Origin of the sequence: Pseudonocardia halophobica (assembly GCF_050948485.1) — a bacterium.
Classification (GTDB): domain Bacteria; phylum Actinomycetota; class Actinomycetes; order Mycobacteriales; family Pseudonocardiaceae; genus Pseudonocardia; species Pseudonocardia halophobica.
In genome coordinates this window covers 3116912-3171726 of sequence record NZ_CP192046.1, presented here as the reverse complement: position 1 = coordinate 3171726, position 54815 = coordinate 3116912, and the positions used below count along the sequence as shown (strand labels likewise).

The 54815-nt window shown below is 74.3% G+C and carries 59 protein-coding genes (2 of these 59 running past the window's edge); 23 read left to right on the top strand and 36 right to left on the bottom strand.

From position 1 onward, the window contains the following. On the bottom strand, window positions 1-764 hold the 5' portion of the coding sequence (locus ACQP04_RS15290; protein ID WP_433507695.1) for an acyl-CoA dehydrogenase family protein. Its footprint begins 415 nt before the window's first position; only the first 764 of its 1179 coding nucleotides appear in the window; its start codon is at window positions 762-764; the stop codon falls past the left edge of the window. Window positions 765-974: 210 nt separating this feature from the next. Between ACQP04_RS15290 and ACQP04_RS15285 the strand changes: the two genes are divergently transcribed. From ACQP04_RS15285 to ACQP04_RS15250, 8 genes are all read left to right on the top strand, one after another. Next, a complete protein-coding gene (locus ACQP04_RS15285) occupies window positions 975-2351 on the top strand; it encodes a 4-hydroxyphenylacetate 3-hydroxylase N-terminal domain-containing protein (RefSeq protein ID WP_433507694.1) in 1377 nt (458 codons plus the stop codon). Between the two features lie 148 nt (window positions 2352-2499). Beyond that, window positions 2500-3732, top strand: coding sequence for an ABC transporter substrate-binding protein (locus ACQP04_RS15280; RefSeq protein ID WP_037048120.1), 1233 nt, complete (start codon window positions 2500-2502; stop codon window positions 3730-3732). Between the two features lie 62 nt (window positions 3733-3794). Continuing rightward, a complete protein-coding gene (locus ACQP04_RS15275) occupies window positions 3795-5789 on the top strand; it encodes an ABC transporter permease (protein WP_433507693.1) in 1995 nt (664 codons plus the stop codon). Then, window positions 5782-6558: an ABC transporter ATP-binding protein gene (locus ACQP04_RS15270; RefSeq protein ID WP_433507692.1), complete on the top strand. Its 777-nt coding sequence runs from the start codon at window positions 5782-5784 to the stop codon at window positions 6556-6558. The genes ACQP04_RS15275 and ACQP04_RS15270 overlap by 8 nt, the downstream gene beginning before the upstream one ends. Further along, window positions 6551-7294: an ABC transporter ATP-binding protein gene (locus tag ACQP04_RS15265; protein WP_037048112.1), complete on the top strand. Its 744-nt coding sequence runs from the start codon at window positions 6551-6553 to the stop codon at window positions 7292-7294. Before ACQP04_RS15270 ends, ACQP04_RS15265 begins: the two co-directional genes overlap by 8 nt. Beyond that, on the top strand, window positions 7291-8133 hold the full coding sequence (locus tag ACQP04_RS15260) for an alpha/beta fold hydrolase (protein ID WP_433507691.1): 843 nt from the start codon (window positions 7291-7293) through the stop codon (window positions 8131-8133). The genes ACQP04_RS15265 and ACQP04_RS15260 overlap by 4 nt, the downstream gene beginning before the upstream one ends. A gap of 41 nt (window positions 8134-8174) precedes the next feature. Next, on the top strand, window positions 8175-8594 hold the full coding sequence (locus ACQP04_RS15255; RefSeq protein WP_433507690.1) for a MaoC family dehydratase: 420 nt from the start codon (window positions 8175-8177) through the stop codon (window positions 8592-8594). 72 nt (window positions 8595-8666) lie between these two features. Continuing rightward, a complete protein-coding gene (locus tag ACQP04_RS15250; RefSeq protein ID WP_433507689.1) occupies window positions 8667-9053 on the top strand; it encodes a cupin domain-containing protein in 387 nt (128 codons plus the stop codon). 170 nt (window positions 9054-9223) lie between these two features. Here the strand turns inward: ACQP04_RS15250 and ACQP04_RS15245 are convergent, their stop codons facing one another. Continuing rightward, window positions 9224-9385 (bottom strand): hypothetical protein, encoded by a 162-nt coding sequence (locus ACQP04_RS15245; protein WP_433507688.1) that lies wholly within the window; start codon window positions 9383-9385, stop codon window positions 9224-9226. A 115-nt stretch (window positions 9386-9500) separates the two neighbouring features. On the opposite strand from ACQP04_RS15245, the gene ACQP04_RS15240 reads away from it, so the two are divergent. Further along, window positions 9501-10022 (top strand): Hsp20/alpha crystallin family protein, encoded by a 522-nt coding sequence (locus ACQP04_RS15240; protein ID WP_433507687.1) that lies wholly within the window; start codon window positions 9501-9503, stop codon window positions 10020-10022. An 83-nt stretch (window positions 10023-10105) separates the two neighbouring features. On the opposite strand, the gene ACQP04_RS15235 is transcribed toward ACQP04_RS15240, so the two are convergent. The 9 genes from ACQP04_RS15235 to ACQP04_RS15195 all read right to left on the bottom strand — a co-directional run bounded on the left by ACQP04_RS15235 (window position 10106) and on the right by ACQP04_RS15195 (window position 17324). Then, on the bottom strand, window positions 10106-10816 hold the full coding sequence (locus tag ACQP04_RS15235; RefSeq protein WP_063739805.1) for a GntR family transcriptional regulator: 711 nt from the start codon (window positions 10814-10816) through the stop codon (window positions 10106-10108). 92 nt (window positions 10817-10908) lie between these two features. Next, window positions 10909-11691 carry a carboxymuconolactone decarboxylase family protein gene (locus tag ACQP04_RS15230; protein WP_433507686.1) on the bottom strand — a complete coding sequence of 261 codons (783 nt, stop codon included), beginning with the start codon at window positions 11689-11691 and terminating at the stop codon, window positions 10909-10911. After that, window positions 11688-12572: an NAD(P)-dependent oxidoreductase gene (locus tag ACQP04_RS15225; protein WP_433507685.1), complete on the bottom strand. Its 885-nt coding sequence runs from the start codon at window positions 12570-12572 to the stop codon at window positions 11688-11690. Before ACQP04_RS15225 ends, ACQP04_RS15230 begins: the two co-directional genes overlap by 4 nt. Beyond that, entirely contained in the window at window positions 12565-12981 is a 417-nt protein-coding gene (locus tag ACQP04_RS15220; RefSeq protein ID WP_037048102.1) for a carboxymuconolactone decarboxylase family protein, read from the bottom strand. The genes ACQP04_RS15225 and ACQP04_RS15220 overlap by 8 nt, the downstream gene beginning before the upstream one ends. After that, window positions 12978-13382 (bottom strand): cupin domain-containing protein, encoded by a 405-nt coding sequence (locus tag ACQP04_RS15215; protein WP_037048099.1) that lies wholly within the window; start codon window positions 13380-13382, stop codon window positions 12978-12980. Before ACQP04_RS15215 ends, ACQP04_RS15220 begins: the two co-directional genes overlap by 4 nt. A gap of 3 nt (window positions 13383-13385) precedes the next feature. Next, window positions 13386-14282 (bottom strand): NAD(P)-dependent oxidoreductase, encoded by an 897-nt coding sequence (locus ACQP04_RS15210; protein WP_433507684.1) that lies wholly within the window; start codon window positions 14280-14282, stop codon window positions 13386-13388. Beyond that, on the bottom strand, window positions 14279-15148 hold the full coding sequence (locus ACQP04_RS15205) for an SDR family NAD(P)-dependent oxidoreductase (protein WP_433507683.1): 870 nt from the start codon (window positions 15146-15148) through the stop codon (window positions 14279-14281). Before ACQP04_RS15205 ends, ACQP04_RS15210 begins: the two co-directional genes overlap by 4 nt. Next, complete coding sequence (locus ACQP04_RS15200; RefSeq protein ID WP_433507682.1) at window positions 15145-15960, bottom strand: N-acyl homoserine lactonase family protein; 816 nt, start codon at window positions 15958-15960, stop codon at window positions 15145-15147. The genes ACQP04_RS15205 and ACQP04_RS15200 overlap by 4 nt, the downstream gene beginning before the upstream one ends. After that, window positions 15960-17324 carry an MFS transporter gene (locus ACQP04_RS15195; RefSeq protein WP_433507681.1) on the bottom strand — a complete coding sequence of 455 codons (1365 nt, stop codon included), beginning with the start codon at window positions 17322-17324 and terminating at the stop codon, window positions 15960-15962. Before ACQP04_RS15195 ends, ACQP04_RS15200 begins: the two co-directional genes overlap by 1 nt. 178 nt (window positions 17325-17502) lie before the next feature. Here ACQP04_RS15195 and ACQP04_RS15190 point away from each other — a divergent pair, with 178 nt between their 5' ends. Then, complete coding sequence (locus ACQP04_RS15190) at window positions 17503-18768, top strand: alpha/beta fold hydrolase (protein WP_433507680.1); 1266 nt, start codon at window positions 17503-17505, stop codon at window positions 18766-18768. Here the strand turns inward: ACQP04_RS15190 and ACQP04_RS15185 are convergent. Genes ACQP04_RS15185 through ACQP04_RS15165 form a run of 5 tightly spaced genes read right to left on the bottom strand, consistent with a single transcriptional unit; the run spans window position 18758 to window position 23433 of the window. Then, window positions 18758-19099, bottom strand: coding sequence for a universal stress protein (locus tag ACQP04_RS15185; protein WP_433508370.1), 342 nt, complete (start codon window positions 19097-19099; stop codon window positions 18758-18760). The genes ACQP04_RS15190 and ACQP04_RS15185 overlap by 11 nt on opposite strands. A gap of 5 nt (window positions 19100-19104) precedes the next feature. After that, window positions 19105-20550: a sugar porter family MFS transporter gene (locus ACQP04_RS15180; RefSeq protein WP_433507679.1), complete on the bottom strand. Its 1446-nt coding sequence runs from the start codon at window positions 20548-20550 to the stop codon at window positions 19105-19107. 59 nt (window positions 20551-20609) lie between these two features. Next, window positions 20610-21500: a sugar phosphate isomerase/epimerase family protein gene (locus ACQP04_RS15175; protein WP_433507678.1), complete on the bottom strand. Its 891-nt coding sequence runs from the start codon at window positions 21498-21500 to the stop codon at window positions 20610-20612. Beyond that, complete coding sequence (locus tag ACQP04_RS15170) at window positions 21497-22495, bottom strand: Gfo/Idh/MocA family protein (RefSeq protein ID WP_433507677.1); 999 nt, start codon at window positions 22493-22495, stop codon at window positions 21497-21499. Before ACQP04_RS15170 ends, ACQP04_RS15175 begins: the two co-directional genes overlap by 4 nt. 14 nt (window positions 22496-22509) lie before the next feature. Next, window positions 22510-23433: a sugar phosphate isomerase/epimerase family protein gene (locus ACQP04_RS15165; RefSeq protein WP_433507676.1), complete on the bottom strand. Its 924-nt coding sequence runs from the start codon at window positions 23431-23433 to the stop codon at window positions 22510-22512. A gap of 191 nt (window positions 23434-23624) precedes the next feature. On the opposite strand from ACQP04_RS15165, the gene ACQP04_RS15160 reads away from it, so the two are divergent. From ACQP04_RS15160 to ACQP04_RS15150, 3 genes are all read left to right on the top strand, one after another. Continuing rightward, the gene (locus ACQP04_RS15160) at window positions 23625-24629 is read left to right on the top strand and encodes a LacI family DNA-binding transcriptional regulator (protein ID WP_433507675.1); all 1005 of its coding nucleotides are present in this window, start codon (window positions 23625-23627) and stop codon (window positions 24627-24629) included. 132 nt (window positions 24630-24761) lie between these two features. Further along, complete coding sequence (locus ACQP04_RS15155; protein ID WP_433507674.1) at window positions 24762-25505, top strand: DUF2306 domain-containing protein; 744 nt, start codon at window positions 24762-24764, stop codon at window positions 25503-25505. After that, window positions 25502-26488 (top strand): LacI family DNA-binding transcriptional regulator, encoded by a 987-nt coding sequence (locus ACQP04_RS15150; RefSeq protein ID WP_433507673.1) that lies wholly within the window; start codon window positions 25502-25504, stop codon window positions 26486-26488. Before ACQP04_RS15155 ends, ACQP04_RS15150 begins: the two co-directional genes overlap by 4 nt. Window positions 26489-26518: 30 nt before the next feature. Here ACQP04_RS15150 and ACQP04_RS15145 read toward each other — a convergent pair whose 3' ends face one another. Both ACQP04_RS15145 and ACQP04_RS15140 read right to left on the bottom strand, forming a co-directional pair. Further along, window positions 26519-27181: a response regulator transcription factor gene (locus ACQP04_RS15145; RefSeq protein WP_433507672.1), complete on the bottom strand. Its 663-nt coding sequence runs from the start codon at window positions 27179-27181 to the stop codon at window positions 26519-26521. Beyond that, entirely contained in the window at window positions 27178-28341 is a 1164-nt protein-coding gene (locus tag ACQP04_RS15140; RefSeq protein ID WP_433507671.1) for a sensor histidine kinase, read from the bottom strand. The genes ACQP04_RS15145 and ACQP04_RS15140 overlap by 4 nt, the downstream gene beginning before the upstream one ends. A 188-nt stretch (window positions 28342-28529) precedes the next feature. Between ACQP04_RS15140 and ACQP04_RS15135 the strand changes: the two genes are divergently transcribed. From ACQP04_RS15135 to ACQP04_RS15125, 3 genes are all read left to right on the top strand, one after another. After that, a complete protein-coding gene (locus ACQP04_RS15135; protein ID WP_433507670.1) occupies window positions 28530-29075 on the top strand; it encodes a DUF1772 domain-containing protein in 546 nt (181 codons plus the stop codon). A gap of 9 nt (window positions 29076-29084) precedes the next feature. Then, window positions 29085-29591 carry a cupin domain-containing protein gene (locus ACQP04_RS15130; protein ID WP_433507669.1) on the top strand — a complete coding sequence of 169 codons (507 nt, stop codon included), beginning with the start codon at window positions 29085-29087 and terminating at the stop codon, window positions 29589-29591. A 148-nt stretch (window positions 29592-29739) separates the two neighbouring features. Further along, window positions 29740-30765: an alpha/beta fold hydrolase gene (locus tag ACQP04_RS15125; RefSeq protein ID WP_433507668.1), complete on the top strand. Its 1026-nt coding sequence runs from the start codon at window positions 29740-29742 to the stop codon at window positions 30763-30765. 8 nt (window positions 30766-30773) lie between these two features. On the opposite strand, the gene ACQP04_RS15120 is transcribed toward ACQP04_RS15125, so the two are convergent. Further along, window positions 30774-31145 carry a DUF6223 family protein gene (locus ACQP04_RS15120; protein WP_433507667.1) on the bottom strand — a complete coding sequence of 124 codons (372 nt, stop codon included), beginning with the start codon at window positions 31143-31145 and terminating at the stop codon, window positions 30774-30776. Between the two features lie 255 nt (window positions 31146-31400). Between ACQP04_RS15120 and ACQP04_RS15115 the strand changes: the two genes are divergently transcribed. Together ACQP04_RS15115 and ACQP04_RS15110 are read left to right on the top strand one after the other, a co-directional pair. Then, entirely contained in the window at window positions 31401-32585 is a 1185-nt protein-coding gene (locus ACQP04_RS15115) for a sensor histidine kinase (RefSeq protein ID WP_433507666.1), read from the top strand. Further along, window positions 32582-33292 (top strand): response regulator, encoded by a 711-nt coding sequence (locus tag ACQP04_RS15110; RefSeq protein ID WP_433507665.1) that lies wholly within the window; start codon window positions 32582-32584, stop codon window positions 33290-33292. The genes ACQP04_RS15115 and ACQP04_RS15110 overlap by 4 nt, the downstream gene beginning before the upstream one ends. A gap of 18 nt (window positions 33293-33310) precedes the next feature. Here ACQP04_RS15110 and ACQP04_RS15105 read toward each other — a convergent pair whose 3' ends face one another. From ACQP04_RS15105 to ACQP04_RS15095, 3 genes are all read right to left on the bottom strand, one after another. After that, window positions 33311-33853 carry a hypothetical protein gene (locus ACQP04_RS15105; RefSeq protein WP_433507664.1) on the bottom strand — a complete coding sequence of 181 codons (543 nt, stop codon included), beginning with the start codon at window positions 33851-33853 and terminating at the stop codon, window positions 33311-33313. Between the two features lie 90 nt (window positions 33854-33943). Beyond that, window positions 33944-34381, bottom strand: a complete 438-nt coding sequence (locus ACQP04_RS15100) for a DUF5709 domain-containing protein (protein ID WP_037048070.1) — start codon at window positions 34379-34381, stop codon at window positions 33944-33946. Then, window positions 34371-35426, bottom strand: coding sequence for an enoyl-CoA hydratase/isomerase family protein (locus ACQP04_RS15095; protein WP_433507663.1), 1056 nt, complete (start codon window positions 35424-35426; stop codon window positions 34371-34373). The genes ACQP04_RS15100 and ACQP04_RS15095 overlap by 11 nt, the downstream gene beginning before the upstream one ends. Before the next feature lie 44 nt (window positions 35427-35470). Between ACQP04_RS15095 and ACQP04_RS15090 the strand changes: the two genes are divergently transcribed. Both ACQP04_RS15090 and ACQP04_RS15085 read left to right on the top strand, forming a co-directional pair. Beyond that, on the top strand, window positions 35471-36643 hold the full coding sequence (locus ACQP04_RS15090; RefSeq protein WP_433507662.1) for a CoA transferase: 1173 nt from the start codon (window positions 35471-35473) through the stop codon (window positions 36641-36643). Further along, complete coding sequence (locus tag ACQP04_RS15085; protein ID WP_433507661.1) at window positions 36640-37974, top strand: amidohydrolase family protein; 1335 nt, start codon at window positions 36640-36642, stop codon at window positions 37972-37974. The genes ACQP04_RS15090 and ACQP04_RS15085 overlap by 4 nt, the downstream gene beginning before the upstream one ends. Before the next feature lie 37 nt (window positions 37975-38011). Here the strand turns inward: ACQP04_RS15085 and ACQP04_RS15080 are convergent, their stop codons facing one another. Continuing rightward, window positions 38012-38599 (bottom strand): TetR/AcrR family transcriptional regulator, encoded by a 588-nt coding sequence (locus ACQP04_RS15080; RefSeq protein ID WP_433507660.1) that lies wholly within the window; start codon window positions 38597-38599, stop codon window positions 38012-38014. A 104-nt stretch (window positions 38600-38703) separates the two neighbouring features. Between ACQP04_RS15080 and ACQP04_RS15075 the strand changes: the two genes are divergently transcribed. Next, the gene (locus ACQP04_RS15075) at window positions 38704-39129 is read left to right on the top strand and encodes an organic hydroperoxide resistance protein (protein ID WP_433508369.1); all 426 of its coding nucleotides are present in this window, start codon (window positions 38704-38706) and stop codon (window positions 39127-39129) included. 66 nt (window positions 39130-39195) lie between these two features. On the opposite strand, the gene ACQP04_RS15070 is transcribed toward ACQP04_RS15075, so the two are convergent. Beyond that, the gene (locus ACQP04_RS15070) at window positions 39196-41781 is read right to left on the bottom strand and encodes an MFS transporter (protein WP_433507659.1); all 2586 of its coding nucleotides are present in this window, start codon (window positions 41779-41781) and stop codon (window positions 39196-39198) included. Between the two features lie 75 nt (window positions 41782-41856). Then, window positions 41857-42351 (bottom strand): MarR family winged helix-turn-helix transcriptional regulator, encoded by a 495-nt coding sequence (locus tag ACQP04_RS15065; protein WP_433507658.1) that lies wholly within the window; start codon window positions 42349-42351, stop codon window positions 41857-41859. Between the two features lie 170 nt (window positions 42352-42521). On the opposite strand from ACQP04_RS15065, the gene ACQP04_RS15060 reads away from it, so the two are divergent. Both ACQP04_RS15060 and ACQP04_RS15055 read left to right on the top strand, forming a co-directional pair. Continuing rightward, the gene (locus tag ACQP04_RS15060) at window positions 42522-43109 is read left to right on the top strand and encodes a TetR/AcrR family transcriptional regulator (protein ID WP_433507657.1); all 588 of its coding nucleotides are present in this window, start codon (window positions 42522-42524) and stop codon (window positions 43107-43109) included. 107 nt (window positions 43110-43216) lie between these two features. Continuing rightward, entirely contained in the window at window positions 43217-44314 is a 1098-nt protein-coding gene (locus ACQP04_RS15055; RefSeq protein ID WP_433507656.1) for an MBL fold metallo-hydrolase, read from the top strand. On the opposite strand, the gene ACQP04_RS15050 is transcribed toward ACQP04_RS15055, so the two are convergent. From ACQP04_RS15050 to ACQP04_RS15000, 11 genes are all read right to left on the bottom strand, one after another. Continuing rightward, entirely contained in the window at window positions 44200-44634 is a 435-nt protein-coding gene (locus tag ACQP04_RS15050) for a hypothetical protein (RefSeq protein ID WP_433507655.1), read from the bottom strand. The two genes, ACQP04_RS15055 and ACQP04_RS15050, sit on opposite strands and share 115 nt — an antisense overlap. After that, the gene (locus tag ACQP04_RS15045) at window positions 44634-45443 is read right to left on the bottom strand and encodes an MFS transporter (RefSeq protein ID WP_433507654.1); all 810 of its coding nucleotides are present in this window, start codon (window positions 45441-45443) and stop codon (window positions 44634-44636) included. The genes ACQP04_RS15050 and ACQP04_RS15045 overlap by 1 nt, the downstream gene beginning before the upstream one ends. A 454-nt stretch (window positions 45444-45897) precedes the next feature. Beyond that, a complete protein-coding gene (locus ACQP04_RS15040) occupies window positions 45898-46098 on the bottom strand; it encodes a hypothetical protein (RefSeq protein ID WP_433507653.1) in 201 nt (66 codons plus the stop codon). Beyond that, a complete protein-coding gene (locus ACQP04_RS15035) occupies window positions 46071-46832 on the bottom strand; it encodes a type IV toxin-antitoxin system AbiEi family antitoxin domain-containing protein (protein ID WP_433507652.1) in 762 nt (253 codons plus the stop codon). Before ACQP04_RS15035 ends, ACQP04_RS15040 begins: the two co-directional genes overlap by 28 nt. A gap of 238 nt (window positions 46833-47070) precedes the next feature. Continuing rightward, window positions 47071-47508: a TraR/DksA family transcriptional regulator gene (locus tag ACQP04_RS15030; protein ID WP_433507651.1), complete on the bottom strand. Its 438-nt coding sequence runs from the start codon at window positions 47506-47508 to the stop codon at window positions 47071-47073. A gap of 279 nt (window positions 47509-47787) precedes the next feature. Beyond that, window positions 47788-48771: an NAD(P)H-dependent flavin oxidoreductase gene (locus ACQP04_RS15025; RefSeq protein WP_433507650.1), complete on the bottom strand. Its 984-nt coding sequence runs from the start codon at window positions 48769-48771 to the stop codon at window positions 47788-47790. A 140-nt stretch (window positions 48772-48911) separates the two neighbouring features. Further along, window positions 48912-49223 (bottom strand): hypothetical protein, encoded by a 312-nt coding sequence (locus tag ACQP04_RS15020; protein WP_433507649.1) that lies wholly within the window; start codon window positions 49221-49223, stop codon window positions 48912-48914. A 177-nt stretch (window positions 49224-49400) separates the two neighbouring features. After that, a complete protein-coding gene (locus ACQP04_RS15015) occupies window positions 49401-49643 on the bottom strand; it encodes a hypothetical protein (RefSeq protein WP_433507648.1) in 243 nt (80 codons plus the stop codon). A gap of 20 nt (window positions 49644-49663) precedes the next feature. Further along, window positions 49664-50965 (bottom strand): YeeE/YedE family protein, encoded by a 1302-nt coding sequence (locus tag ACQP04_RS15010; RefSeq protein WP_433507647.1) that lies wholly within the window; start codon window positions 50963-50965, stop codon window positions 49664-49666. Window positions 50966-50977: 12 nt separating this feature from the next. Then, window positions 50978-53161: a hypothetical protein gene (locus ACQP04_RS15005; protein WP_433507646.1), complete on the bottom strand. Its 2184-nt coding sequence runs from the start codon at window positions 53159-53161 to the stop codon at window positions 50978-50980. A 37-nt stretch (window positions 53162-53198) separates the two neighbouring features. Continuing rightward, window positions 53199-54815, bottom strand: the 3' portion of a protein-coding gene (locus tag ACQP04_RS15000) for a hypothetical protein (RefSeq protein ID WP_433507645.1). 204 nt of this gene lie beyond the right edge of the window; the window shows 1617 of its 1821 coding nt (coding positions 205-1821); its start codon lies beyond the right edge, outside the window; it ends in the stop codon at window positions 53199-53201.

Below are 54815 nucleotides of genomic sequence, written 5' to 3'. Positions count from 1 at the left end.
GTCATCCCGCCGACCTGCTCGGCCGACACCAGCACGGACGACACCGCCCGGGCCCGGGCGAGGACGGCGGCCCCGCGAGCCGGGTCGCCGACGGCACGTGCGGGTGTCCCGTCGAGGGTGATCCGCGCGGCGCGGCGCGTGAGGTCGAGGGTCTCCAGCGGGGTCCGGGCGAGCCCCGCGGCACCGGCCTCGACCAGGTAGGGAGCCGGCCCGTCGGGCCCCCGGGCGGCGACGACCAGCAGGTCGGCGTCGCCGCCGTCGAGGACGACGGGCACGGTTCCGGTCAGCCGCCCGGCCGCGTCGGCCGTGGTCGTCACGACGGGCTCGCCGGCCGGACCCCAGGCCTCCACGGCGAGGGCCGCGGTCAGGGAGCCGTCGGCGATCCGGGGCAGGTACTCGGCGGCCGGCCCGCCGTCCGGGCCGTCCTCCCCGCCGTCGGCGGCGAGCAGGACGGGGGCGGCGAGCCCGACGGTCGGCAGGAACGGGCCGCCGTACAGCACCCGCCCCATCTCCTCGACGACGATCGCGAGGTCGAGCAGGGTGCCGCCGAAACCGCCGTACCGCTCGGGGAGGGCGAGCCCCTGCAACCCGACCTGCCCGGCGAGCTCGGACCACAGCGCGGGGTCGTGCCGCTCCCCCGCCTCGGCCAGCTCGCGGGCCCGCGCCACGGGCGCCCGGTCGGCGAGCACGCGCCGCACGGTCTCGCGCAGCCCACGGTGCTCGTCGGTCCACCCGAACTCGGGTTCACGCTGCTCTGCGTACACGGCCGACAGCGTGCAGCGGATGTGACGTCGGTGTCAATCTCACTTTTTCATACCGCCTGCGAGCTGCCCGATCGTTCGCAAACTGGTGGTTGACATGACCGGAGTCACGGTCGATATTGCCACATGACGACGACGTCACAATCACTCGCCGGACCCTCCTGGGCCGGCCGCCGGCGTCGTCCATCCGCCGACGATCTGGAGCGCCAACGCATGCTGACCGGCCAGGAGTACAAGGAGTCCCTCAAGGACGGCCGGAAGGTCTACTTCCAGGGCAGGCTCATCGAGGACATGGACGCCGAGCCCGGCCTGTCCGTCCCGCTCAACGCCGTCGCGGACGGCTACGACAAGTACTACTCGTCCGCCCCCGACGCCGTGAACCCCGTGGTCAGCGCGCCGCGCAGCGTGCAGGAGCTGCGGGACCGGATCCCCGAGCTCATGGAGCTCGACCTGGTCCTCAATGTGACCTACCAGTCCCTGATGACCGTCCTGGTCGCGGCGGGCCGGCTGGAGGGCGCCGCCCCGCAGTACATCCCGCGCATCGAGGCCTACGTGGAGAAGGCCCGCCGGGAGGACATCCGCATCACCGAGTGCATCACCGACGCCAAGGGCAACCGCAGCCTCCACCCGGGCAAGCAGGAGGACCCCGACGCCTACGTGCGGGTCGTCTCCCGCAGCGACGACGGCGTGGTCATCCGGGGCGCCAAGCTGCACATCAGCGGCGCGGCGCTGGGCCACGACCTGATGGTCATGCCGACCAAGACCATGCGTCCCGGCGAGGAGGACTACGCGATCGCCTGCGCGGTCCCGGTCAACTCCCCCGGCGTGCACATCACCAACACCACGTACCACCCGCTGCACGGCGACCCGCGGGACTTCCCGGTGTCGTCGCACGAGTCCATGCCGGACTCGATGTGCATCTTCGACGACGTGTTCGTCCCCAACGAGCGGGTCTTCCTCGACGGCGAGACCGAGCACGCCGCGGTGTTCGCGCACTCCCTGGGCCTGTGGGAGCGCCTCGGCGGGATCTCGTTCATGGTGCAGCAGGCGGACGAGCTGGTCGGGCTCGCGCACCTGATCGCCGAGGCCAACGGCACGGCGAAGGTCTCCCACGTCCGGGAGAAGATCGACGAGATGATGATCCACGCGACGCTGCTGCGGGCCGGGCTCGAGGCCGCGATCGCGAACGCGCACAGCACGCCCGAGGGCTACTACTACCCGGACGACATGTTCACGAACGTGACCAAGTACCAGGGCGCGTCGCAGTTCGGCGTGATGGTGCGCCACCTGCACGACATCGCGGGCGGGGCCGTGGTCACCGCGCCGTCGATGGCGGACTTCGAGAACCCGACGCTGCACCCGTACCTCGAGAAGTACATGAGCACGGGCGGCGGGATCTCGGGCGAGTACCGCTCCAAGCTGTTCCACGCGATCCGGGACACCACGGCCGACGCCTACGGCGGCTGGCACCTGGTGACCAACATCCAGTCCGGCGGTGGGCTCTACGCCCAGCGCCTGGTGACCCGCAAGAACTACGACCTGGACCGGGCGCGCGCGCTCGGCCTGAAGGCCGCCGGCCTGGCCAGCTGACCGGCCCGGCCCGCTCCTCCTCCCCCGACGGAAGCAGGCCCGGCGGGACGCGCCCCCGACGACGTGGGCGCCCCCGCCGGGCCGCTCCCCCCTGCCCGCGCACTCCCCCGATGAACCCAGCGTGTCCCGCCGAAAGGGATGGATCTCGATGAAGAGAACGCTCGCCGCCGTCGCGTCCGCCGCGGCCGTGGCCCTCGCACTCGCCGGCTGCAGCTCCGGCGAGGGCTCCTCCGACGCCTCCGGCGGCCTCACGGGCGAACCGGTGGTCGTCGGCGTGCTCGCCCCGATGGACGGCGCGACCGCCTACCCGCAGACCGGCTACGGCGCCCAGGCGGCCGAGCGGTACGTCAACGAGAAGCTGGGCGGCATCAACGGCCGGCCGCTGAAGATCGACCTGTGCGCCGGCGACGGCAGCCCCGAGACCGCGGTCAACTGCGCGAACCAGTTCGTCACCGAGAACGTCGTCGCGGTGTTCGACGCCTACGACGGCTCGGTCGGCGGTGCGGTCCCGGTCCTCACCGCGGCCAAGATCCCGATCATCGGCGAGCTCGGCGCCACCGCGGTGGTCGACTCGCTCCCCTGGGGCCAGTCCTTCTACTTCTCCGGCCCGCTCGAGACCAGCGCGCTGGGCATGGTCACGATCCTCGACCAGATCGGCAAGAAGAACGCCTCACTGGCCGTCACCGACGGTCCGCCGAGCCACGGCTACGTGGACAAGCTGGTCATGCCCGCGGCGAAGAACCTCGGCATGAACGTCACGCCGCTCTACGTGCCCGGCAACAACATGAACTTCAACGTCATGGCCGCCACCGAGCTGTCCACCAACCCGGACGTCGCGGGCATCATCGCCCTGACCGAGGACGGCTGCACCGGCCTGTTCAAGGCGCTGCGCGCGCAGGGCTACGACGGCACGATCTTCGCGGGCTCCTGCTCGCAGTTCATCGCGGAGATGAAGGCGGACGCCGCGGGCGCGATCGTGCAGCCGCGCGTCTGGGTGCCGGCGTCGAAGGCGAACGCCCCGGCCGAGGTCCAGCAGCAGCTGGACGACTTCGCCACCTCCATGGAGGAGATCGACCGCGGCGACCAGCAGTCCGCCCGCTCGCTGTACTCCTTCGCGGGCATGGTCAACCTGGCGAACGTGCTCAAGGGCGTCCAGGGCGAGATCAACCCCGACACCGTCACCACGGCGATGAAGAACGTCAAGGACATGCCGACGTTCGCGGGCCCGAAGGTGACCTGCGACGGCCAGCAGTGGGCGAACCGGCCGGCCTCCTGCAGCCACGAGGCGATCTTCTTCGAGGTCCAGCCGGACGGCTCGATGAAGCCGGTCGACCCGAACGGCTTCATCGCCCTCGACCCGTCGAAGATGAGCGCCGCCTAGCCGGCCCCGGGCGGATCCCCTGTCGCACAGGGGATCCGCCCTCTCTCTGAGGAAGGATTCCCGTGGGGACGATCCTGCAGTTCGTGGTCCTCGGTCTGGGGCTGGGTGCGATCTACATCGGCCTCGGCACCGGCCTCCTGCTGGTGCACCGCGCCACCGGCATCATCAACTTCGCCCAGGGCGCCATGGCCATGTGGGGCGCCTTCGTCTTCGCCCAGCTCCGGCTGGACGGCACGCTGGTCTTCCCGATCGGCTCGATCGAGCTCGAGCGCCGGCCGCCGGTCGCGGTCGCCGCCCTGATCGGCCTGGCGACGGCGTTCCTGCTCGGCCTGCTCGTGCACTACGTGATCTTCCGCCCGGTGCGCCACGCCCCGGTGCTGGCCCAGGTGGTCGTGTCCGTCGCGGTGATGATCACCCTCCAGGCCCTGGTGGTGCTGCGGTTCGGCCCGAACAACATCGACGTCGACTCGCTGATCCCCGAGGACTCGTTCACCCTGCTCGGCGCGGACATCCCGACCCGCGAGCTCATCATGGCCGCGATCATGGTGCTGCTCGCCGCCGCGGTCTGGGCCTACCTGCGCTTCACCCGCGCCGGCGTCGCCACCCGTGCGGCGTCGGAGAACGAGCGCGCCGCGGTGCTGATGGGCTTCTCGCCCGACCGGCTGGCCGCCGTCGCGCAGGTCGTCGCGATCATGCTCGGCACGGTCGCCGTCATGCTGGGCAGCTCGCTGACCGGCCTCAACGCGGACAACTACACCCTGCTCGTGGTCCCGGCCCTGGCGGTGCTGCTCGTCGCCCGCATGGAGTCGATCGCGATCGTGGTCGTCGCCGCGCTGCTGATGGGCGCCTTCCAGTCGCTGATCAACCTGCTGATCACCAAGCCGTTCTGGCCGCAGTGGGCGCAGTCCGGTCTCGACCAGGTCGTCCCGTTCGCGGTCGTCATGGTCATCCTGTTCGTGCAGGGCAAGCGGCTGCCGTCCCGCGGCTCGCTGCAGACCGTCCGGCTGCCGGACGTGTCGATCCCGAAGTTCAAGCCGATCCCCGCCGTGATCATGCTGGTGGTCGGTGTCGCGGCGCTGTCCTTCACCCAGGGCACGTGGCGCTTCGGCGTCACCACGTCGATCATCGTGATGCTGCTGGCGCTGTCCTACGTGGTGCTCACCGGGTACCTCGGCCAGATCTCGCTGGCGCAGGGCGCGTTCGCCGGCGCCGCCGGGTTCTGCCTGTCGAAGGTCACCACGAACTGGGGCATCCCGTTCCCGATCTCGCTGATCCTCTGCGCGCTCGTCGCGACGGGGCTCGGCATGCTGGTGGCGCTGCCCGCCTTCCGGATCCGCGGGGCGCAGCTCGCGATCGTCACGATCGCGGCGGCGCTGGCCATCGAGCGGTTCGTGTTCAACAACTACACACTGAGCCCGCCCGAGGGGAACCCGATCGCGGACGCGACACTGTTCGGGCTCAACCTGGGCGTGCGCGAGGGCCGTGACCTGGCCCGGATCTCGTTCTCGGTCATGGTGCTCGTCATCGCCGCGATCCTGGTGTGGATGTTCATCCGGGTCGCCTCCGGCGACACCGGCCGGGCGTTCCTCGCGGTGCGCGCCAACGAGCGCGCGGCGGCGTCCAGCGGCATCGACGTGCGCAAGACCAAGCTGATCGGCTTCGCCATCTCGGCGTTCATCGCCGGCATCGCGGGCTGTCTGATCGGCTTCAGCCGCGGCCAGCTGTCCGCGGAGTCGTTCAGCGTGTTCGCCGGGCTCCAGGTGCTCGCCGTGGCCTACCTCGGCGGCATCACGAGCGTGGGCGGCGCGATCGTGGCCGGTGTCCTCGGCCCGCTCGGCATCGTCTACACGCTGCTGCGCGGCGTGTTCGACCTCGGCGAGTACTACGCGCTCATCTCGGGCCTCGGCCTGATCATCACCGCCCTGCTCAACCCGGTCGGCATCGCGGGCGCCACCCGCGAGCAGGTCGCCTGGGTCAGACGGAAACTCTCGCGCTCGGGGCCACCACCGTCCACGGTGCCCGAGGCGCCGGCGCCGAAGGAGCCGTCCCGTGTCTGAGCCCGTGTCCGACAAGGGACTGCACACTCGCGACCTGACGGTCCGCTACGGCGGCCTGGTCGCCAACGACTTGGTGACCATCGACGTGGAGCCGGGCAAGGTCGTCGGGCTGATCGGCCCGAACGGCGCGGGGAAGACGACCTTCGTCGACGCCGTCACCGGGTTCACCGCCTGCGAGGGCGAGATCCTGCTCGACGGCACCCGCATCGACGCGCTGCCCCCGCACGAGCGGCGCACCGCCGGGCTGTCCCGGACCTGGCAGTCCGGCGAGCTCTTCGGCAACCTGTCCGTCGCCGAGAACCTGCTGGTCGCGGCGCGGACCGGAGGGTGGCGCACGCTGGTGCGGGACATCTTCGTCCCGCGCCGGAAGAAGAGCGACGACGTCGTCGCCCGCGCGCTCGACGTCGTCGGGCTGGGGGACGTGGCGGACACCCTCGCCCGGGACCTCTCGCTCGGCCAGCAGAAGCTGGTCGGCGTGGCCCGTGCGCTGGCGGGCGGCGCCGAGGTCCTGCTGCTGGACGAGCCCGCCGCGGGCCTGGACTCGATGGAGAGCCAGTCCTTCGCGGGCCGTATCCGGTCGATCGCCGACTCCGGCCCCGGGGTGCTGCTGATCGACCACGACATGTCCCTGGTCCTGGGCGTCTGCGACACGGTGACGGTGCTGGAGTTCGGCAAGCAGATCTTCACCGGCACCCCCGCCGAGGCCCGGACCGACCCGACGGTGGTGGCGGCCTACCTGGGCGCCCCCGTGGAGGCCACCCATGCCTGACACGCTCCTGGAGACCGAGGACCTGGCCGCCGGCTACAACGGCGTGCCGGCGATCCGTGGGCTCTCCCTGTCCGTCGGCCCGGGCGAGGTCGTCGCGCTGCTCGGGCCCAACGGCGCCGGCAAGACGACGTCCCTGCTCGCCATGGTCGGGCTCGTCCCGCTGCTCGGCGGCGAGGTCCGTGTGCTCGGCGCCCCGCTCGGCCGGCGCAAGCCCCACCAGATCGCCCGGTCCGGGGTGCTGCTGGTGCCCGACGACCGCGGGATCTTCTACGGCCTCACCGTCCGCGAGCACCTGCGGCTGGCCGGCCGCAAGGCCGACCCGGAGCGCGAGGCGCAGGTCCTCGACCGGTTCCCGGTGCTGCGGAACCTGGACTCGCGGCGCGCCGGGCTGATGTCCGGCGGCGAGCAGCAGATGCTGGCCATCGCCAAGGCACTGCTGGCCCGGCCGAAGGTGCTGATCATCGACGAGATGAGCCTCGGGCTGGCGCCGAAGATCGTGCAGGAGATGCTGCCGGCGATCCGGGACCTCGCCAAGGAGGACGGCATCGGGCTCGTGCTGGTCGAGCAGCACATCGAGCTCGCGCTGTCGATCGCCGACCGGGGCGTGATCCTCAACCACGGGCGCGTCGTCCTCACCGGGGCGGCGGGCGACCTGCTCCGCGACCGGCACCTCGTCGAGGCGGCCTACTTCGGCGCGGACCAGTTCGCCGACACGGAGGGCACGCTCGCCGGATGACCGCCGTCCTCGGCCCGGCGACCGCCACCGCGGCCGACGGGGTGCCGATCGCCTACCGCCGCCGGCCCGGCCCCGGCACGGTGCCGCTGGTGCTGGTCCACGGGACGTCCGCGCACGCGGGCTGGTGGGAGCACCTGCTGCCCGCGCTGCCGGAGCGGTTCGCCGTGGTGAGCATGGACCTCGCCGGGCACGGCGACTCCGGGCGACGCGCGGTGTACGACCTGGACTCCTGGTCCGGCGACGTCCTGGCCGTCGTCCGGGAGGCCTTCGGCGGGCCGGCGGTGCTGGTCGGGCACAGCGTCGGCGGGCTCGTCGTGGCCGGGGCGGCGGTGCTCGACCCGGCCGCCTCGGCCGGCACGGTGCTCGTCGACTCGATCGTCGTCGACGGCTCCCCGGCCGAGGCCCCGGAGTGGCGCCCGCCGCGGGCCACGCGGATCTTCGCCGACCTCGACGAGGTGGCCGCCCGGTTCCGGCTCACCCCGCCGCAGCCGGAGGCCGATCCGGGCGTGCTGCGCGCGATCGCCGAGGGCTCGGTGCGGCCGGTGCCGGGCGGCTACGCCTGGAAGGTCGACCCGCTGATCTTCGGCGCGGTCGGCAGGCGGGGCATGTGCACGCGGCTGCCCGACCTGCCCGGCCCCGTGGCCGTCGTCCGCGGCGAGCTGTCGGTGCTGGTCCCGCCCTCGGCGGGGGCCGACCTCGCCGCGCTGACCGGGCGCCCGGTGCCCCAGTTCGACGTCCCCGGCGCCCACCACCACCTGATGATCGACCACCCCGTCGAGCTGGCCGCGGCGCTGCGCGAGGCGCTCGCCGTCGTCGCGCCCGACCGTTCGAGGAGCTGAGTGCCCTGACCGCCTTCGCCGCCGTCCCCGACCTGCTCGCCGTGGCCCCCGGCACGGAGCTGGGCCACAGCTCCTGGCGCGTGGTCGAGCAGCCGCGGATCGACACCTTCGCCGACGCGACCGACGACCACCAGTGGATCCACGTCGACCGCTCGCGGGCCGCCGACGGGCCCTACGGCACCACGATCGCGCACGGCATGCTGACGTTGTCACTGGTACCTACCATGATCGGCGAGGTCGCCACGGTCCCCTCGGCGACCTTCGGCCTCAACTACGGCTTCGACAAGGTCCGCTTCACCGCCCCGGTCCCCGCCGGCTCCCGCGTCCGCGCCGCGGTCAGCGTGGTCGGCGCCGACCCGGTGCCCGGCGGGGCCAAGGTGACCTTCCGCGCCGTCGTCGAGCTGGAGGGCTCGGACCGCCCCGCCTGCATCGCCGACATGATCATCGTGTGGATGGAGTAGGGCCGGCACGGGTAGACGTCGCGACGAGGGTCGCTCCGGACGAGCGGCGCCGCACCACCGGAAGGATCCGCCGTGCCCCCGATCCTGCATCCGCCCGCCGCCTGCGACGGGTCCTCGCGCAGCCACCGCTTCGTCGCCCCCGACCCGCAGGGCTGGCATTCGGTCGCGTTGATCGAGTGGGAGCTCACGGCCCAGGAGTGGGTCGACCGGCACCCGCACGACGAGTTCAACTACGTCCTCGAGGGCACCCTCGTGGTGGAGTGCGACGGCGTGACGGTCGAGGCCCCGCAGGGCAGCGTCGTCCACGTCCCTGCCGGCTCGACCGGCCACTACCGGCCCCCGACCACGCCCGGATGCTGGCGATCTACGGCCCCAACCCCGACGGCGCCCCCACCGAGATCGGCGGCCTCCGCTCTCTGGAGTAGCCCGGGGGCAGGGACCCCGGCGCGTAGGCGGTAGAGGCCCTTCCCCGTTCATGATCGCGGGTCGTGGAGCGAAATCCGCGCTGAGCGCGGTTCCCCTTCCGGTACCGGCGATCACTTGAGCCCGTTGCGGTGCAGGAGCCGCTCGAGCGCGGTCGACGCACCACGACTCGCGCCGCGTCGTCGCTCCCCGGCCCGGGTGGAGGCTTACTCCTCGGCGAACGGCTCTCCGCACCGCCAGCATCGGTCCGGTGGAGCCGCGGGGTCGTCGGTGGGCATGGCTCCGCAGGCCGGGCACAGCTCGTGCAGCCAGCAGACCGGGTCGCCGCCCGGCTCGTCGTCCTGGTCGTCGTCGTGCGCCTTCGTCACCCCACCACTGTGACGCGTTCCACCTCCTCGTGGCGGGAATTGAGTCGACTCGACTCAGGTTTACTCAGTCAGACGCTGCGAACCCCGCCAGCGACCCGCATCGAGGAGACACACGATGAGCACCCTGATCCCCCGCCGCGACCCCTTCTTCGCCGACTTCGACGCCCTCGTCCGGCGCGCCTTCGGCCCCTCCCCCGTGCGCTTCGCGCGTCCGGAGAGCGGCTTCACCCCGGCCGCCGACGTGACCCGCGACGGTGCCGACGCCCTGGTCTCCCTGGAGGTCCCGGGCCTCGACCCCGCCACCGACGTCCACGTGGACGTCGAGGAGGGCCGCCTCGTCGTGCACGGCGAGCGTCGTGACGAGCGGAACGAGGAGAGCGAGGGCCGCCGGGTCCGCGAGGTCCGCTACGGCTCCTTCCGCCGCAGCTTCGCCCTCCCCCGGCACGTCACCGCCGAGGCGGTGAGCGCCTCCTACGAGGCGGGCGTGCTGAAGGTCCGCGTGGCCGGCGCCTACGCCGAGCCGCAGAAGCCGGGCGTGACCAGCATTCCGGTGCAGGTCCCGACCGCCGATTTGCCGGCGCAGGAGTCCCCTGAGGCCTCCCCGGAGGGCACCGAGAAGGGTTCCGAGCAGGAGTGACCCGGTCGGCCGGCACCCCGGCCGACGGACGACGACGGCACCCCGCCCGACGGGCGGGGTGCCGTTTCATTGTCGGTGGACCGCTACGACCCCGCCCGGCCCACCCCGTCGAGGGCGGCGAGGCCGGTCGCGGCGGCGTGCTCGAGGTGCTCGATGCAGAGCCGCTCGGCGGAGGCGACATCGCGCGCGGTGATCGCGTCGACCAGGGCTCGCATCTCCACCGCCATCTGGGCCGCGCGTCCGGGCTGCGACATGGACGTGGCGCGCAGCAGCCGGACCCGCGCCTGCACCCCGCCGAGGATCTGTTCGATCGTCGGGCTGGCCGCGCCGGCGAGCAGCTCGGTGTAGAAGAGGTCCTTGTCGCGCAGCAGCCGGTGCATGTCCGCGCCCGCCTCGACGTCCTGCTCCAGCGCGGTGACGGTGGCCCGGAGCCGGTCGTGGTGCGCGGCGTTCGCCCGTTCGATGAACCGGCGCACGGTGAGCGCCTCCAGCGAGGCCCGCACCGCGTAGAGGTCGCGCGCCTCGTCGGCCGAGGGCTTGTAGACCATCGCCCCCTTCTGCGGCACGGTGACGACGAGCCCCTCGGCGGCCAGCTCGCGCAGCGCCTCGCGGATCGTCGCGCGGGACACCCCGGTCTGCTCGATCAGCTCGCGCTCCACGAGCCGCTGCCCCGGCTGCAGCTCGAACTCGAGGATCGCGGTGCGCAGCCCGTCGATGACCTGCTCGCGCAGGGGCGCGGCGATCCGGCCGACCCGGATCCCGCGGAAGGTGCCCGTCTCCTCACCTGCCGTCACCAGGCGCACAGTAGTCGGACCCGCGCCGCTGCCGGGCCGCCGTGGCGCGTTCGCACGCTCCGCGGCGGCCCGGGCACCGGCGCCGGCCGGTGTCACCCCGACCCGCTCTCCTGCTCGGCGACGACCGAGGCGAGGATCGGCGCCGCGGTCGTCGCCGCGTGGATGCCGATCACGCTGACGATCGACAGCACCTCCATCAGCTCGTCCTGCGTGGCGCCGAGGCGCACGGCGTTGCGCAGGTGCAGCTTCAGCCCCGGGACGTAGAGGTGGGTGGCCGCGGCGTCGAAGGCGATGTAGATCATCTCCTTGACCTTCGGCTCCAGCGTGCCAGTCCGCCACGGCACCGAGGAGAACTCGACGTAGGCCTCGAACAAGTCCGGGGCGAGCTCGAGGATGCCCTCCCAGAACTCGTGCCAGTAGCCGCGGTTGGCGGTGAACTCCGCCTTGAGCCTCTCCCGCCGCTCGTCCAGCGGTGCCGGCCCGGTGCGGACGCCCTCCTCCTCGAGCACCTCGAGCAGCAGCGGCACCCCGATGTTGCAGGCGTGGATGCCGAGCGTGCTGGTCAGCTCCAGCACCTCCATGATCTCGGCCGGGGTGGCCCCGTGCCGCAGCGCGGCCGCGACGTGCTGACGGATGCCGGGCTCGTACAGGTGCGTCGCCGCGGCGTCGGCCGCGATGTAGACGAACTCCTTGACCTTCGGCTCGAGGTGCGACGCCGCGGTCCACGGCACGCTGGAGAAGCGCAGGTAGGCCTCGAGGAACGCGGGGTCGAGCTCGAGGATCCGCTGCCACGGCTCGCCCCAGGTGCCGCGGACCCGCACGAACTCGTCCTTGACCCGCTGCTGCTCCGTCGTGAGGGTCTCGGTCGCGGTCACTGGTCCTCCTCCGGCCGCTCCCGCAGCCATCGTGCGATCTCGGTGTGGTCGGCCTCCGGCCCGAGGGTCCCGACGGCGCGGCTCCAGAGGGCGAGGGTGCGCTCGGCGTGGCCGCGTGGTGCATCGACGGCCTCGGCCAGGCCGAGCGCGATCCGCAGGTCCTTGACCATCAAGCCGGCCGTGAAGCCGGAGCCGTAGGTGCCGGGCACGATGTGCGTGGGCCACTTGGTCTCCGTCGACCCGCTGCGGCCGCTGGAGCCGTTGATCGCGTCGAGCATGGCCGTGGCGTCCAGCCCGAACCGCTCCCCCGCGAGGATCGCCTCCGAGGTCGCCAGCAGGTGCGAGGCGGAGAGCAGGTTGTTGAGCGCCTTGAGAGCGTGCCCGGCGCCCGTCCCGCCGACGTGCCGGACCCGGCCCATCAGCGCCAGCAGCGGGGTGAGCCGCTCCGCGGCGTCGTCGGGTCCGCCGACCATGATCGTCAACGTGCCGGCCTCGGCCCCGGCCACACCCCCGGACACCGGCGCGTCGACGAGCGTGGCGCCGCGCTCGGCGGCCCGCTCGGCCAGTGCCCGGGTCCGCAGCGGCTCCGACGTGCTCATGTCCACGAGCAGGGTGCCGGGCGCAACGGCGTCGAGCAGGCCGTCGTCGACGACCTTCTCCACGACCCCGGAGTCCGGCAGCATCAGGATGACGACGGGTACGCCGGCGGCCGCGGCCGCGGCGCTCGGCACGGGGGTGAGGACGTCGGCGAGACCCTCGGCCACGCCGGGCGCGGCGTCGTGCCCGCGCACCGCCACTCCCCCGGCCGCGAGCCGCCGCACCATCGGCGTGCCCATCCGGCCCAGCCCGACGAAGCCGACGCGGTCGAACGTCTCACCCATGGCCGTTCCCCGACACGTCGACGGACTCGGCGGCGATCTCCCGCAGCACCCGCTCGGCCACCCGGAAGGCCTCGAGCGCCGCCGGGGCCCCGCAGTACCCCGCGGTCTGCAGCAACGCCTCCTGGATCTCGGTCTCGGTGCAGCCGTTGGTCACCGCGCCGCGGACATGCACCGCGAGCTCGTGGCCGCGGTTGAGCGCCGTGAGCATCACCAGGTTGAGCAGGCTGCGCGTGCGCCGGTCGAGTCCCGGCCGGCTCCACAGCTCGCCCCAGACGTTCTGCGTGACGTACTCCTGGACCGGCCGCGAGAAGTCGCTGACCCCCTGCAGCGAGCGGTCCACGTGCGCATCGCCGAGCACCTCGCGGCGGATGCCGAGGCCCCGCTCGTACCGGTCGTCCCCGCCGCTCATCGGGCCACCTCCACGGCCGCGAGGTAGTCCCCCTCGGCGACCTCCTCGAGCCAGGTCGTCGGCCCGATCGAGAAGGCGAGATGGGTCATCACCGTGTCCGCGGTCCCGCCGTGCCAGTGCTGCTCGCCGGGCGGCACCCACACCACGTCGCCGGCCCGGACGACCTGCGGTTCCTCCCCGCGGGGACAGACCCAGCCCATCCCCGCCGTGACGACGAGCAGCTGGCCGCCGGTGTGGTGGTGCCAGTACGTGCGCGCCCCCGGCGTGAACGTCACCGAGTTCAGCGTGTTGTGCTCCGCCGTGGTCGGCAGCACCGGGTCGCCCCAGACCGTGCCCGTGAAGGTCTCGGTCCGGTTCTGGGTCGGTGTGGTGTCAGGGGCCCGGCCCCGAACGATCTGCACTGGTCATCCTTCCTGGTCGTGCACTCGTACCCCGCCGGCGAGGTCGCCGAGGGCGTCGACGACGCGGTTGCTGATCAGGTCGCCGTAGCCGAGGTTCTCCGCGAGCCCGAAGCTGGCGAGCGGGCCCGCGGCGTTCAGGGTGGGGACGCCGAGCCGGCCCGCCAGGTCGACGTAGAGCGCGACGTCCTTGGTCATGAGCCTGCTCGTCAGGCCGCCCTCGAGGTAGTCGCCGCGGACGATCGCAGGGAACCGGTTCGTGGTCGCGAAGTTGACGCCGCTGCTCGAGTTGATCACCTCGAGCAGCTGCGGCAGGTCCAGACCGGCCTTGCGGCCCGCGACCATCACCTCGGCGGAGGCCGCGAGGCTGACGGCGTTGAGGAAGTTGTTGAGCAGCTTGGCCGTGTGCCCGGTGCCGGACGGCCCCATGTGGTGCACCGTCGCCGCGATCGGCGCGAGGACGGTCTCGAGCTCGGTGAGCGCGCCCGGGTCGCCCCCGGCCATGATCGTCAGACTGCCCTTCTCCGCGGCGGCGGCGCCCCCGGAGATGCCGGCGTCGAGGTAGCGCACGCCGCGCGCGAGCGCCTCGTCGTGCAAGGTCCGGGTCGACGCCGGCGACGCGGTGGAGAGGTCGACGATCGTGGTCCCCTCACCGGCCACCGCCAGCACCGCCCGCACCACGGGCTCCACGACGTGGCTGTCCGGCAACGACAGCAGCAGGACCCGGGTCCGCCGCGCCACCTCGGCGGGGTCCGCCGCGGGCACCGCACCCACCGACTCGGCCCGTCCCGCCACGGGGTCGTGCCCGACGACGGTGAACCCGGCGTCGACGAGCCGCCGCGCCATCCGGCCGCCCATGTTGCCGAGACCGATCATCCCGATCTCGTCCACGGTGTTCGTCACGCCCGGCTCCCTTCCCGTGCTCCTGCCCGCAGCCGGGCGTCGACCGGCCCGGTGTCCCACGCGCCCGCCCCGCCCGACGGCCGCACCGTGCTGACCGCCGCCGCCCCGCCGTCGACGGAGACGACCTCGGCCGTGAGGTACGACGCCCCGTCGCCGAGCAGGAAGGCCACCACCGACGCGATCTCCTCGGGCGTGCCCGGCCGGCGCAGCGGCGTGGTCGCCGCCCGGCGAGCCATGTCCCCTCCCCCGCCGAGCCCCTCGCCCGAGGCCGCGAACAGCGCGGTCGGCACGATCCCGGGTGCGACCGCGTTGACGCGGACCCCGAGCGGGCCGCCGTAGACCGCGGCCCCGCGCAGCAGGCCCAGCACGCCGTGCTTCGACGCCTGGTAGGCCAGCAGGTCGTCGCTGCCGCGCAGCGACGCGATGGACGCCGTCAGCACGATCGCGCCGCCCGAGCCCTGCGCCTCGAACCGGCGGAAGGCCGCGCGCAGTCCGAGGAACGTGCCGCGCAGGTTCACGGCCATCACCCGGTCGAAGTCCTCGACCGTGAGATCGGGGAGCCGGACCAGCGGTCCGGGGATGCCCGCGTTGAGGTGGTACCGGTCGATCCGGCCGAACGCCTCGACGCCCGCGGCGACGGCCGCGTCGACGTCGGCCTCGCTCGCGACGTCGCCGGGCACGCACACGGCCGCACCGGGCAGCCCGGCCGCGACCTTCTCGAGCCCGGCGGAATCGAGGTCGGTGAGCACGAGCCGCGCCCCGCGCTCGGCCAGCACCCGCGCACTCGCCGACCCGAGGGCGCCGGCGGCCCCCGTGACCAGGACGACCGTGTCGGCGAGGCCATCGTCGGTGAGGGTGGCGGTCATGCCGTCCCCTCCCCCGGTGCGACCCGGACGACCAGGTCGGCGAGCTCCGGGGCCAGCCCGGGCACGCGGTCCGGGAACCGTTCCGGGACCGCGGCGTCGTGCCCGGCGACCAGCACCCGGCCGGGATCCTCGGTCATCTCGCGGAGCAGGTCGAAGCCCCGGTACATGTCGGCGAGGTCGGCCACGACGAAGAACGGCCGGTCGCGCTCGAGCTCCTCGTAGAGGTGCAGCGCGTCCGCGGCGAGCACGACGGCGCCCCCGGTCGTCGCGACCTGCGCGACGAGCTGCCCGGGCGTGTGCCCGCCGACCACCACCAATTCGAACCCCGGTGCCAGGTCGAGCGTGTTGTCGACGAGCCGGACCCGCCCGTCGGCGGCGGCCTTGGCGAGCAGGCCCAGCTCGTCGGGCTCGGTGGAGTGGGCGAACTGCAGCCGGCCGGCGTAGGGGCCGGTCCAGAAGTCCAGCTCGCGGCGGGCGAGCACGATCTCGGCCTCCGGGAACTGGTCGAGGTTGCCGATGTGGTCGTAGTGGGCGTGGGTCACCACGAGCCGGTCGACGGTCGCGGGGTCGATCCCCAGGCCGCGCAGTGCGTCCACCGGGTCCACGAGCATCGTCCGGCGCCGGCGGGCCCCGGCCGCGGCGCCGAAGCCGCAGTCGACCACGGTCGTCCGCCCGCCGTCGCGGACGACCCAGAAGAAGTAGTCCATCGGGAGCTCGGAGTCGGGCTCGCCGTAGAGGTGGTGGTTGAGGAAGGTCTCCGACCGGCGCGCGGTCCGGGTCCCGTAGCGGACCGCGAGGACCTCGTGAGCCATCACGCCGCCTTCGTGAAGTCGACGTCCTTCGTCTCGGGGCCCGCCGCGGCGCCCACCGCCCCGAGGACCCCGCCGATCCCCAGCAGCAGGGCCGCGGCGACGGCCGCCGGGACGACCTGGTTCAGGCCCGCGTAGAAGAAGGCGTAGAAGGACGGGATGATCACCGACGCGCTGAAGCCGAGGCCGAACGCCGACGCCCGGACGTCCGTGTGGAAGCGCTCGTTGATGTAGGGCAGGACCACGCCCCACGGCGCCGTGACCAGCACGGAGAACACGCAGACGAGGAGCACGATCGTGCCGTACGACAGGTGGCTCCCGTTCATCAGCAGCGCCATCAGCGTCGACCCGCCCACCGCGATGAGCACGCCGAGGACGACGAAGAACCTCCGGCGGCCGATCCGCTGGGCGATCACGCCGGAGCCGATGTAGCTGACGACCAGGCAGGCGTAGGCGATCAGCAGCGCCGTGGTGAGCTGGCTCCCGCTGAGCTTCAGCACCGTGTGCAGCACGGTGGTCGGCAGGAACAGCGTGACCATGTTCTGGGTCAGCCAGAACCCGGTCATCATCGCGAAGACCTGCAGGAAGCTGCGGCCGCTGGGACCGGTGAAGAGGTTCTTCAGCGGCGCGGACTTCTTCTCCGACGCCTCCCAGATCTCGGACTCCGAGACGTAGCGCACGTAGTACAGCACCAGCACGGCGGCCAGGAGCGCGCCGAGGACGAACGGGATGCGCCAGCCCCACACCGCGTAGGGCGAGTCCGGCCCGGCCAGCGGGAAGAGCGCGAACGACGCCATCCCGACGAGGTTGATCACGATGTAGGCCAGCGGGAAGGCGGCGAGGATGACCCCGCCCAGCAGGCCGCGCTTGTGCTTCGGCGCGTACTCCATCGCCAGCGGCAGTGCGCCCGTGTACCCGCCGCCGAGGCAGATCCCGTCGAGGAAGCGCAGCAGGATCAGCAGCCAGTAGGAGGCGATCCCGATCGTGGCGTAGCCCGGCACGAAGGCGATGAGCAGCGTGATCACGCCGAACCCGCCGACCGAGGTGATGGTGGCCCGGCGGCGGCCCACCCGGTCCGCCAGCCCGCCGAAGATCGCCGCCCCGATCGGCCGGCCGATGAGGGTGGTGGCGAACACGAGTGAGGTCAGGATCGCGGAGAGCCCCGCGGACATGCCCGCCGGTTGGAAGTAGATCAGGGCCGGGGTGAGGATCACCGTCGGCAGGTAGATGTCGAACATGTCGACGAACTCGGCGAAGAACGCCCCGCGGGTCGCCGACCGGCGCTTCGCCGCCCGCTCCGGCGTCTCGACCTCGCCGGTGTACCCGGTCGGCACGGCCTTGCCCACCGTCTTGTCACTGCCCGTCATCGCGCAGTCCCATCTCGTCGCACCGCTGTGGTCGGCACTTCTTGATTGTCAGTTCGTCTGACAATCGCTGAAAGACCGTAGACACACCTCGACGACGCAGTCAACGGTCACTCGTCCGATCCGGGCGATCGCGAGGAGCGGGTTCCCCCGATTGTCAGACGGACTTACGATCCGCCGCGTGACTCTTCTCCGCGACGACGACGTCGCCCGCGCCCTCGACCCCACCCTCCTGCGCGGGCTGCCGCCCTGCCACCCGTGGTCGGCCCTCCTCGAGATCGGCGACCGCCGGATCGGCGTGCGGGTCCGCGACGCGGCGCTCGCGGTGACCGAGGGCGACGACGTCAACGCCAGCTGGGACTTCTCCTTCGCCGTCACGGCCGAGGAGTGGGAGCAGTTCTGCGCCTTGCCGCCGCCGCGTGGGATGACCTCGGCGCAGGCGCTCGTCGCGACCGGCGGGGCGCACCGGGTGCGGGGCAGCCGGGAGGTGTGGGCGCGCGCCGCACCGGCCGTCGACCGGATCGTCGACGCCCTCCGGGCGCGGGCGGTCGCACCGCGACCGCGGCGCGCGGACCCGCGCCCGCCCCGGCCGGGACCGAGCCCCATCGAGGGGCGCTACCTGCACGTCGAGGTGGAGGGCGACCTGCAGCGCATCCACGTCGAGTCCGCGGGCTCGGGTGTGCCGCTGCTCTGCCTGCACACCGCCGGTGCCGACTCCCGGCAGTTCCGGTACCTGCTCGAGGACCCGGACCTCACGGCGCACTTCCGCGTGGTCGCGTTCGACATGCCCTGGCACGGGCGCTCGGATCCGCCCGCGGACTGGCGCAGCCGCCGCTACGCGCTCACGACGCGGACCTACGCGGCGACGATCCTCGCCGTGGCCGACGCGCTGGAGCTGGACGAGCCGGTGCTGCTCGGCTGCTCGATGGGCGGGGCGATCGCGCTCTACCTCGCGAGCACGTGCGGCGAGCGGTGGCGGGCGGTGTGCGCCCTCGAGGGCGGGCTCGGCAACCCGGGGCGCTTCGTGGAGTGGACGAACCGCGCCGACGTCGACCACTCGGGGTTCCTGACCAGCTGGGTCGGCGGGCTGATCGCGCCGGGCAGCCCGACGGGGCCGCGCGAGCAGACGCTGTGGGGCTACGCCCAGTCCGGCCCCGGCGTCTATCAGGGCGACACGTACTTCTACTCGCGCGACCTGCCGGAGCATGCCGCGGACCTCGGGCCGGCGGGGTGCCCCCTCTACGTGTTCAGCGGCGAGTACGACTACTCCGCGACCACCGAGATGAGCCGGGCCGCCGCGGAGCAGCTCGGCGGCGAGCTCGTCGTCATGCCCGGACGGGGGCACTTCCCGATGTCCGAGGACCCGGAGGGGTTCGCCGACCACCTGCGCCCGGTGCTGGACCGGATCCTGGCCGGCGAACCCGCCCGGACCTCGTTCAGCGCTTGACGGCGAGCACCGGTACCTCCGCCTCCAGCAGCAGGCGCTGGGAGAGGCTGCCGAGGAGGGCCTTGCCGATCGGGGTGCGCTTCTTCATCCCGATCACGAGCAGGTCGACCTTGCCCTCGTACTCGTCGAGGGCGGCGAGCACGCAGTCGGCGAGGTCGGCGTGCCCGGTGCGCTCGCGGACGGTGATGGGCAGGTCGCTGGGCATCCCGACGACGTCGAGCGGGTCGAGCGCGAGGTTCAGCACGACCAGGTCCGTGTCCCGCAGCCGCGTCTCGTCGATCGCCGCCGAGAGGGCCGTCCGGCCCTCCGGCGAGTCCGGAACCGCCACCATCACCGTCACCGCGTCACCTCCGCCGTCGCCGCCGCCGGGTCGCCCGCCTGCTTGAACTCGCGCTCGAGCTGCTCCAGGGTCCGCCCCTTGGTCTCCGGCACGATCGCCTTCGCCACCAGCATGGCGCACACGCCGAGGCCGGCGAACAGGAAGAAGGTCGCGGAGATCCCGATGCCCGCCACCAGGATCGGGAACAGCAGGCCGACCAGGAAGTTCACGATCCACAGCATCAGCCCGCACACGCCCATGCCGAGGCCGCGCAGCTTGAGCGGGAAGATCTCCGACAGCATCAGCCAGGTCCCCGGGGAGATCGCGCCCTGCTGGAAGGCCAGGAAGGTCACCGTCAGCGCGAGGACGACGGACGCGCGGCCGACACCCTCGGGCAGCACCAGCGAGAACACGCCGACGAGCAGCAGCGCCGAGAAGGTGCCGATCTGACCGGCGATCAGCATGGGCCGCCGCGGCACCCGGCCGAGCAGCCAGATGCCGACGAACGTGGCCAGCACCGAGATCACGCCGTTGGCGATGTTCGCGATCAGCGCGCCGTCCCGGTCGAAGCCGGACTCGGTGAGGATCTGCGTGCCGTAGTACATGATCGAGTTCACGCCGGTGATCTGCTGCATGACGGCGATCGCCAGCCCGACGACCACGATGCGGCGGATCCACGGCACGGCGAGGTCGCGCCAGCCGGCGGTCTGCGCGGCCCGGTCCTCCTCGGCCAGCGCGCGCACCTCGGCGAGCTCGGCCTCCGCGCGCTTCGCGTCACGTACCTGCTGCAGCACGGCGAGCGCCTCGCCGAACCGGCCGCGCGAGGCGAGCCAGCGCGGGCTCTCCGGCATCGCGAGCATGCCGACCCAGAGCGCGACCGCGGGCAGCGTGGCGATCACCAGCATCCAGCGCCAGACGCCACCGGCCTCGCCCCAGACGCCGCCGATCACGGCGTTGCAGATGAACGCGAGCAGCTGCCCGCTCACGATCATGAGCTCGTTCTGCGTGACGAGCCGGCCGCGCCGCTCGGCGGGCGAGACCTCCGAGAGGTAGGCGATCACGGTGACGGACGCGCCGCCGACGGCGAGGCCGAGGATCACCCGGCCGAGCACCATGACGCCGACGCCCGGCGCGAACGTGCAGACCAGGGTGCCGACGGCGAACAGCACTGCCAGCCAGAGGATCATCGTGCGGCGGCCGCGGCGGTCGGAGATGCGCCCGCCGAGGAAGGCGCCGAGGGCCGCGCCGAGGAGCAGGGAGCTCGTGACGACGCCCTCGGTGGCCGGGGTCAGGCCCAGGTCGTCCGTCATGTACGGCAGGGCGCCGTTGATCCCGCCCGTGTCGTAGCCGAAGAGCAGGCCGCCGAAGGTGGCGACGACGGTGAGGAGCTTGAGCCGCCGGTGGTGCGGGCCGGGGGTCGGGGTCGTCGGGACCGCCGGCACCGCGTCGTGCGTGTGGGACAAGGGGATCCTTCGCGAGGGGACGGTGCCGCGAGGGGCACCGGCCCCTCGCGGCCGGAGGGTCAGACGTGGAGGCGGTCGGCGCCGAGGTGCTTCTCGATCAGGGCGGTGGCCTTCTCCCGCTGCCGCACGCTGATGCCCTCGGCGTCCTCCTCCCACCCGAACACGCAGGAGGAGACCACGCCGTCGAACCCGACGGAGGCGAGCGCGGCGAACACCGCGTCGAAGTCGACCTCCCCGCGGCCGATCTCGGCGTGCTGATGCACCCGCGCGGTCGACCCCGGCGGGTTGACGATGTAGCGCAGCCCGTTCGACGCCGTGTGGTCCAGCGTGTCGGCCAGGTGCACGTAGGTGACCTTGTCCCCGGCCGCGCCGATGATCCCGGCCGGGTCTCCGCCGGTACCGCCCTGGTGGAACGTGTGCGGGGTGCAGTACAGGAACGAGATCCAGTCCCGGTTCAGCCCCCGGATCATGTTCACCGCGGCGTGCCCGTCCTCGATGAAGTCGTCCGGGTGCGGCTCCAGCACCAGCTTCAGACCTTCCCGCTCGAAGATCGGCAGTAGCTCGTCGAGCGAGCGCAGGAACTGGGCCTCGGCGAACTCCGCGCCCTCCGGACGGCCGTTGAACTCGGAGTTCATGGTGTCCACGCCGAGGTCCACGGTGATCTGAATGGCCCGCTTCCAGGCCCGCACCGCGGCCTGGCGCTCCTCCTCACCGGGCCCCGACCAGCGCAGCACCGGCAGCACCGAGGCGATCCCCACCCCGGCGTCCGCCGCCCGCTTGCGCAGCTGGGCCACCGTGGCGTCGTCGACGCGCGGGTGCTGGAAGAACGGGACGAAGTCCGCCTTGGGCGAGAGCTCCATCCACCGGTAGCCCATCTTCGCCACGACGTCGGGCAGCTCCAGCACCGAGTGCGTCGCGTAGAACATCTGCGGGTCGAGGGCGAGCTTCACGGCCGCGCCTCCAGCTTCACCGCGACACGGCCACCGGTGCGGACCGCCTCGACGCCGGCCTCGCAGATCGCGGCGGCGGCGTAGCCGTCCCAGGCACCGGGGCCGTCGATCGTGCCGCGGCGCGCGGCGTCGACCCAGCGCTGCATCTGGGTGTCGTAGGCCTGCCCGAAGCGGACCACGAAGTCGGGGGCGATGGTGCCGCCCCAGCGCCCGGCCCGCTTGACCACCAGGTTCTGGTCGAGCCCGATGGTCGCGCTGCCCTTCTCGGCGACGAGCTCGGTGCGGACCTCGTAGGCGACCTGCGTGCGCACGAAGCTCTCGACCGTGACCAGCCGGCCGGACTCGGTCTCGAACAGCACGAGCATCGGGTCGGAGACGCCCTCGGGCGCCGCCGACGTGGGCGTGCCGCGCAGCACGGTGACCGCCACGACCTCCTCGCCGAGCAGGAAGCGGGTGCAGTCCGCCTCGTGCACCACGGAGTCGGCCATGGCCATCTCCGAGTTGAAGGAGTCCGGCACGTTCGGGTTGCGGTGCGTGCAGTGCAGCATCAGCGGGGCGCCGACCGAGCCGCTCGTGATCAGCTCGCGCAGCGCGACGTACTCGGTGTCGAACCGGCGCATGAAGCCGACCTGGATCAGGTCGCGGCCGCTCTCGGCCTGCGCCTTCACGACCTCGTAGGACGACGGGCCGTCCATGGTCAGCGGCTTCTCGCAGAGCACCGGGATGCCACGCTCGAGGCAGGCCAGGACCTGCTTCTCGTGGGCGAAGCCGGGGCTGGCCAGCACGACGGCGTCGACGTCGTCGGCCCCGATGGCCTCGAACGGGTCGGCGACGGTGCGGGCGCCGATCGGACCGGCGACCTTCTCGGCCTGCTCGGCGGAGAAGTCGTTGACCACGGTCACGCGGGCGCCGCGGACGCGGCGGGTGAGGCTGTCGACGTGGAAGGAACCCATCTTCCCCACGCCGACCACGGCGATGCGCAGATCGTCGGACATGTCTTCGCGTCCTCTCAGGCCTTCGGGGTACCGATGTCGAGCCGGCCGGAGCAGCCGGCGAGGTAGGTGTGGGTGCGCCGCGCGATGGGCAGCGGGTGGTCCGGCGGGCAGGGGTACATGTCCTGCTCGACGATCGCGTAGATGTCGCGGTTCAGCCCCTCGACCGCGGCGATGACCTCGCGCATGTCCGGCACACCCAGCGGCGGCTCGATCATGGCGCCGAGCTTGACGGCCTCGGGGAACGGCAGGTCCTCGGCCTCGACCCGGGCGATGATCGCCGGGTCGACCTGCTTGAGGTGCAGGTAGCCGATGCGCTCCGGGTACTTCGTGATCAGCGCGACGTTGTCGCCGCCGTAGTACGAGACGTGCCCGGTGTCGAGGCACAGGTTCACGTACTCGGGGTTCGTGTTCTCCAGGAACCGCTCGATCTCGTGCTGGTAACCGACATGGCTGTCCGCGTGGCTGTGGAACTGCACGTGCAGGCCGTACTCCTCGAGGATCCGGCGGCCCAGCTCGTCCATGCCGGTGGTGAGCAGCTTCCAGCGCTCGTCGGAGAGGACCCGGTCCTCGAGCGGCGCACCGGTCTTGTGGTCGCGCCAGGTGTCGGGGATGACCACGATGTGCTCGCCGCCGACCGCGGCGGTCAGCGCGGCGACGTCGGTGACCTGCTTCCACACGTCGTCCCACGAGTCGGCGCGGTGCAGGTGCTCGAAGACGGTGCCGGCCGAGATCTTCAGGCCGTGCTTCTCGCACTGGTCCCGCAGCTCGTTCGGGTCGGTGGCGAGGTAGCCGTACGGCCCGATCTCGATCCACTCGTAGCCGGCGCCGGAGACCTCGGAGAGGAACCGGTCGGCGGGGGTCTGGTCGGGGTCGGACGGGAACCACACGCCCCACGAGTCGGGCGCGGAGCCGATCCGGATCGTCGATGAAGGGGCCACGCTGCTGTCTCCCGGTCGTCCTCGGTGCCGTTGGCGCGGGCGTCCGGGTCGGACGCCCTCGTCGTGGTACTAGAGCGCTCTAGTCGCTCCGTGGCACACTATGGTGACCGCAAGGTGCGCATGTCAAGACATAGTCGTGAACGGGTCGCACCGCGCGGTGGACCCCGCCCACGACCTGCGAGGATGCCACCATGGCCACGCCCCTCCCGCCGCGCCGCCGGCCGACGATGGTCGACGTCGCCGCCCGGGCCGGCGTCTCGCGCGCGCTGGTCTCCCTGGTCTTCCGCGGCCAGCCCGGCGCCTCCGCGGAGACCCGCTCCCGGGTGCTGGCCGCGGCCGAGGAGCTCGGCTACCGCCCGGACAGCGCCGCCCGGCTGCTGGCGCGCGGGCGCAGCCGGACCCTCGGCGTGCTGATGACCGTGCGCGAGCCGTTCGAGGCCGATCTCGTCGAGGCGATCTACCCGGAGGCCGAGCGGCTCGGCTACGAGGTGCTGCTCTCCGCGCGCACCCCCGGCCGCGACGAGGCCACGGCGGTCGAGGGCCTGCTCGCCCACCGCTGCGAGGCGATCGTCCTGCTCGGACCGGACGTCGACGACGCCTTCCTCGCCGAGCTCGGCGCCCGCACCGTCGCCGTGGTGGTCGGGCGGGCCGCCCCGGGGCTCGACAGCGTGCACAGCGCCGACGCCGAGGGCGTCCGGCAGGCGGTCGACCACCTGGTCGGCCTGGGGCACCGGGCGATCGTGCACGTCGACGGCGGCACCGGCCCCAACGCCGCCGCCCGCCGGACCGGCTACCTCGATGCCATGGAAGCGCACGGCCTCGGCGACCGCGCGCGCGTGCTGCCCGGCGCGTACCACGAGGACGCCGGGATCGCGGCCGCGCAGGCCCTGCTCGCCGGCCCGGAGCTGCCGACGGCGGTCCTCGCCGCCAACGACCGGTGCGCGCTCGGGCTGCTGGACACTCTGCGTCGCAACGGGGTCGACGTCCCGGGGCGGGTCTCGGTGGTGGGCTACAACGACGACCGGCTCGCCCGCCTCTCCCACGTCGACCTCACGACGGTCCGGCAGGACGCCGGCCTGCTCGCCCGGCACGCCGTCCGCGCCGCCGCCGCCCGCCTCGACGACCCCGACCTCGCACCGGGCGAGACCGAGCTGACCCCCGAGCTGGTCGTTCGGGGCACCACCGCTCCCCCGTGAGCGGCGACTGCCCCTGGAGGGGCACTCGGCACTCACGACCCCCACTGAGCTGCGAGTACTCCGGATTCCCCCACCACGGATCCGGGGGCCGGTCGGCTGCCGCGGCCCGCGGCGGCGCCGAAGGATCACGGCATGGCCGCACCTGTCACCACGCCGCCGCCGTCGCCCCCACCACGGTCCTTCCGGCGCCGTCCCTGGGTCCTGCCGCTCGGGCTCCTGGCGGTCCTGTTCCTCGTCACCGCCCTGCCTCCGTACCTCGGCCTCGACCCGGCGCGGTCCCGCGTCCCGCCCCAGCCGGAGCTGTCGCACTTCTACCCGATGCTGGTGGCGCACATCGCCTTCGGCTCGGTCGCGCTGCTGACCAGCGTGCTGCAGGTCTGGCCGTGGCTGCGCCGCACGCACCCGCGCGTGCACCGGTGGAGCGGGCGGCTGTACCTGTTCGCCGGGGTGTTCCCGGGCGGGCTGGCCGTCCTGACGATCGCCCCCTTCGGCGAGCTGGGGCCGGTGCAGCAGGCGGGCAACACCGCGCTCGGAGTGCTCTGGCTGGTCACCGGCGTGCTGGGGTACCGGGCGGCCCGGCGGCGCCGGTACGTGCAGCACCGAGCCTGGATGGTGCGCAGCGTCGCCCTGACGTGGTCCATCGTGGCCAATCGCGCGTGGTCACCGATCTGCCTGGCGGTGTACGCCCCCGGGGCTCTGTCGGGCGCCGATGGTGCACCCACCGTGATCGCGCAGGCCGTCGGTGTCTCCGTCTGGGCGTCATGGGTGCTGAACCTGATCGTGGCGGAGTGGTGGCTGGCAGGATCGGCCAGGTGGACGGCACGACCGGTCCGAACGGAACACACGGCCCCGCCGGGCCCCGAGCGGCGACGATGAGCGACGTCGCCCGCCAGGCGGGCGTGTCCCGGGCGACCGCCTCCTACGTGCTCAACCGGACGCCCGGCGCCCGGATCCCGGAGCAGACGCGCGCCAAGGTGCTCGCCGCCGCCGAGGCGCTGCGGTACGTCCCGCACGTCAGTGCGCGGTCGCTGCGGCGCGGGCGCAGCGACCTCGTCGTCGGGCACGTCGACGGCAGCTCGATGATGAGCGACCGGCTGCCCTTCTTCGGCCTGGTCCGGATCGCGTCCGAGGTGCGCAAGGCGGGCTACACCTTCCTCATCCACGGCGACCCCACCGTCAGCGGGCTCGCGGCCGCCCGGGCGTGGCTGGCGCTGCGGCCCGCGGCCGTCGTCGCGACGCTCGACCGCTTCACCGAGGAGAGCGTCGCGATGCTCGCCGAGGCCGGCACGGTGCCGGTCGCGCTGGGCCGGCGGACGTCGGAGCTCACCGCCACCGTGGTGCTCGACGACGGCGAGCTCGGCCGCGTCGCCGCCACCCGCCTCGCCGACCGGGGCTGCCGGCGGATCGCCGTCCTCGGCTCGTACGACGACCGCGCCGCGGACCTGGTGCTGGGCAACCGGATCGCCGAGGTGCTGGCCACGGCGGCCGAGCGCGGGCTCGAGGCCCGCTACGTCCCCATGCGGCCCGAGGTCGACGCCGCCGGCCGGGTCGTCGAGGAGTGGCGGCGGGGCTGGATGCCCGACGGCGTCGTCGGGCCGAGCGACCGGCACGCCGGGCTGCTGCTCGGCGCCCTCACCGACGCCGGGGTCGACGTGCCCGGCCGGGTCGCCGTGATCGGGATGGACGACGACCCCTTCTGCGACCTGCTGCGGCCCCGCCTGACCTCGGTCGCCGGCGACCTCACCGGCGGGGACACCCCGCTCGCCGGCGTCGTCCTCTCCGCGATCGAGGGGCGGTGGGACCCGGGGCACGCGGTGCGCCGCTTCCCCGCCCACGTGGTGGAGCGGGACAGCGCCTGACGGACCGCTCGGACCGCCGACGCCCAGGGATCAGGGCTCGCCGGGGCGGACGAGACCGCTCTCGTAGGCGATCACGACGAGCTGCGACCGGTCGCGGGCGTCCAGCTTGGCGAGGAGCCGGCTGACGTAGGTCCGCGCGGTCTCCGGGCTCAGGAACAGCGCGGCGCCCACCTCGGCGTTCGACCGGCCGCGGCCGACCTGCTCCAGGACGTCCCGCTCGCGCGCGGTGAGGCAGGCGATCCGGTCGGGGGTGGGCGCGGCGGCCCGGGCCGCCGCGGCGAGGACCCGGTGCGTGACGGCGGGCGAGAGCAACGCGTCCCCGCCGGCGACGGTGTGCACGGCGTCGCGGAGGGCGTCGGGCCGGGTGTCCTTGAGCAGGAACCCCGCCGCACCGGCGCGGATGGCCTCGAACAGGTACTCGTCGTCGTCGAACGTCGTGAGCATGACGACGCGGACCCGGTCGAGCGCCGGGTCGGCCAGGATGCGGCGGGTCGCCCCGAGCCCGTCGGTGCCGGGCATGCGCACGTCCATGAGGACGACGTCCGGCCGCTCGGTCCGCACGACGGCGAGCCCGGTCGCGCCGTCGCCCGCCTCGCCGACGACGATGATGCCGGGGTCGCGCTCCAGGAGCCCACGAAGGCCCGCGCGGACGAGGTGCTGGTCGTCGACGAGGACGACGCGCACGGGGGTCATGTGGCCGTCCGTCCGACCGGCAGACAGGCGCGGACGCGGAAGCCGCCGCCCTCGGCGTCGCCGACCCGGACCTCCCCGCCGAGCAGTGCGACGCGCTCGGTCATGCCGTGCAGGCCGTGGCCCGGCTCGATGGCGACCCGGTCGCCGGGTGCGCCGCGCCCGTCGTCGACGACCTCCACCCGCAGCCGCCCACCGGACGCCTCCACGGTGACGGTGGCGCGGGTGGCGCCGGCGTGCCGCAGCACGTTGGTGAGCGCCTCCTGGACCACGCGGTAGGCCGTGGTGGCGACGACCGCCGGGAGCGCGGCGGCGTCCCCGTCGACGCGCAGCTCGACCGGCAGCCCGCCGCTGCGCACCCCGTCGACCAGCGCCGGGAGCCGGTCGAGGCCCGCCGCGGGTTCCGGAGCGCCGGTGTCCCCGCGCAGGGTTCCGAGGGTGGCCCGCAGCTCGGTCATCGCGCCCGCACCGGCGGTGCCGATGGCGGCGAGCGCGGCCCGTGCGTCGGCGGGCTTGCCGTCGGCGAGGGCCTCCTCCCCGACCGCCGCCTGGAGCGTGACCACGGACATCGTGTGTCCGAGGGTGTCGTGCAGCTCGCGCGCGATGCGCACGCGTTCGGCGTCGACCTGCCGGGCGGCCTCACGGTGCCGTTCCTCCTCCGCGGCGTCCGCCTGGCGGGCGAGCTCGGCACGCAGCGCCCGCCTGCTGCGGACCGCGTCACCGAGGGCGACGACCGCGAGCACGAGCGCCGCTTCGGAGCCGAGCTGGAGGCCGAGGACGATCGCCGGGTCGTCGCCCTCGGCCAGTCGCACGCCGATCGACGCCGCGAGCAGGCAGCCGGCCACGCCCACGGCCCACACCACGCGCCCGCGCTCCGCGGCGACGTACAGCGCGGCCGCGATCGGCGCCGCCAGCCCGATCGGCGGCAGGTCCAGCACGTAGTAGACGACGATGCCGACCGCCGTCACGAGCAGCACCGGGACCGGCCAGGCCCGGGCGGCCGGCAGCAGGGCGCCGAAACCCACCGCGAACGCGAACGCGGTCAGGGTGCCGGCGACCGACCGGCCGCCCGGGCCCGCGTCCCCGATGACGGCGACCGCGACCAGGCAGAACACCGCGACACCGAGGAGCGACTCGACGCGGGTGGGGCGGACGGCCTGCACGATCGTCGAGAGTAGAGCGGAGCGCAGTGCCGCCACAGACGCCCGGAGGCGACGATCCCCGGCCGCGCGTACGTCGAGAAGCGACACCGGGTCGCGCGATCACGCGGCAGACCCGGGCCTGCCTCCGGACCTAGCGTCCCCACCGCTCCGGGCCGGCCGCCCGGCACCGACCAGCGGAGGAGGACCCCATGTCCCGCACGACCGTCACGACGACGGCACTGATCGTCCTCGTGTGGGCGGCCCTGCTGTCCTTCGGCGGTGTGGCCGCCGAGACCGTGATGCTCTACCCGAACATCTTCGCCGACCCGCCGGCGTCGCTGGACCGGGCGCGGGAGTTCCTCGTCGCCGGAGGGCCGGCCGACTACTTCCCCCCGCTCGGCGCCGCGGTGGTGGTGACCGGCCTCGTCACGGTCGTGCTGACCTGGCGCGACCGGCGCCTGCGGTGGTGGGTCGCGGGGGCCGTCGCCGTGTTCGTCGCCTGCGAGTTCCTGTTCTCCGTGCTGTTCTTCTGGCCGCGCAACGAGATCATGTTCGTCGACCCGGTCGGCACCCACCCCGCCGAGGAGCTGCGTCGCGTCGCGGCCGAGTTCGTCGCCGGGCACCGGGTCCGCCTCGTCGGCGGCGCCGTGACGGCGGCCCTCGCCTTCACCGCGCTCCTGCGGCAGGTCCGGGCGACCGCTCCGGCCGGCGCGACGGACGAGCGCCGTCCCCGGTCGGGCGACCCGACCCACTAGGACCCCGCGATGTCCGACCCCGGCACCCCGTCCCCCGTCCTCCGGCTGCCCACCGGGGAGACCGTCGCCATCCGCGCCTCGGGCCGGGACAACGCCGGCGCGTTGTTCGAGGTCGACGCGCTCCTCCCTCCGGGGCTGAGCGGCCCGCCGCGGCACCGGCACCTCGCGCAGACCGAGGCCTTCACCGTGCTGGAGGGACGGCTGCGGGTCGTCGTCGGAGCGGAGACCCGCGAGCTGCGGGCCGGGGAGACCGTGACGGTCCCGCCCACGGTGGTCCACGCGTTCGCCAACCCCTTCGACGAGCCGGCGCGGATCCGGATGCGGGAGACGCCGGCAGGCCCCCTGGAGGAGCAGTTCCGCGCGCTGGCGGGCGGCGGCCGGTTCCCGCCGCTCGGGGAGCTGGCCGCGATCAACGTCCGGCACGGCCTGCCCTTCGTCCTGCACGGCGTCCCCGACCTCGTGCAGCGTCCGGCGTGGCGGCTGCTCGCCCGGCTGCACGGCCGTCGTCACCGGTAGGCGCACTCCCCGGAGCGGGCGGTGTGTGACGCGCCCGACAGCGGCGGCCCGACTATCGATCACGGGATCGGGCTATGTCCCCGGCGCTCCCGCTACACCGCTGCCGAGGTGGACGACGCCGTCCCCGGCTCCGCCACCGAAGGACGAGATGAGCCAGCTCCCCCGACGGGGTCCCACGCCCGGCGTGCCGCCCCGAGCCCACCGGCTCCACCGCCGCTCCCGCTCGACGGCACCCGGCTCCGTCGCCCGCCGCGAGATCGTCCTCCACGGCCAGCGCGTGACCTACCTGGAGACCGGACGACGCAGCGGCGGCCCGACCGTCGTGCTCCTGCACGGGCTGGCGAGCAGCTCGGCCACCTGGTTGCCGGTGCTGCCCCTGCTCGGACGCCACGCCCACGTCGTCGCACCGGACCTGCTCGGCCACGGGGAGTCGGCGAAGCCCCGGACCGGCGACTACTCCCTCGGCGCCTACGCGGCCGGCCTGCGCGACCTCCTGCTCGCCCTGCGCCTGGACCGCGCCACCGTGGTGGGGCACTCCTTCGGCGGGGGTGTCGCGATGCAGTTCGCCTACCAGTTCCCCGAGCTCACCGAACGGCTCGTCCTCGACGCCAGCGGCGGCCTCGGCCCGGACGTCAGCATCGCCCTGCGCGCGGCGAGCCTGCCGGGCGCCGCCGCCGTCCTGAAGGCCGTGCACACGCTCACCCCGCGCAGGCTCGCCGGGCTCGCGCGCCGGGCCGTCCGGCTCGTGCCGGGGGTACCGACCGCCGAGCTGGACGAACTGGCCTGCGCCCTGGCCTCCTTCGCCGACGACGGCGCACGGGACGCCTTCATCCACACCGTGCGCAGCGCGCTCACCTGGTCCGGCCAGCGCCTCGACGGGACGGGCCGGCTCCACCTGCTCGCCGAGCTCCCGCTCCTGCTCGTCGCCGGCACCGACGACACCGTCATCCCCCTCGCCCACACCCTCACCGCGCACGACCGGCTCCCGTCCAGCCGGCTCGAGGTCTTCGAGCGCACCGGGCACTTCCCCCACGCCGAGCACCCGGCACGCTTCGCCCAGGTGCTCCTCGACTTCGTGCACGGCACCAGCCCGGTGCACAGCGACACGGACACGTTCCGACGGCGGTTGGTGGCGGCACGTTCCCGTGCCGCCACCGCGGTCGTGCCCGTCTGACCAGCGGGTCAGCCGGGTCGGACCGGGCGGTGGGAGCGGGCGAGCGCCAGTCCGGCGAGGACCGTCCCGACCAGCCCCAGCACCACGGCCGCGACGGCCCCGGCCAGCCCGTTGCCGGTGCCGAGGCCACCCGCGGAGCTGGCCGCGTGCAGCCCACCGACGACCGCGCCGACCAGCCCGAGCACCAGGCCGACGGCGGCCGCGGCCCGCCTGCTGATCGGACCGAGCCGACCGGTGGGGCGGGCCAGTGCCAGCCCGCCGACGACCGCGCCGGCCAACGCCAGCACGGCGGCGACGGTGGGCACGGTCCGTCCCGCGCCGACGTCGTAGCCACCGACGGCGAGCGAGAGGTGGACGGCGAGCAGGTGATCGACGGACATCACGGATCCCTTCGTTCGGGCCTGGCCTGGTCGGTCCCGGCCGGTGCGCGAATGGTGGGTGCCGGGCCGGGGCCTGCGCGTCGGACGAGGGTCGGCACTTCCGGCTGATCCCGCGGCCGCACGGTCAGCCGCCGGTGGTAGACGACGTACGACCCCGGAGGTAGCGCCGGGACACCGCCCGCGGTGGATGCGCTCCCGGGGCGGCACCGGCGACCATGGACCGGGCGACGGGCGGGCCGGATCGAGGGCGGGCGGATGGTCGACATCAGGGGTGAGCCGGTGCGTCGCGGCCTGCGGTCGCCGGTCGCGGTCGACGCGGTCCTCGGGGTCTGCGTGGCGGTGGGGCTCCTCGTCGCCGCGGCCGCCGGCATCGTGCCGGCCGTGGCCGACGCCCGCCCGCCCGACGCCGGAGCTGCGGCGCTGGCCGTCGCGGTCGCCGGAGCGGTCGCGGTGCGCCGCCGCCACCCCGTCGTGGCCCTGGCCGTGCTCGAGGCGGTCCCCCTCCTCTGGTTCCTCGTCCCCTATCCCGGGCTCCTGGTCGCGCTGGCTCCGCTGATCGGCTGCTACACCCTCGCGGCCCTCCGGGGCTGGCGGTGGGGCCTCGCGGGCGCCGTGGTCACCGCGCTGGTCCAGATCGTCGCGATCCGGGTGGTGCTCGGCGACACCGCGACCGCCGGCGTGGTCCCCGACGCGGTGCTGCTGGCGGCCACCGCGAGCAGCGCGGGCGCGGCCGTCGGCTACCACCGGGCGGTGCTCGCCGCCACCCGCGCCCAGCACGCCCGCGAGACGCAGGCGCGCGAGGAGCGGGCGCGCCGGCTCGCCGCCGAGGAACGGCTGCGCATCGCCCGCGAGCTGCACGACGTCGTCGGGCACACCATGGCCACCGTCAGCGTGCAGGCCGGGGTCGGCCTGCACGTCGCCGACCAGCGCCCCGCGCAGGCCCGCGAGGCGCTCGCCGCGATCAAGACGATCTGCGACGACGGCCTCACGGACGTCCGGACGATCCTCGGCATCCTGCGCGCCGACACCTCGTCCGGGGAACCGCGGACGCCCCGGGGTGGGCTCGACCGGCTGACCGACCTGCTCGACACGGCCGACGCCGCAGGTCTGCGCATGGAGCGGGAGGTCGACGGGGAGCCGCGGCCCCTGCCCGTGGCCGTCGACCTGGCCGCCTACCGGATCGTCCAGGAGGCGCTGACCAACGTGATCCGCCACGCCGGGGCCCGCAGCGTCCGGGTGGCCCTCACCTACGAACCGTCGCGGCTGCTCATCCGGATCCGCGACGACGGGCACGCGTCCCCCGCGGTCACACCCTGCGGGCACGGCATCGACGGGATGCGCGAGCGGGCCCGTGCGCTGTCCGGCCGCCTCACCGCGGCCCCGCACCCCGACGGCGGCTTCGAGGTGTGCGCCGAGCTGCCCGTCCCGGGCCCGCGATGACGTCCGAGCATCTCCCGGTCGATCCGGTGGCCGAACCCGTCCGCGTGCTCATCGCCGACGACGAGGCCTTGGTCCGCGGCGGCTTCCGCGTCCTCGTCGACACCGAGCCCGGCATGGTCGTGGTCGGCGAGGCCGGGGACGGGGCCACCGCGGTGGAGCTGACCCGGCGGACCCGCCCGCACGTCGTGCTCATGGACATCCGGATGCCGGGCGTCGACGGGTTGGCCGCCACCCGCGAGATCGCCGCCGATCCCGACCTCGCCGACGTCCACGTCCTCATCCTCACGACCTTCGACCACGACGAGTACGTCGTCGACGCCCTCGCCGCCGGCGCAGCCGGCTTCCTGATCAAGAACACCGAGCCCGCCCAGCTGCTGCTCGGCATCAGGGTCGTCGCCGGTGGTGAGGCGCTCCTGTCCCCGGGCCTGACCCGGCGGCTGATCGCCCGGCTCACCGCCCGAACCGCGACGCCGCGGCTCGACCCCGACGCGCTGGCCCAGCTCACCGCCCGCGAGCGGCAGATCGTCGCCCTCGTCGCGCACGGCCTGAGCAACACCGAGATCGCCGCCGAGCTCACCATCAGCCACGCCACCGCCAAGACCCACGTCAGCCGCGCGATGACCAAGCTCGGCGCCCGCGACCGGGCCCAGCTGGTGGCCCTGGCCTACCGGCACCGTCTCGTCGAACCGCCCGATCCCGGCCCGTGACCCCGGCCGCCGCGGGTCTCAGTCCGAGGAGGACGACGACGAGGAGCCCGAGTCGGCGGAGGAGGAGCTCGACGAGGAGTCGGAGAGGGAGCCCGCCGACGGGTCCGCGCCCGACCGGCCGGAGTCGGCCCCGGAGCCCGACCAGCTCGGCTCCGACCCGTACCGGCCCGGATTCGAGGTCCAGGAGCCGCCACACGAGTGATCCACGGCGTGCCGGTGATCCCGGTCGTCGCAGGAGTCGCCCCCGGAGTCGACCCAGGAACCGTCCCGGAAGTCGTCACCGCCCGTCGACCGGTTGCTCGGCCACGCCCAGACCGGCTCCTCCGCTCCGCCGGACGGGCCGTGCCGGTACGGCGCCGTCCCGCCGACACCGACGCTCCGCAGGTCCGCCAGCAACCGCCGGTGCGGTGCGGTGACGAGCCGGAGCACCAGCAGCGCGATCGCCGTGCCGATCAGCACCGGCAGTCCGAACAGCAGCCCGGGCCAGCCGAGGACCGCGTGGAGCACGCCCAGCACGAGCAGGTCGCTGAGCAGGACGAGGGGCAGGATCCAGCGGGGCACGACTCCGCCCCCGACGGTCGACGACGGTGCGTTCACGGCCCGACCACGATCATCGGGCCGCGCGCGTTAACGGCACCTACTCGTCGGCGCCTACTGCTGGTCGTCGACGACGTGGACCGCGGCCTCCTCCGCGGAGGCGCCGGCGCCGTCGATGCCGACGTCGCGGGCCCACGCGTCCGCGTCGGTGTCCGAGACCCCGCCCTCCGCGGCGTCGACGAGGCGCCCGGCGCGCGGGTCGCCGACCTGGTCGTCGCGCAGCTCGCCGTCCGTGTCCGAGGTGTCGGACTGCCAGTCGGCGTCCTCGTCGTCGTCGCCCCAGTTGTCGGGCACCTCGCGGGCGAGCCGGTGGTCCAGGTCCTCGCCGGTGTGCTCGTCGGAGGGGGTGATCCCGTAGTCGTCGACGGCCCACGGACGTTCGGGCGGCGAGTAGCCCTCGTCGAGCACGTCCTCGACCCCGCGGTAGTCCAGCGTGTCCTCGGGTTCCAGCTGGTCGGTGTCCACGTCGGGACCGTTGTCGTCACGGCTCATGGGCGTCAGCCTGGCACTGCTCGGCGACGGCGTCGACGAGCCCCCACCGGAGGGCCGTCGGTGCGTCGCACGGCGTGCCCGACAGGGCGAGGTACAAGGTGCGCCACCGGCCGATGCGCCGCGGCAGGCTCACGGTGCCGCCGGCCCCCGGGATCAGGCCCATCGAGACCTCGGGCAGCCGGAGGGTCGTGTCCGCCGCGGCCACGACGTGGCCCGCGAACGCCGGCACCTCGATGCCCGCGCCCACACAGGGCCCGTGCAGGCGGACCTCGACGCGGTCGCGCAGCGCGTGCACCGGCCGGGCGGCGCCCCCTCGGGTCCGGATCAGGTGCGCGGTGGCGAGGTCGGGTGCGGTGCCGAACTCGTCGAGGTCGCCGCCGGCGCAGAAGGCCGGGCCCTCCCCGTCGATCACCACCTCCTCGACGTCCGGGTCCAGCAGGGCCAGGTCGAGCCCGCCGACGAGGGCGTCGCGCAGCTGCCGGCCGTACGCGTTGCGCCGCTCGGGCCGGTTGAGCGTGAGGTGCAGGATGCGGCCCGCTCGGGCGACCCGGACGGGCTCGTCGACGGGCGGCGGCAGGGGGCGCGGGCCGCGGCGGTCGAGCCACGCGCGGAACTCCGGCCCGCCGAGCAGGGTGGAGTAGGCGAGGGACTCGGCGTCGAGCGCGGCGGGCACCGACAGCGCGCCGGACCAGCGCAGCAGCCCGGCCAGAACGGTCGCGGCCTGCGGGTTCGCCTCGGCCGCGGTGTGCAGGTCGGCCAGCGCCGCCGCGGGGTCCCCGACGCCGACGAGCTCCGGTCCGGCGTCCCGGTCGGTCGGCACCAGCGTCAGCGCCAGGGCCCGGACCAGCGGGGCCCAGCCCGGGCCGGGCTCCCCCACCCCGACCAGGATCCGGTCGGACTCCTCGGCGATCCGGGCGAGACGCGCGACGTCGGCCGGCGGGCCGGAGAGGTCGACGCCCAGCAGCGGGCCGTCGACGCGGGCCTCCGCGTCGAGCAGCGGCGCCTGGTCGGCGAGGTCGGCGGGGTGGACCGTGCGCGGCGTCATGGCGAGGCGAGCCTAGTGCCGTGACCGGCGGTTAGGGTGCTGCCGTGGGGAGCGACGCCGCGGCGGACTGGGCGGCCTCGGGTGTCGTGCCCCTGACCGGCCACGCCGACGGGCCGCCGCTGGTCCCCCCGGGCCGCGCGGCCTCCGTCGCCGCCGAGCTGGGGTCCCTCGTCGCCGTCGACGGAGCCGCCCTGCTCGCCGAGCGCGCCGCCTTCACCGGGCACCGGCGTGCGGGCCGGGTGTCGGTGGGCGGGAGCTGCCGGCTCGTGCCGATCGCCGACGGCTGGGCCGCCGTCTCGTGCGCCCGGCCGGACGATCCCGCCCTGCTCGGCGCGCTCGTCGAGCACCCGTTGCCCGACGACGACCCGTGGCCGCTGCTCATCGCGGCGATGGCCGGGATGCCGGCACACGACCTCGCCGAGCGTGCCGAGCTGCTCGGGGTCGCCGCGGCGCCGATCCGCGAGGTCGCCGGCGCCGCGCGGTCGATCGGCGTCCCGCGGTCGGTGTCGGGTCTGCTCGTCGTGTCGTTCGGGGCGCTGTGGGCGGGACCGTTGTGCGCGCACCTGCTCGCACGGGCCGGGGCGCGGGTGGTCACGGTCGAGACGCCGTCGCGGCCGGACGGGGCGCGCCGCGGCGAGCCGCGGTTCCACGCGCTCCTGCACGCCGGTGAGCGGTCCGTGGTGCTCGACCCGTCCGAGCCGGACGGCCGTCGGGCCCTCGCGGCACTGGTCGAGGCGGCCGACGTGGTGATCGAGGCTTCGAGGCCGCGGGCCCTGCGCGGCTTCGGGCTCGACGCCGAGGCCGCGGTCGCGCGGGGCACGACCTGGATCTCGATCACCGCGGCGGGCCGGGCGTCGAACCGGATCGGGTTCGGCGACGACGTCGCGGCCGCGGCCGGGCTCGTCGCCCGCGACGCCGAGGGCCTCCCGGTGTTCGCCGGCGACGCGATCGCCGACCCGCTCACCGGGCTGACCGCCGCCGCCCTGGCCCTGACCGCGCCGGGGGTGCTGCACGACGTCGCGATGACCGAGGTCGTCGCCGGGACGCTCGACGGCAGCCCCGGCGGGAGCGCCCGGCGGGAGGGCGCGGGCTGGGTGGCCGACACTTCCTCCGGTCCCGTGCCGGTCGCCGCACCTCGGACTCGTCGCGTACCCGGACCCGCACCGGATTCCGGCGCCGACACCGCGGCCGTCCTCGCCGAGCTGGGCATCCGGTGACCGCACTGGTCCTGCGCGACGCCGAGGTCGACGGCGTGCGCGTCGACGTCCGGGTGCGGAACGGCCTGGTGACCTCGGTGTCGCCCGCCGGCTCGAAGGACGGCCCCGCGGTGGGGTGCGAGGGGGGTGCCCTGCTGCCCGGACTCGTCGACCACCACGTCCACCTGCACGCGCTGGCCGCGGCCCGACGCTCGGTCGACTGCTCGGGACCCGATCTCGCCGCGGCGCTGCGCGCGGCCGCGGCGGACGAACACGGTTGGGTCCGCGGCACCCGCTACCCGGGCGACGACCTCGACGCCGCCACGCTCGATGCCCTCCACCCCGGGAGACCGGTCCGCGTCCAGCACCGCAGCGGGGCGCTGTGGGTCCTCAACTCCCGGGCGCTCGCGGCGCTGGGACCGCTCGACCACCCCGGCGTCGAACGGGCTGCCGACGGCACCCCGACCGGCCGGCTGTTCCGCGCCGACGACTGGCTCCGCGCCCGGCTCCCCGGCTCGGGGCTCCCCGACCTCTCCGCACTCGGCCGGGAGCTGGCGTCCTTCGGGATCACGGCGGTGACGGACGCGACGCCCGACCTGGACTCCTCGGCGGCCGTGGCGCTCACCGAGGTCGTGCAGCGCGTGACGCTGCTCGGTGTGCCGGTCGGGGCGAGCACGCCCCCGGGTGCGGCTGTCGGCCCGGTGAAGATCGTGCTCGCGGACTCGGGCCTCCCGCCGTACGACGAGCTGGTGGCCCGGATCCGCGCGGCCCACGAGGCCGGGCGCGGGGTCGCCGTGCACAGCGTGACCCGCGAGTCGCTGGTCCTGCTGCTCGCCGCGCTCGACGAGGCCGGCCGGCACCCCGCGGACCGGGTCGAGCACGCGGCGCTGGTGCCGGAGGAGCTGGTCCCGGCGCTGCGGGGGCTCGCCGTCGTCACGCAGCCGGGGTTCCTGGCCGACCGCGGCGACCTCTTCCGGCGGGAGCTGCCGCTCGAGGAGCATCCCGATCTGTACCGGTGCCGGAGCCTGCTCGACGCCGGGGTGCGGGTCGCGCTCTCCTCCGACGCCCCCTACGGCCCGGTCGACCCGTGGGCGGTGATCGCCGCAGCGACCAGCCGCCGCACACCCGACGGCACGGCTCTCGGTCCCGACGAGTCCGTCACGGCCCGGCAGGCGCTCGACGCCTACCTCGCCGCCCCCGACGACCCCGGCGGCCCCCCGCGGACCGTGCGACCGGGCGTCGCAGCCGATCTCGTCCTGCTCCACCGCCCGCTGGCCGCCGCCCTCGCCTCCCCCTCGGCCGCTGCCGTGCGCGGGACGCTCATTGCAGGGGAATGGGCGTACGGGGACTGAACCCGCCTCCATGATCACCGGCCGGGAGCACCACGGCTCAGGGCCGGGCCAGCAGATCCTCGAACCCCCGCGTCAGGGTTTCCCGCGCCCGCGCCGCGTCGGCGAGGTAGCCGGCGACCATCGCGCCGTCCCGCAGCATCATCAGCTGCGCTCCGGCCTGCTCCGGGTCCGGGTGCCCGGCCACCCCGAGCTCTCGCACGAACAGCTCGGTCAACCACCGGCGGTGCTCCGCGACCGCGCGGTGCACGGGGCTGTCGGGGTCCGGGTACTCCGCAGCCGCGTTGATGAACGCGCATCCACGGAACCCGGCGGTACAGGCCTGCTCCCCCATCGCCCCGATCACGGCTCGCAGCCGCGGCGCCCCCTCGGGAGCGGAGCCGGCGACGGCGCGGACCGCCTCGTCCACCGACCGCAGGTAGGCGACGACCAGGTCGTCCTTGCTCGGGAAGTGCCGGTAGAAGGTGGCGCGCGTGACGGCGGCCTCGCCGATCACCCGGTCGACGCCCACGGCGCGGATCCCCTCTCCGTAGAACAAGGCGGACGCGGTGCGCAGCAGGCGGTCGCGGGCCTCCGACCGGCCGGGGGTACGGCCGTGGGGCGGGGAGTCGGCGAGCCGGGCGGGCATGCGGCCAGACTAACAGACAGAACGATCGGTCTTGCGCTTCCGCGCGACCCGTGCCAGAGTCGGCGACAGCAAGGAAGACCGTTCGTTCTACCTACAGGGAGCCTATCGTGAAGGTGCTCTACACCGCCGCCGCCATGTCCAGCGGGGACGCCCGCAACGGCCACGTCCGCTCGTCGGACGGCCTCCTCGACCTCGACCTGGCCACCCCGAAGGAGATGGGCGGCGCCGGTGGCGCCACCAACCCGGAGCAGCTCTTCGCCGCCGGCTACTCGGCCTGCTTCCACAGCGCGCTCAAGGCCGTCGCACGGCAGAAGAAGATCGACATCACCGACTCCTCGGTCTCCGCCGAGGTCGGCATCGGCCCGAACGACCAGGGCGGCTTCGCCCTGACCGTCGCCCTGCACGCCGAGATCGGCGGGGTCGACCAGGCCACGGCGGACGAGCTGGTGCAGGCCGCCCACCAGGTCTGCCCGTACTCGAACGCCACCCGCGGCAACATCCCGGTGACGGTCGACGCGACCGTCGAGTGACCGCCTGACGGCCGGCACGGAACGGGCCCGGCACCGCGAGGTGCCGGGCCCGTCGTCGTTCCTCCGTCAGTCGCCCGCGACGGGCTGGGGTGCGCGGCCCGAGGGCGCCGGGACCCCGCCCGGGACGGGCGCGCCGAGCGCGACCCGGACCTCGGTCGTCCCGCCCGGGTCGACCCGGACGACCTGGACGTCCGGCGCGTACCCGGCCGCGGTGAGCGTGTAGGTGCCGCTCGGCAGGTCGGCGAACGCGAAGCCGCCCTCGCCGTCCGTGGTGGTCGAGCCGACCACGCGGCCGTCGGCGGCGACGAGGGTCGCGACGGCGTCGGGCACGCCCCGCCCGCTGCTCGCGGCGGTGACGGTGCCGCGCAGCTCGGCCCGGTTCGGCAGGACGACGTCGTGCACCAGCAGGGCCCCGTCGGTGAGGGTCACGGAGGTCGCCACCGGCACGCCCGGCCCGGCCGCGGCCAGCGTGAACGCACCGGCCGAGACCCCGGCGATCCGGTAGCGGCCGGCGTCGTCGGTCCGGGTGGTCCCGGCGACGTCGCCGCGGGCGTCGATGAGGGTGACGGTCACCCCGGCGGCCGGGACGGCGGACTCGCCCCGCGTCACGGTCCCGGAGATCTCGCTGCCGCCGCCGAGCGTGACGTCGTGCCGCACGGGCCGGTCCGCCACGGCGACCATCGACGCCGAGGGCCGCAGCATGCCGGACGACACGACCAGCAGGAACGTGCCGCCGGTCGGCAGGTGGAACTCGAAGCCTCCGTCGGCGTCGGTGGTGGCGCGGCCGATCTGCTCCCCCGTGCCGGCCGTCAGCGTGACGACCGCGTGCCCGATCCCCACGCCGCCGGTGCCGGCGACGAAGCCGTAGACCGCGGGCCCGACGCCGTCGGGATCGGCCGGACGCCCGGCCGTGGCGTGGTGCGGCATGGCGTGCCGTCCGCGGTGCCGGTCGTCGGTCGGCAGCTCGGCCGGCCCGGCCGCGGTGACCGGTGCGGCGACGGCCGCAGCCGGGGCGGCGGCCGCGGCGACGGCGCCGGCCGGGGCGGCCGCCGGCGCACCGTCGGCCTCGGCCTGCTGCTGGATCCCGCTGAGCGTGCGCAGCGGGACCTCCTTGATGAACACGATCGCGAGCAGCGAGACGATCGCCAGCGCACCCGCGACCAGGAAGATCCGGGCGGTCGCGTCGCCGTAGGCGCCGCGGACGACGTCGGCGACGAAGGCCGGCAGCTCGTTCAGGGAGCCGATCCCGACCTCACCGGAGGCGGCGCCAACCACCGGGACGCCGGCGTCGGACAGGCCCTGCGTGGTGAGGTCCGCGACCCGGGTCGCCAGGATCGCGCCCAGCACCGAGACGCCGACGGTGCCGCCGAGCGACCGGAAGAAGGTGACGGTCGACGACGCCGCGCCCAGGTCGGTGACCTTGACCGTGTTCTGCACCGCCAGCACCAAGTTCTGCATGGTCATGCCCATGCCGAGGCCCAGCACGGCGAGGTAGACGCCCATCAGCCAGATGTTCGTGGCGTGGTCGATCGTGGCGAGCAGGCCGAAGCCGACGACCATCAGGATCGCGCCGACGACCAGGAAGACCTTCCACTTCCCGAGCTTGGTGATCAGCATGCCGGAGACGGTCGCCGAGAGGGTCGACCCGATGATCATCGGCAGGGTGAGCAGCCCGGACGCGGTCGGCGAGTAGCCCCGCGCGATCTGGAAGTACTGGCCGAGGAAGACCGCGCCGCCGAACATCGCGACGCCGACGGCGATGCTGGCGATCACCGCGAGCGTGGTGGTGCGCTCCTTGAACAGGTACAGCGGGACGATCGGCTCCGCCGCCCGCGACTCCACGAACACGGCGAGCCCCAGCAGGACGACGCCGATCGCGATGAGCAGCCACGACGTGCCCGAGCCCCACGCGAACTCGTTGCCGGCCAGGGTGACCCAGATCAGCAGGTCACAGACACCGGCGGCGATCAGGACCGCGCCGAGATAGTCGATCTTCACCCGGCGCCTGACCACGGGCAGGTTCAGCGTGCGCTGCACGACGACCAGCGCGACCACCGCGAACGGCGCGCCGACCCAGAAGCACCAGCGCCACCCCAGCGAGCTGTCCACGATCACACCGCCGATCAGCGGACCGGCGACCGTGGCCAGCGACATCACCGCGGCGATCGGGCCGGTGTAGCGGCCCCGCTCCCGGGGGCTGATCATGGCCGCGATCACGATCATGATCAGCGACTGCAGCGCGCCGAGGCCCAGGCCCTGGAAGGCCCGCCAGACGATCAGGATGTCGACCGAGTGCGAGAAGCCGGCGAGGATCGAGCCGCCGATGTAGAGGACGATGCCGATCTGGACCAGCAGCTTCTTGGAGAAGAGGTCCGAGAGCTTGCCCCAGATCGGGGTGCTCGCCGTGGACGACAGCAGGGTCGCGGTGACGACCCAGGTGTACTGGCTCTGCGAGCCGTGCAGGTCCGTGATGATCGTCGGCAGCGCGTTCGAGACGATCGTCGCCGACAGGAACGCGGTGAACATCGCCAGCAACATGCCGGAGAGCGCCTGCAGGACCTGGCGGTGCGTCATGCCGCCGGCCTCGCCGCTCGTCGGGGGCGCTGCCGGCGCGCCCGGCGCGACCGGTGTCTCGGCGCGGGTGGTGGACACGCGTGCTTCCTCGTCTCTGGGGGGTCTCTCGGGTCGTGCGGATCTCGGTACCGGGCGTACCCGGCGCGCGGGCGGCTACCGCGCGGGCGCCGGGTCGGACCGCCGCCGCGGGGCGGGCGTGATCCGGTGCAGGTCGGCGACCAGGCCGCGGAGCTCGCCGGCGATCCGCCCGACCTCCTCGTCCGTGCGGTGGGCGAGGGCGGTGGCGAGCTGCTCGGCGCGGTGCTCGCGGTACGCGGCCAGCACGGCGCGGCCGCGCTCGGTCACGCCGACCAGGTGGGCGCGGCGGTCCTGCGGGTCGGGACGGCGGGCGACGAGGCCGGCCTCCTCCAACGCGGCGACGCGCCGGCTGATCACGGAGGCGTCGACGTCGAGCGACGCGGCCAGCACCCCGAGGCGCTGCTCCCCGTCCGCCACGAGCAGGCCGAGCAGGCCGGCCCGCGAGGGGTGCAGGACGCAGGTGCCGTCGGCGGGCGGCTCGGCGTCGGCCAGCTGGCGCGCGAGACGGCCGAGGTCGACGAACTCGCGGATGGCCTCCGCGAGGTCGGACGCCGTCGACGTGCTGATCACGGACCTCTCCCTTTGGTTGCTACACGCAAGCATACGCCGTTGCTTGCGCCATGCAACTTCAGGTCCGTCACGTTCGCCCCATCGGGTCGCCCGGGCCCACTCGTCCCGATCGGCCCGGTCCGTCCTGCTCGGGGCGGCACCGGTCGTCGCGGGGCTAACCTGGCCGCGAGATGAGCGCCTTCCCCGCCGCGGGCCGCCCGCGCAACCCGGACGTCGACCGGCGGGTCGCCCGCGCCGCCGTCGAGCTCTTCGGCTCGCAGGGCTGGGCGGGGTTCAGCGTCGAGGCGGTGGCCCGGCGCGCGGGCGTCGGCAAGGCGTCGATCTACCTGCGCTGGCCGTCCAAGGAGGCCCTGCTGGTCGGTGCGCTCGCCGAGCGCGTCCCGGTGGTCGCGGACGTCGACACCGGCACCCTCCGTGGCGACCTGGTCCGGCTGGCCCGGCAGCTCCTCGACATGCACCTCGGTCCGTCCGGACGCGCCTTCGAGCGGATGGGGCTCGACGCGCCGCAGCTGCCGGGGGTGGCCGAGCGGTGGGAGCGCCACCGCGAGGCCCAGGTGCGCGCGGCGCGCGCCATGATCCGGCGCGGGATCGACCGCGGCGAGATCGCCGCCGACACCCCGGTCACGCTGCTGCTCGACACGCTGTGCGGCGGCGTCGCCCTGCACGTCTCGTCCACCCCGGAGCGCCTGCGCACGAACATCGACGTGGAGGACTACGCGGAGCGTCTCGTCACGTTCCTGCTGCGCTCGGTTGAGTGAGCCGCCCGGGCCGGGTTACCGTCCGAGCAGGTTTTCGGACGTTCGGCGTCCAGGAAGTGGGTGGCCGGGTGGTGCAAAGGGTCCCTGCGGGCGGTGTCCCCGCGGGTGTGGAGGTCGTCGGGACCGCGCAACGCGAGGCGTGGGCGGCGAAGATGCTCCCGCCCGTCGAGCGGCTCGAGGCGGGCCTGTGGTCGGTGCCGGTGCCGATCCCGCAGAACCCCCTGCGGTACACGCTGTGCTACCTCGTCCCCGGCGACGACGGCGTGGTCGTCGTCGATCCCGGGTGGGACACCGAGGAGACGTGGTCCGCCCTGGTCGCCGGGCTGACGGCCGCCGGTGCGGGGTTCGACGACGTCGTCGGGATCGTCGCGACGCACGTGCACCCCGACCACCACGGCCTCTCCGGCCGGCTCGCCGAGCGCAGCGGCGCGTGGATCGCGATGCACACGGCCGAGGCCGCCACGCTCCCCCAGCGTTGGAGCTCCGGCAGCGCCGAGGACCGCCGGCAGGTCATGGCCGGCTGGCTCTGCGGCTGCGGCGCCTCGGAGGACGAGGTCGGCGAGCTCACCGGCCCGCGGTCCGGCGGGCCGGACGGGGTGATGGCCGAGCCGGACGTCCTGCTCGACGACGGCGACGCACTCCCGCTGGCGGGCCGCACGCTCCGCGCGCTCTGGACCCCCGGTCACACCCCCGGGCACATCTGCCTGCTCGAGGCCGACGCCGGCGTGCTGCTGACCGGCGACCACGTGCTGCCGCGGATCACCCCGAACATCGGCCTCACCCCCAGCTCCGACGCCCCGGCCCTGGCCACCTTCCTCGACTCGCTCGAGCGCGTGGCCGTCACCGACGAGGAGCACGGCGGGCTCACGGCGCTGCCCGCCCACGAGTACCGGTTCCGCGGGCTCGCCGCGCGGTCCCGAGCGCTCCAGGCGCACCACGCCGAGCGGTGCAACGAGCTGCTGGCCATCGTCCGCGAGGCCGGCGAGCCGACGATGTGGGAGCTGGCGGCCCGGCTGACCTGGTCGAGGCCCTGGGAGGAGGTCGGCCCGATGCGGATCGGCGCGCTCGCCGAGACCGCCTCGCACGTGCGCTACCTCGTCGACCGCGGCGAGCTGGAGTGCCTCGGCGGCGTGCCCGGCGCGATCACGGCCCCCGAGCCGGACCACACCCTGCGGGTCCGGCTCGCCCGCCGCGCCGTCGCCTGACGCTCGGCGATCAGCGCGCGGGCCTCGGCCTCGCTGGACACCGCCGGGCCGGACCCGGCGAGCGGCTTGCGGGCGCTCTCGGCCAGCAGCCACACCGAGATCGCCCCGACGGCGCCGGCCGCCATCAGGTAGTAGCCCGGCCAGTCGAGGTCGCCCGTGGTCAGCACCAGCGCCCCGATCACCGTCGCGGCCGTGCCGGCGAAGGCCGACACGAACAGGTTGAACGTGATCGAGAGGCCGCCGTAGCGGATCTCGGTCGGGAAGAGCGCCGGGAGTGTCGACGGCGCCGTCGAGGAGAAGCAGACCAGCATCAGGCCCATCACCAGCAGGCCGAGGAAGGTCGAGCCGACCCCGCCCAGCTCTGCTTCCAGTACCTGGTGAAGATCAGCCGGAGGGCGCGGCCGGTCGGGGTGCCCTCCTCGGCCTCCGAGGACTGCAGCATCGCCTGGAAGGCGGGCGTCTCCTCCAGCCTCACCCGCAGGTAGAGCCCGACCGCCCCGAGCGGCAGGGCGAGCACGAACGGGATCCGCCAGCCCCAGCTCACCAGCTGCTCCGGGGTCAGGATCCAGGTCAGGAACGTGACGAGCCCGGCGCCGAGCGCGTACCCGGTGAGGGTGCCGAACTCCAGCCAGCTGCCCGGGAACCCGCGCCGCCGGTCCGGGGCGTACTCGGCGATGAAGGTCATCGCGCCGCCGTACTCGCCGCCGGTGGAGAAGCCCTGGATCAGCCGGACGAGCAGGACCAGCAACGGTGCCGCGACGCCGATCGTCGCGTAGCCCGGCAGCAGGCCGAGGATCGTGGTGCCCGCGGCCATCATGATCACCGTGATCGAGAGGACGTTCGTCCGACCGATGCGGTCCCCGAGCGGGCCGAAGAACAGCCCGCCGAGGGGCCGGACCAGGAACGAGACGGCGAACACCGCGAACGCGTAGACCGTCGACGTCGCCGGGGGCAGGTCGGTGAAGAAGACCTTGGTGATCGTGACGACGAGGTACGAGTAGACCCCGAAGTCGTACCACTCGGTGACGTTGCCGATCGCGGCCGCGCCGACCGCCCTCCTGATGGTCGCCTCGTCGGTGATCGTGATCTCGTCCAGGGTCAGCCCGGAGTCGCGTCCCTCGTCGGCCACTACATGTACTTCCGTCGTACCGCCGGGGAACGCTAGGTCCCGGGGCCACGGGATTGCAGGACGAAACGATCGGGCGAATGGGGTCGTCTGTACTGGTCAGAGCGGTTCGTCCGATCACGTGGCGGGAGTCGCACCTGACAGCGGCGCTCGGGTGGCCCTGCGCGGCACCTCGCTCCCTGTGTCCGGGCCGCTGCGGGCGCGCCCGGCGGTCCCGCGGGAACCCCGTCCGGCGCGGGCACGCCACTCCCGTCCGGTGCCCCCGCCCATGTGCGGCACCTTCGCCCGCGACACGTCCGCTCGCCGATCTGACTCCAGCGCGGCACACCCGCTCAGCCCGGTCCCACACCTGCCGCGGCGCGACACACCCGCTCCGACCCGGTCCCACACCCGTGGAGTGCGTCGCACACGCTGTCGACGGCCCGCGCGACGCACCTTGGGATGTACGAGGTGCCGATCAGCCGTCGAGGACGCGGCGGAGGCGGGCGGCGACCGTCCCGAACTCCCGCAGCTCGCCCCAGGTCCACCGCAGGACCGTCCAGCCCGCGGCGCGGATCGCGTCCTCGCGCACCTTCTCGGCGAAGACCGCGTCGCCGGCCTCCTGCCCGGGCGCGAACAGCCGCCCGTACTTCACGCGGCCGTCGAACTCCCCGACCACGCGCTGCTCCCGCCAGGCGAAGTCCACCCGCCCGTCGACACCCCGCGCGACCCCGGGCACGACGAGTTGCAGCACCGGCGGAGGCAGGCCGGCCGCCGCGATCGCGAGCCGGCTGCGGGACTCCCCCACGCTCTCGGCACCCTCGGCGGCGAACCGTCCGACGCGACGAGCAGCCGGCCCACCGGGCCAGCCGGTGGCTCGGGTGATCGCCTCGACCCACTCGGGCCGGGTGAGCGGCGCCGCCCCGGCGTCCGGTCCCGTTGCAGGTCCAGCGCCGAGTCGACGGCGACGACGGCCTGCTCGTACGGCAACGTCCGGGCGAGGTCGACGGCGGTGCGGGCCGGCGTGGTGACGGCGATCCCGTCGATCTCGACGATCTCGTCCTCGCGCAGCCGCGCGGTGTGGAGGTGGAAGCGGCGCGAGGTGCGGCCGCCGCTGGTCGCGTCCCGCGTGACGTGCACCCGGTCGAGCCGGACCGCCCACAGCCGCAAGCCGTGCAGCACCGCCGCCGACGTATGGCTGATCACCGAGCCCTTCGCCAGCAGCGGCAGCGTGGCCCGCACCAGCAGGGCATGCCGCGCCTCGGGCGTCTGCAGACGTTCGTCGGCCGGATCGGTGTAGGCGCCGCGTCGGACGAGCGCGAGAGCGCCGGAGTTGCGCATCCGCCGGATCTCGGCGGCGGTGAGGCCCGCGTCGAGCAGGGAGCGCCGGGTGCGGAGACCGTGGGAGTCCATGCGGGGAGGGTGCCGGTCGCCACACCGTCCCGGGTCGTCTCGGGACATCCCGTCACGATCGCGAACGGCCGCACCGCGGAGGCACACCCGAAGGTGCACGGCACGGGGCCGTCGACGGAGTGCGCCGGGCACGTCGCGGGTGTGACGGGCCGCCCCTTACAGGTGTGGGAGGACCCGGCGGGTGCGGCAGCGGTCGGAGTGGGTGTGCGAGGGCCGACCGGGTGCGCGAGCTGTCGGCTCAGCGGCGGCGCCGGCGGCGGAGATCGGCGCAGGTGAGGCAGGTGTCGGTGGCGGGGAGCGCTTCGAGGCGGACGTCGGGAATGGCGGTGCCGCAGTGGGCACAGCGGCCGTAGGTGCCTTCCCGCAGCCGGTCGGCGGCGCGGTCGAGGGCGGCGATCTCGTCGCGCGCGCCGCGGAGCAGGCCGAGGAGTTGGGCGCGCTCGAAGCCGATCGTGACGCCCTCGGGGTCGTGCTCGTCGTCGTGCGTGGTCAGGGCCTGCTGCTCGGCGAGCGCCTCGACCTGCACCTCCAGCGCGGCCGCCCGCGCGACGGCGGCGGCGCGAGCGTCGGCGATCCGATCGCCGTGGCCATGCGGACCGGCCGACGAAGCCTCCGTCGACTCCTCGCCGCCCGCCGCGGATCGCGCGACGGCGTCGGGGCCGGGATCAGAGGGCATGCCTCCACTCTCCCGGCCCCGGCCGCCGAACGCAGCCCCCGCCCCGTCCTATCGGACCTCCCGACTCGCCGCAGCGCACAGCCCGACACGCCGGAGCGCACGACCCGACTCGCCGGAGCGCACAGCACAACTCGCCCGAGACCACAGCGCGACTCGCGGTGCCACAACTCCCGACTCGCGCTGCCGGAACTCCCGACCCGCGCTGCCGGAACTCCCGACCCGCGCTGCCGGAACTCCCGACTCGCGGTGCCGGAAGTCCCGACTCACGGGAGCGGAGACTCAGACTGCGGCGGGTGCGCCGACCATCCCGGCGAGGCGGCCGGTGATGATCTCCTCGGCGTCCCGGACGATGCGGGTGATGAGCTCCTCGCAGGTGGGGATGTCGCGGATGAGCGCCTGCACCATGCCCGCGGACCAGATGCCGTGGTCGAGGTCGCCGGTCTCGTAGACGATCGCGCCGCGCTTGCCCGCGACCAGGTCCCGGATGTCCTCGAACTGCGCGCCGGCCTTGAGCTTCTCCACGACCTCGCGCGACACGGCGTTGTCCGCCACGCGCGCAGTGTTGCGAAGCTGCCGGAAGATCAGCTGGGTGTCCCGCTCCCCCGCCTCGACCAGCCGGTCCTTGACGTTCTGGTGGATGCCCGACTCGACGGTGGCCATGAAGCGAGTGCCCATGTTGATGCCGTCGGCGCCGAGCGCGAGCGCCGCGGCGAGCCCGCGGCCGTCGCCGAAACCGCCGGAGGCGATGAACGGGATCTCGAGGGCGTCGGCCGCCGCGGGCAGCAGGATCAGCCCGGGGACGTCGTCCTCACCGGGGTGTCCGGCGCACTCGAAGCCGTCGATGGACAGGGCGTCGACGCCGAGGTTCTGCGCCTTGACCCCGTGCCGCACCGAGGTGCACTTGTGGATCACCTTGATGCCGGCGGAGTGGAAGTGCTCGAGGTGCTCGATGGGGTTGGACCCCGCGGTCTCGACGAACGGCACGCCCTCGTCGATGATCACCTGCCGGTACTCCGCGTAGGGCGGCGGGGTGATCGCGGGCAGGATGGTGAGGTTGACGCCGAAGTTCTTGTCGGTCAGCTCCCGGCACCGCCGGATCTCCGCCCGCAGATCCTCCGGGGTGGGCTGGGTGAGTGCCGTGATGAAGCCCAGGCCGCCCGCGTCGGCCACCGCCGCGACGAGCGGCGCCCGCCCGACCCACTGCATGCCGCCCTGGGCGATGGGGTGCTCGACCCCGAACAGTTCCGTGAAGCGCGTCCGCATCCTTGCTCCGCTCCCCGCCCGCCGGGAACCGCACGCGCCCGGCTCACCCGACCGCGAGAGCCCCACTGAACGAACGATCGACTAGGTCTCCTCGCCGTGATCGTGCCCGGCGGCCCTGAGGCGCGTCAATGAACTCCGGCTCACGTCACGGCGGAGGTCGCCCGGACCGGGGAGCGCAGGAACATCTCGTCGGGCCACGGCCCCGTCCTGACGACGGCGGCGAAGTGCCCGTCGATCCACTCCCGCTCGGCGGCCCGGTGCCCGGCGGGGTCGGCCGGCTGCGGCAGGCCCGACCACCCGCACTCGCACCGGGCGAGCACGGCGACGTACCCGGAGAGCCGCTCCCGGACGTCCGTCCAGATGTCGGTGGCCCGCCCCGCGGCGTCGAGCCCGGCGACGTAGCCCTGGTGCTCGTCCGTCGACTCGTCGGCCGCCGGCCCGATGAACAGCATGGACGCCACCCTGTCGCCCGACCGTTGCGGCGGGAAGCACCCGGGAGGTTCCTCACCCGGCCGGTCCGCGAACGGCCCCTGCGGACCGACGAGCGGCGGAGATCCCCGGACACACCGGAGCCGCCACGACCGCTCGCGAGGTCGTGACGGCTCCGGTCCCCGGTGGGCAGGTCGGCGCTAGTTGATGCCGCCGACGAGGCCGTAGACCGGTGCGATCGCGTCGAAGACCCCGAAGGTCGGGTCGTCGATCGGGACCGGCACGTGGTCGGTGGCCCACAGGGGGTTGCCCGCGACGGCCGGGCCCGGCTCGGTCGGCGGCTCGGCGATCACCGGCGCGGCGTGGGCGGTGCCGACGAGCGAGCCGCCGGCGAGCGTGGTCAGGGCGATCCCGCCGAGCACGGCGGAGGTCACACGGATCATGGAGGGTTCCTTTCTGGTGATCAGCAGATCGAGTCGGCCGGCTTGGGGTTCGAGAGCCCGAACAGCGGCCGCAGCCGCAGCCCGACCCACGTCCCGGCCAGCGCGACCACACCCCAGATCCAGCCGTGCAGGCTGAACGAGGCGATTCCGGAGAAGTAGGCGCCGATGTTGCAGCCCCCCGCGAGCCGCGCGCCGTACCCCATGAGGATCCCGCCGACGACCGCGCCGACGGCCAGCTTCCACGGGATCCGCCTGTGCAGCAGGAAGGCTCCGCCGACCGCGGAGGCGAAGAGCGCGCCGACCATGATCCCGAGGTCGAGCACCGAGATCCGGTCGGCGAGGACCGGGCCGGCGAGCGACTTCGCGTTGGCGGGCTGCTGCCAGAACGCCCAGTTCTGCGGCTCGGCGCCGAACCACTGCAGGACCTTGGCGCCCCACAGCCCGAACGCCGACGTCACGCCCCAGGGCTGGCCGGACACGAACAGCACCGCGGCGTTGAGCACGGCAAGCACGATCGCGCCGACCCACAGCGGCCACGAGCCGCGCAGCACGCGGGCGACCCCGCGGGCCAACGGCGGCCGCTCGACCGGCGGCGGGGTGCGCCGCTTGGCCACCCAGTAGGTCAGGCCGGTGATCAGCACCAGGACCAGCAGCGACGCGCCGACGGCGCCGGGGATGCCGCCGAAGACGTCGACCAGCGAGATCGCCGGGCCCTGCGGCACGACGTCGTTCCAGAACGGGAAGGACAGCGCGGCGAACACCGAGCCGACGACGAAGCCGAAGAGCGTCAGCACGATCGCGCTCTGCCCGCTGCCGACGGCGAACAGCGTGCCGGAGGCGCAGGAGCCGCCGATCTGCATGCCGGCGCCGAACAGGAACGCCCCCACGACCAGCCCGATCCCGACCGGCGACACGTACCCGCGCGGGTCCCCGGACAGTCCGATGCCGGTCGCGAAGACGACACCGAACAGCACGGTCGCCACTCCGAGCATCACCATGTGCGCCCGGATCGCGGCGCCCTGCCCGACGGCGACCAGCTGCCGCCAGCCGGAGGTGAAGCCGAAGCGGGAGTGGAACAGGGTGAAGCCGAGGGCGAGGCCGAGCGCGCCGGTCCCGACCATGGTGGCCGGCGCGACCCGCGAGATGCCCCACAGCAGCAGGGCCGCCAGCAGCACCGCCGCGGCGGTCGGCACCCACTGCACCGGCGGCGCCTCGCGGTCGGCCGGGCCGAACGAGGCCCGCTCCTGGGCCGGGACCCCGCGCAGGGCCCGCACCAGCGGGTTCCCGGCCGGTCCGCCGACCGGTTCATCGAGCACGGACATGACTGCTCTCCTTCACGAGGGATCGAGGGGGCCGCTGACCGGCACGACGGTCCCGTTGGGGAACCACGCGGCCGGGTTGCCCCCGCCGTGGTGCCCGTCGGTGTCGCCCGGGGCGTTGACGGTCATCGGCACGTCGACGGGCGCCGCGCCGAACAGGGTGGGCCGCTCGTCGAGCGGGACACCGGAGTGCGCGGCCCACCGGACGTATCCGGCGGTCGAGGGCGCCTCGCCGGGGAACGCGGCGCCGACCTCGCCGGCGTACCGCCTGGCGAGCTGGTCCTGCGGGTTGAAGACCAGCGGCACCACCGACGACGAGGTCCGGGTGACGACCCCCGGGGTCAACAACCACGGGGCCAGATACGTTCCGCCCAGGTGGGTCGGCGTCTCGAGCGCCCGGGCCGAGGCCTCCCGGAGGGTGGCCGCGGCGGGCGCCCAGCCGGACACCACGATCAGGGCGCTGTCCGCGTCGGGCCGCTCGACGAGCCGGGCGCCGGCCTCGGTGGCCCGGGTCCGGACGAGCTCCGCCGCCGCGCGCGAGCGGGGCGAGTCGTCCCCCACGACGCTCACGCCGCGCACGCCGTGGTCGGTGAGCGTGCGGACCGTGGCCCGCAGCGCACCCGCCTCGGCCTCGGACAGGGTGTCCGACGGACAGGTGCCGGCCGCCGGGGTCGCATCGCCCGGCCGTTGCCCGACGAGGTCGCCCAGCAGCGCTGCCGCGCACTCCGGCCCGTCGGGGCCGGTCAGGGCCCCCTCGGCGGGGGTGGCCGCCGCCGACCCGGTGTCCACGGGAACGGTGCTCGTCACGCCGCCGGCCGAGACCGTCAGCGTGCTCACCCCCGCGGGGAGGTCGACGACGGCCCAGCCGCCCGCCGCACCGTCCCGCGCCGTGAACGGGACGGCGGGGGCGGACGTCGGATCGGTCGAGACGGTCGCCGCGATGGGGAGCGTCGGGCCGTGTTCGTGCCCGCCGGTCGCGAGCACGACGGGCCGGACGGCGGTGCCGTCCGTGGTGCCGGGCGCCGGGTAGCCGGTCCCCGAGAGGCGGACCAGGTTCGGGCCCGGCCGCATCGGGGCGACCAGCACGGCGAGCCGGTCGGCCCCGGCGCCGACCGTGCGCAGCAGCGGCCGGCCCGGCTCCGGACCCGGCCCCGGGAGGGGCAGGGTCGCGAGCAGCGCCGCGGCGGCGACGCCGGCGACACCGGTGATCCCGGCGATGCGGTACAGCTCCCGGTCCCGCAGCCGCCCGGCCGGCAGCAGCGCCACCGCCCAGCCCGCCACCACGAGCACGGGCAGCGCGGCGGCCGCGAGCCCGGCCAGTCCGTACCCGCTCCCGGTGAGGTCGTGAGTGGTGTCCGGCCCGCTGACGACGAGCTGCACGATCCCGGCGCCGACGGCGACGGCTCCCGCGGCGATCGCGACCCGGGCGAGCACCCCGGACCGCGGGCGCACGCCGGGCCGGTCGGCCTTCTCCGGGACCGCAACCGCGCCGAAGGGCACCGTCGGCGCCTCCGCGGTCGCGCGGCTGCGCAGGCCGGCCGAGGACGCACCGGTCGCGGCCGGCCCCGACCCGGCCGGGACCGCGGGCTCCCCCGCCCGAGGTCCCGGCGCGGGCCCGGCCCCCCCGGCCCCGGCGGCCGCGACCGCCGTGGCCCCGACGAGCACACCCGACGCGACGGCGTAGGTCGCGTCGAGCGCGAACGCGAGCCCGGTGTGGATCGACCCGAGCTGGGCGGCCAGCAGCACCAGCAGCACCGCCCCCGGCACGGCCGACCAGCGGGTCCCGAGCAGGGCCGCGGCCACCAGGGCGAGCACCACGTGCGCGACGGTGCCGAGCACCGACACCGATCCCGTCAGGTGCATGATCTCGGCCGCGGCGGCCACGACGCCCGCCGCGACCCACGCCGTCACCAGTAGCCCGCGCGGGACCTGCCCGCCGAGCAGGCCGCGGGTGGACCCCTGCGGTGCGCGCCGGCCGAGCAGGCCGTGCACCAGGGCGATCCCGCCCGCCAGCGCCGTCCCCACCAGCAGGGCCACGCGCAGCAGCACCACCGCCGGACCGGCCTGTTCCCCCAGCGCCGCTGCCGCACGCGCGGCGGGGGTCACGACCACGGGCCCGGCGAGGGCGGTGCCCCCGCTCGCCACGAGGGCGAGCGGGAGCACCACCAGGGCGGCGGCGGCCGCCCGGCCGCGGCGCACCAGGGCACGCCGCGACCGGGAGACCCGATGCCGGGTGTTACGCGATGTCGGCATCGTTCGCCACGAACAGCATCGAGTGGGGCTTCGCGTTGCCGAAGGAGCCGTGCGGCCAGCTCTCCCGGTTGAACGAGATGCAGGTGTCACCCGTGTTCTCGTCCCTGAAGTCCTCGTCGAGCTTCAGCTGTCCGTCCTTCTCGATGTCCACGATGCAGACGCGGTGGTCGCCGTCCGTGCCGGTGCGGGCCACGAAGTAGTTCGCGGTCGCCAGGCGCCTCGGCTGGTCGGTCTCGTGGTAGAAGCCGTCGTCACCCAGCTCGAGGTTGTCGAGGGCACCCCAGTGCGGGCCGCCGGCGGCCTTGCCGGGGTTGATGACCTGGTGCCCCTTGAGCGTCGGGCAGTCGGACTCCGCGCCACCGCCGGCGATCTCGTCGGTGGTGTCGATCGAGCAGGTCGCCTCGTCGCCCGCCTCGACCAGCTTCTCGATGTCGAGCGCGATCACGCCGCCGGCGGTGCCGGGGTCGTCCTTGCCCAGCGCGCCGGGCTTGCGGCCGATGATGGCGTGGTACAGCGTCCGGTCGTCGGGGCTGGTCTGCAGCCACCCGCCGTTGGAGCTCGGGCCACCGTTGTCACCGGCGGCCGGGTCGAGCTCCTTCACCGCGGTGGACAGGTCGTAGATCTCCCGCCACTGCGGCTCCGGCGCCGTGATGTCCGGCGTGTAGAACAGCGCGCCACCCTGCATGGTCTGGGCGAAGGCGCCCTTGTGACCCGGCAGGTTGGTCACCGTGGTCTCCATCGCCGCACGGTTCTCGTTGTGCAGCGGGTCCCGGCCGTCGGAACGCGGACCGGTCGGCAGGTACGACACCGACTTGACCCTGGGGTGGTTCAGGTCGGAGATGTCCCAGATCCGGACCGTGGGCCGGCGCAGGTACGGGGACGGCGCCTTCACCGGGTCGAGGATGATCGTCCGCGGCTCGGCGTAGTCACTCGTGACCATCGTGTTCAGGTCCTCGCGGACCTGGATGCCGTGCGGGTTGGCGCAGCTGGGCTGGCCGAGCGCCGGCATGGTGAGGCACTGCGTCGGGTCCTCCGGCGTGGTGGTCGCGGCCGGGGCCTCGACCAGCTTCTGCCCGTCCGGACCGAACCGGACGACCTCACCCGGCGTGCCCGCGAACCCGTTGCCGGTGCGGACCTCACCTCCTGAGTAGGTGCAGGGACCCGGGACGACCGGGCCGCCCATGTAGGTCCCGTAGGCCGTTCCGTCGTTCAGAACCCAGTACGCGTCCGGCACCGACCCGCAGAGGGTTTGGCTGGGGAGGCTGATGCCGGAGAGCTTGAGCTCCGGCAGCGCGGACACGTCGAAGACGTAGGTGGCCGCCGAGTAGAGGCCACCCGCGTAGATCTTGTCGCCCTTGCGCCACGAGTACTGCATGTGGTGCGGCTCGTTCTCGACCAGCGGGCCGACGGTCGCGGTGTTGACGACCTTGCCATAGCTGGGCGAGCCCGTGGTGACGTCGACGACCGCCATGAAGTCCGGGCCCGGCAGGGCGCCCGTGACCTTGTCGGTCGGGTTCGTCAGGGACCCGGGCAGGTTCTTGACGTCCGGGACCACCGTGTCGGCGACGTTCTCGTCACCGGCCCACACGACCATGTACTC

Bases quoted from the DNA above. Each gene is read 5' to 3' on its own strand.
- ACQP04_RS15285 (WP_433507694.1), top strand. From the start codon at position 975: ATGCTGACCGGCCAGGAGTACAAGGAGTCCCTCAAGGACGGCCGGAAG.
- ACQP04_RS15280 (WP_037048120.1), top strand. From the start codon at position 2,500: ATGAAGAGAACGCTCGCCGCCGTCGCGTCCGCCGCGGCCGTGGCCCTC.
- ACQP04_RS15265 (WP_037048112.1), top strand. From the start codon at position 6,551: ATGCCTGACACGCTCCTGGAGACCGAGGACCTGGCCGCCGGCTACAAC.
- ACQP04_RS15260 (WP_433507691.1), top strand. From the start codon at position 7,291: ATGACCGCCGTCCTCGGCCCGGCGACCGCCACCGCGGCCGACGGGGTG.
- ACQP04_RS15240 (WP_433507687.1), top strand. From the start codon at position 9,501: ATGAGCACCCTGATCCCCCGCCGCGACCCCTTCTTCGCCGACTTCGAC.
- ACQP04_RS15225 (WP_433507685.1), bottom strand. From the start codon at position 12,572: ATGGGTGAGACGTTCGACCGCGTCGGCTTCGTCGGGCTGGGCCGGATG.
- ACQP04_RS15220 (WP_037048102.1), bottom strand. From the start codon at position 12,981: ATGAGCGGCGGGGACGACCGGTACGAGCGGGGCCTCGGCATCCGCCGC.
- ACQP04_RS15205 (WP_433507683.1), bottom strand. From the start codon at position 15,148: ATGACCGCCACCCTCACCGACGATGGCCTCGCCGACACGGTCGTCCTG.
- ACQP04_RS15200 (WP_433507682.1), bottom strand. From the start codon at position 15,960: ATGGCTCACGAGGTCCTCGCGGTCCGCTACGGGACCCGGACCGCGCGC.
- ACQP04_RS15195 (WP_433507681.1), bottom strand. From the start codon at position 17,324: ATGACGGGCAGTGACAAGACGGTGGGCAAGGCCGTGCCGACCGGGTAC.
- ACQP04_RS15185 (WP_433508370.1), bottom strand. From the start codon at position 19,099: ATGGTGGCGGTTCCGGACTCGCCGGAGGGCCGGACGGCCCTCTCGGCG.
- ACQP04_RS15170 (WP_433507677.1), bottom strand. From the start codon at position 22,495: ATGTCCGACGATCTGCGCATCGCCGTGGTCGGCGTGGGGAAGATGGGT.
- ACQP04_RS15160 (WP_433507675.1), top strand. From the start codon at position 23,625: ATGGCCACGCCCCTCCCGCCGCGCCGCCGGCCGACGATGGTCGACGTC.
- ACQP04_RS15155 (WP_433507674.1), top strand. From the start codon at position 24,762: ATGGCCGCACCTGTCACCACGCCGCCGCCGTCGCCCCCACCACGGTCC.
- ACQP04_RS15150 (WP_433507673.1), top strand. From the start codon at position 25,502: ATGAGCGACGTCGCCCGCCAGGCGGGCGTGTCCCGGGCGACCGCCTCC.
- ACQP04_RS15145 (WP_433507672.1), bottom strand. From the start codon at position 27,181: ATGACCCCCGTGCGCGTCGTCCTCGTCGACGACCAGCACCTCGTCCGC.
- ACQP04_RS15135 (WP_433507670.1), top strand. From the start codon at position 28,530: ATGTCCCGCACGACCGTCACGACGACGGCACTGATCGTCCTCGTGTGG.
- ACQP04_RS15130 (WP_433507669.1), top strand. From the start codon at position 29,085: ATGTCCGACCCCGGCACCCCGTCCCCCGTCCTCCGGCTGCCCACCGGG.
- ACQP04_RS15125 (WP_433507668.1), top strand. From the start codon at position 29,740: ATGAGCCAGCTCCCCCGACGGGGTCCCACGCCCGGCGTGCCGCCCCGA.
- ACQP04_RS15120 (WP_433507667.1), bottom strand. From the start codon at position 31,145: ATGTCCGTCGATCACCTGCTCGCCGTCCACCTCTCGCTCGCCGTCGGT.
- ACQP04_RS15115 (WP_433507666.1), top strand. From the start codon at position 31,401: ATGGTCGACATCAGGGGTGAGCCGGTGCGTCGCGGCCTGCGGTCGCCG.
- ACQP04_RS15110 (WP_433507665.1), top strand. From the start codon at position 32,582: ATGACGTCCGAGCATCTCCCGGTCGATCCGGTGGCCGAACCCGTCCGC.
- ACQP04_RS15100 (WP_037048070.1), bottom strand. From the start codon at position 34,381: ATGAGCCGTGACGACAACGGTCCCGACGTGGACACCGACCAGCTGGAA.
- ACQP04_RS15095 (WP_433507663.1), bottom strand. From the start codon at position 35,426: ATGACGCCGCGCACGGTCCACCCCGCCGACCTCGCCGACCAGGCGCCG.
- ACQP04_RS15080 (WP_433507660.1), bottom strand. From the start codon at position 38,599: ATGCCCGCCCGGCTCGCCGACTCCCCGCCCCACGGCCGTACCCCCGGC.
- ACQP04_RS15060 (WP_433507657.1), top strand. From the start codon at position 42,522: ATGAGCGCCTTCCCCGCCGCGGGCCGCCCGCGCAACCCGGACGTCGAC.
- ACQP04_RS15050 (WP_433507655.1), bottom strand. From the start codon at position 44,634: ATGGGCCTGATGCTGGTCTGCTTCTCCTCGACGGCGCCGTCGACACTC.
- ACQP04_RS15035 (WP_433507652.1), bottom strand. From the start codon at position 46,832: ATGGACTCCCACGGTCTCCGCACCCGGCGCTCCCTGCTCGACGCGGGC.
- ACQP04_RS15030 (WP_433507651.1), bottom strand. From the start codon at position 47,508: ATGCCCTCTGATCCCGGCCCCGACGCCGTCGCGCGATCCGCGGCGGGC.
- ACQP04_RS15025 (WP_433507650.1), bottom strand. From the start codon at position 48,771: ATGCGGACGCGCTTCACGGAACTGTTCGGGGTCGAGCACCCCATCGCC.
- ACQP04_RS15020 (WP_433507649.1), bottom strand. From the start codon at position 49,223: ATGCTGTTCATCGGGCCGGCGGCCGACGAGTCGACGGACGAGCACCAG.
- ACQP04_RS15015 (WP_433507648.1), bottom strand. From the start codon at position 49,643: ATGATCCGTGTGACCTCCGCCGTGCTCGGCGGGATCGCCCTGACCACG.
- ACQP04_RS15010 (WP_433507647.1), bottom strand. From the start codon at position 50,965: ATGTCCGTGCTCGATGAACCGGTCGGCGGACCGGCCGGGAACCCGCTG.